Annotated in this window: 56 protein-coding genes (1 of these 56 only partly in view); 27 read left to right on the top strand and 29 right to left on the bottom strand. The window is 60.9% G+C overall.

Annotated elements, in window-relative coordinates:
• Positions 1-186 precede the first annotated feature (186 nt).
• From mnmE to rpmH, 5 genes are all read right to left on the bottom strand, one after another.
• Complete coding sequence (gene mnmE / locus ACK59L_RS05265; protein ID WP_409272269.1) at positions 187-1,557, bottom strand: tRNA uridine-5-carboxymethylaminomethyl(34) synthesis GTPase MnmE; 1,371 nt, start codon at positions 1,555-1,557, stop codon at positions 187-189.
• 86 nt (positions 1,558-1,643) lie between these two features.
• Positions 1,644-3,332, bottom strand: a complete 1,689-nt coding sequence (gene yidC, locus ACK59L_RS05270) for a membrane protein insertase YidC (RefSeq protein ID WP_058638772.1) — start codon at positions 3,330-3,332, stop codon at positions 1,644-1,646.
• Between the two features lie 2 nt (positions 3,333-3,334).
• A complete protein-coding gene (yidD, locus tag ACK59L_RS05275; RefSeq protein WP_078477749.1) occupies positions 3,335-3,580 on the bottom strand; it encodes a membrane protein insertion efficiency factor YidD in 246 nt (81 codons plus the stop codon).
• Complete coding sequence (gene rnpA / locus ACK59L_RS05280) at positions 3,573-3,977, bottom strand: ribonuclease P protein component (RefSeq protein ID WP_058603069.1); 405 nt, start codon at positions 3,975-3,977, stop codon at positions 3,573-3,575. Before rnpA ends, yidD begins: the two co-directional genes overlap by 8 nt.
• 13 nt (positions 3,978-3,990) lie before the next feature.
• Positions 3,991-4,125, bottom strand: a complete 135-nt coding sequence (gene rpmH, locus ACK59L_RS05285; RefSeq protein WP_003253163.1) for a 50S ribosomal protein L34 — start codon at positions 4,123-4,125, stop codon at positions 3,991-3,993.
• 598 nt (positions 4,126-4,723) lie between these two features.
• Here rpmH and dnaA point away from each other — a divergent pair.
• From dnaA to gyrB, 4 genes are read left to right on the top strand one after another with little or no spacing between them, the layout of a single operon-like run.
• Positions 4,724-6,250, top strand: coding sequence for a chromosomal replication initiator protein DnaA (gene dnaA / locus ACK59L_RS05290; protein WP_100850523.1), 1,527 nt, complete (start codon positions 4,724-4,726; stop codon positions 6,248-6,250).
• A 40-nt stretch (positions 6,251-6,290) separates the two neighbouring features.
• Positions 6,291-7,394 carry a DNA polymerase III subunit beta gene (gene dnaN, locus ACK59L_RS05295; protein WP_023532585.1) on the top strand — a complete coding sequence of 368 codons (1,104 nt, stop codon included), beginning with the start codon at positions 6,291-6,293 and terminating at the stop codon, positions 7,392-7,394.
• A gap of 14 nt (positions 7,395-7,408) precedes the next feature.
• The gene (gene recF / locus ACK59L_RS05300; RefSeq protein ID WP_409272273.1) at positions 7,409-8,512 is read left to right on the top strand and encodes a DNA replication/repair protein RecF; all 1,104 of its coding nucleotides are present in this window, start codon (positions 7,409-7,411) and stop codon (positions 8,510-8,512) included.
• 4 nt (positions 8,513-8,516) lie between these two features.
• Entirely contained in the window at positions 8,517-10,937 is a 2,421-nt protein-coding gene (gene gyrB / locus ACK59L_RS05305) for a DNA topoisomerase (ATP-hydrolyzing) subunit B (protein WP_027913303.1), read from the top strand.
• Between the two features lie 136 nt (positions 10,938-11,073).
• Here gyrB and ACK59L_RS05310 read toward each other — a convergent pair whose 3' ends face one another.
• Positions 11,074-11,811, bottom strand: a complete 738-nt coding sequence (locus tag ACK59L_RS05310; protein WP_196136873.1) for an SDR family oxidoreductase — start codon at positions 11,809-11,811, stop codon at positions 11,074-11,076.
• Between the two features lie 175 nt (positions 11,812-11,986).
• Positions 11,987-13,285 carry a sigma-54 interaction domain-containing protein gene (locus ACK59L_RS05315; RefSeq protein WP_409272276.1) on the bottom strand — a complete coding sequence of 433 codons (1,299 nt, stop codon included), beginning with the start codon at positions 13,283-13,285 and terminating at the stop codon, positions 11,987-11,989.
• 231 nt (positions 13,286-13,516) lie between these two features.
• On the opposite strand from ACK59L_RS05315, the gene ACK59L_RS05320 reads away from it, so the two are divergent.
• From ACK59L_RS05320 to ACK59L_RS05330, 3 genes are read left to right on the top strand one after another with little or no spacing between them, the layout of a single operon-like run.
• Positions 13,517-14,401: an MBL fold metallo-hydrolase gene (locus ACK59L_RS05320; protein ID WP_058602706.1), complete on the top strand. Its 885-nt coding sequence runs from the start codon at positions 13,517-13,519 to the stop codon at positions 14,399-14,401.
• Between the two features lie 37 nt (positions 14,402-14,438).
• Complete coding sequence (locus ACK59L_RS05325; protein ID WP_409272279.1) at positions 14,439-15,710, top strand: FAD/NAD(P)-binding oxidoreductase; 1,272 nt, start codon at positions 14,439-14,441, stop codon at positions 15,708-15,710.
• Positions 15,707-16,525 carry a sulfite exporter TauE/SafE family protein gene (locus ACK59L_RS05330; protein ID WP_409272369.1) on the top strand — a complete coding sequence of 273 codons (819 nt, stop codon included), beginning with the start codon at positions 15,707-15,709 and terminating at the stop codon, positions 16,523-16,525. The genes ACK59L_RS05325 and ACK59L_RS05330 overlap by 4 nt, the downstream gene beginning before the upstream one ends.
• Here the strand turns inward: ACK59L_RS05330 and ACK59L_RS05335 are convergent.
• Entirely contained in the window at positions 16,514-17,401 is an 888-nt protein-coding gene (locus ACK59L_RS05335) for a LysR family transcriptional regulator (protein WP_409272281.1), read from the bottom strand. The two genes, ACK59L_RS05330 and ACK59L_RS05335, sit on opposite strands and share 12 nt — an antisense overlap.
• A 169-nt stretch (positions 17,402-17,570) precedes the next feature.
• Between ACK59L_RS05335 and ACK59L_RS05340 the strand changes: the two genes are divergently transcribed.
• Both ACK59L_RS05340 and ACK59L_RS05345 read left to right on the top strand, forming a co-directional pair.
• The gene (locus ACK59L_RS05340) at positions 17,571-19,217 is read left to right on the top strand and encodes a GMC family oxidoreductase (RefSeq protein ID WP_409272283.1); all 1,647 of its coding nucleotides are present in this window, start codon (positions 17,571-17,573) and stop codon (positions 19,215-19,217) included.
• A gap of 93 nt (positions 19,218-19,310) precedes the next feature.
• The gene (locus ACK59L_RS05345; protein WP_058602703.1) at positions 19,311-20,930 is read left to right on the top strand and encodes an MFS transporter; all 1,620 of its coding nucleotides are present in this window, start codon (positions 19,311-19,313) and stop codon (positions 20,928-20,930) included.
• Between the two features lie 179 nt (positions 20,931-21,109).
• On the opposite strand, the gene ACK59L_RS05350 is transcribed toward ACK59L_RS05345, so the two are convergent.
• From ACK59L_RS05350 to glyQ, 4 genes are read right to left on the bottom strand one after another with little or no spacing between them, the layout of a single operon-like run.
• Positions 21,110-21,892 (bottom strand): 1-acyl-sn-glycerol-3-phosphate acyltransferase, encoded by a 783-nt coding sequence (locus ACK59L_RS05350; RefSeq protein WP_144963808.1) that lies wholly within the window; start codon positions 21,890-21,892, stop codon positions 21,110-21,112.
• A gap of 47 nt (positions 21,893-21,939) precedes the next feature.
• Entirely contained in the window at positions 21,940-22,467 is a 528-nt protein-coding gene (gene gmhB, locus ACK59L_RS05355; protein ID WP_196136879.1) for a D-glycero-beta-D-manno-heptose 1,7-bisphosphate 7-phosphatase, read from the bottom strand.
• A gap of 3 nt (positions 22,468-22,470) precedes the next feature.
• A complete protein-coding gene (gene glyS / locus ACK59L_RS05360; RefSeq protein WP_058602700.1) occupies positions 22,471-24,525 on the bottom strand; it encodes a glycine--tRNA ligase subunit beta in 2,055 nt (684 codons plus the stop codon).
• A complete protein-coding gene (gene glyQ, locus ACK59L_RS05365; RefSeq protein WP_023532379.1) occupies positions 24,522-25,469 on the bottom strand; it encodes a glycine--tRNA ligase subunit alpha in 948 nt (315 codons plus the stop codon). Before glyQ ends, glyS begins: the two co-directional genes overlap by 4 nt.
• Positions 25,470-25,552: 83 nt before the next feature.
• On the opposite strand from glyQ, the gene ACK59L_RS05370 reads away from it, so the two are divergent.
• A complete protein-coding gene (locus tag ACK59L_RS05370; protein WP_409272286.1) occupies positions 25,553-26,104 on the top strand; it encodes a DNA-3-methyladenine glycosylase I in 552 nt (183 codons plus the stop codon).
• A gap of 41 nt (positions 26,105-26,145) precedes the next feature.
• On the top strand, positions 26,146-27,033 hold the full coding sequence (locus tag ACK59L_RS05375) for a lysophospholipid acyltransferase (protein ID WP_027913290.1): 888 nt from the start codon (positions 26,146-26,148) through the stop codon (positions 27,031-27,033).
• 55 nt (positions 27,034-27,088) lie between these two features.
• Here ACK59L_RS05375 and ACK59L_RS05380 read toward each other — a convergent pair whose 3' ends face one another.
• From ACK59L_RS05380 to def, 5 genes are read right to left on the bottom strand one after another with little or no spacing between them, the layout of a single operon-like run.
• On the bottom strand, positions 27,089-27,397 hold the full coding sequence (locus ACK59L_RS05380) for a tetratricopeptide repeat protein (protein WP_409272288.1): 309 nt from the start codon (positions 27,395-27,397) through the stop codon (positions 27,089-27,091).
• Positions 27,398-27,407: 10 nt separating this feature from the next.
• Entirely contained in the window at positions 27,408-28,781 is a 1,374-nt protein-coding gene (gene trkA / locus ACK59L_RS05385; RefSeq protein WP_058602697.1) for a Trk system potassium transporter TrkA, read from the bottom strand.
• Positions 28,782-28,800: 19 nt separating this feature from the next.
• A complete protein-coding gene (gene rsmB, locus ACK59L_RS05390) occupies positions 28,801-30,111 on the bottom strand; it encodes a 16S rRNA (cytosine(967)-C(5))-methyltransferase RsmB (protein WP_409272290.1) in 1,311 nt (436 codons plus the stop codon).
• A complete protein-coding gene (fmt, locus tag ACK59L_RS05395; RefSeq protein ID WP_409272292.1) occupies positions 30,108-31,040 on the bottom strand; it encodes a methionyl-tRNA formyltransferase in 933 nt (310 codons plus the stop codon). The genes rsmB and fmt overlap by 4 nt, the downstream gene beginning before the upstream one ends.
• A gap of 59 nt (positions 31,041-31,099) precedes the next feature.
• Positions 31,100-31,606: a peptide deformylase gene (gene def / locus ACK59L_RS05400; protein ID WP_023532616.1), complete on the bottom strand. Its 507-nt coding sequence runs from the start codon at positions 31,604-31,606 to the stop codon at positions 31,100-31,102.
• A 207-nt stretch (positions 31,607-31,813) separates the two neighbouring features.
• Between def and dprA the strand changes: the two genes are divergently transcribed.
• The 3 genes from dprA to ACK59L_RS05415 all read left to right on the top strand — a co-directional run bounded on the left by dprA (position 31,814) and on the right by ACK59L_RS05415 (position 34,190).
• On the top strand, positions 31,814-32,911 hold the full coding sequence (gene dprA, locus ACK59L_RS05405; protein WP_409272295.1) for a DNA-processing protein DprA: 1,098 nt from the start codon (positions 31,814-31,816) through the stop codon (positions 32,909-32,911).
• A 41-nt stretch (positions 32,912-32,952) separates the two neighbouring features.
• Positions 32,953-33,510, top strand: a complete 558-nt coding sequence (locus tag ACK59L_RS05410; protein ID WP_027913284.1) for an L-threonylcarbamoyladenylate synthase — start codon at positions 32,953-32,955, stop codon at positions 33,508-33,510.
• Positions 33,511-33,884: 374 nt separating this feature from the next.
• Entirely contained in the window at positions 33,885-34,190 is a 306-nt protein-coding gene (locus tag ACK59L_RS05415; protein WP_409272297.1) for a hypothetical protein, read from the top strand.
• 117 nt (positions 34,191-34,307) lie between these two features.
• Here ACK59L_RS05415 and ACK59L_RS05420 read toward each other — a convergent pair whose 3' ends face one another.
• Positions 34,308-35,285, bottom strand: a complete 978-nt coding sequence (locus ACK59L_RS05420) for an NADPH:quinone reductase (RefSeq protein ID WP_409272299.1) — start codon at positions 35,283-35,285, stop codon at positions 34,308-34,310.
• Positions 35,286-35,419: 134 nt separating this feature from the next.
• On the opposite strand from ACK59L_RS05420, the gene hemF reads away from it, so the two are divergent.
• Entirely contained in the window at positions 35,420-36,331 is a 912-nt protein-coding gene (hemF, locus tag ACK59L_RS05425) for an oxygen-dependent coproporphyrinogen oxidase (protein ID WP_144963788.1), read from the top strand.
• A gap of 25 nt (positions 36,332-36,356) precedes the next feature.
• The gene (gene aroE / locus ACK59L_RS05430; protein WP_409272301.1) at positions 36,357-37,181 is read left to right on the top strand and encodes a shikimate dehydrogenase; all 825 of its coding nucleotides are present in this window, start codon (positions 36,357-36,359) and stop codon (positions 37,179-37,181) included.
• A gap of 39 nt (positions 37,182-37,220) precedes the next feature.
• On the opposite strand, the gene ACK59L_RS05435 is transcribed toward aroE, so the two are convergent.
• The 3 genes from ACK59L_RS05435 to betC form a co-directional block, all read right to left on the bottom strand.
• The gene (locus ACK59L_RS05435; RefSeq protein ID WP_409272303.1) at positions 37,221-38,786 is read right to left on the bottom strand and encodes a SulP family inorganic anion transporter; all 1,566 of its coding nucleotides are present in this window, start codon (positions 38,784-38,786) and stop codon (positions 37,221-37,223) included.
• Between the two features lie 91 nt (positions 38,787-38,877).
• Positions 38,878-39,807: a choline ABC transporter substrate-binding protein gene (choX, locus tag ACK59L_RS05440; protein ID WP_409272305.1), complete on the bottom strand. Its 930-nt coding sequence runs from the start codon at positions 39,805-39,807 to the stop codon at positions 38,878-38,880.
• Between the two features lie 14 nt (positions 39,808-39,821).
• A complete protein-coding gene (betC, locus tag ACK59L_RS05445; protein ID WP_409272307.1) occupies positions 39,822-41,339 on the bottom strand; it encodes a choline-sulfatase in 1,518 nt (505 codons plus the stop codon).
• 108 nt (positions 41,340-41,447) lie between these two features.
• Between betC and ACK59L_RS05450 the strand changes: the two genes are divergently transcribed.
• A complete protein-coding gene (locus tag ACK59L_RS05450; protein ID WP_409272309.1) occupies positions 41,448-42,347 on the top strand; it encodes a choline sulfate utilization transcriptional regulator in 900 nt (299 codons plus the stop codon).
• 55 nt (positions 42,348-42,402) lie between these two features.
• Entirely contained in the window at positions 42,403-42,741 is a 339-nt protein-coding gene (locus ACK59L_RS05455) for a DOPA 4,5-dioxygenase family protein (RefSeq protein WP_196136767.1), read from the top strand.
• Between the two features lie 251 nt (positions 42,742-42,992).
• Here ACK59L_RS05455 and trpA read toward each other — a convergent pair whose 3' ends face one another.
• Both trpA and trpB read right to left on the bottom strand, forming a co-directional pair.
• Positions 42,993-43,802 carry a tryptophan synthase subunit alpha gene (gene trpA, locus ACK59L_RS05460; protein WP_058638748.1) on the bottom strand — a complete coding sequence of 270 codons (810 nt, stop codon included), beginning with the start codon at positions 43,800-43,802 and terminating at the stop codon, positions 42,993-42,995.
• Positions 43,799-45,016, bottom strand: a complete 1,218-nt coding sequence (gene trpB / locus ACK59L_RS05465; protein WP_023532832.1) for a tryptophan synthase subunit beta — start codon at positions 45,014-45,016, stop codon at positions 43,799-43,801. The genes trpA and trpB overlap by 4 nt, the downstream gene beginning before the upstream one ends.
• Positions 45,017-45,124: 108 nt before the next feature.
• On the opposite strand from trpB, the gene ACK59L_RS05470 reads away from it, so the two are divergent.
• Positions 45,125-46,021, top strand: coding sequence for a LysR family transcriptional regulator (locus ACK59L_RS05470; RefSeq protein ID WP_409272312.1), 897 nt, complete (start codon positions 45,125-45,127; stop codon positions 46,019-46,021).
• Here ACK59L_RS05470 and ACK59L_RS05475 read toward each other — a convergent pair.
• Positions 46,018-46,341 (bottom strand): YqjD family protein, encoded by a 324-nt coding sequence (locus tag ACK59L_RS05475; protein ID WP_023532474.1) that lies wholly within the window; start codon positions 46,339-46,341, stop codon positions 46,018-46,020. The two genes, ACK59L_RS05470 and ACK59L_RS05475, sit on opposite strands and share 4 nt — an antisense overlap.
• A gap of 150 nt (positions 46,342-46,491) precedes the next feature.
• Here ACK59L_RS05475 and ACK59L_RS05480 point away from each other — a divergent pair, with 150 nt between their 5' ends.
• Both ACK59L_RS05480 and ACK59L_RS05485 read left to right on the top strand, forming a co-directional pair.
• Positions 46,492-46,707, top strand: coding sequence for a dodecin (locus ACK59L_RS05480; RefSeq protein WP_196136764.1), 216 nt, complete (start codon positions 46,492-46,494; stop codon positions 46,705-46,707).
• A 101-nt stretch (positions 46,708-46,808) separates the two neighbouring features.
• Positions 46,809-47,030: a DUF1161 domain-containing protein gene (locus ACK59L_RS05485; RefSeq protein ID WP_196136763.1), complete on the top strand. Its 222-nt coding sequence runs from the start codon at positions 46,809-46,811 to the stop codon at positions 47,028-47,030.
• Between the two features lie 121 nt (positions 47,031-47,151).
• On the opposite strand, the gene ACK59L_RS05490 is transcribed toward ACK59L_RS05485, so the two are convergent.
• The gene (locus tag ACK59L_RS05490; RefSeq protein ID WP_409272315.1) at positions 47,152-48,156 is read right to left on the bottom strand and encodes an LLM class flavin-dependent oxidoreductase; all 1,005 of its coding nucleotides are present in this window, start codon (positions 48,154-48,156) and stop codon (positions 47,152-47,154) included.
• A 151-nt stretch (positions 48,157-48,307) separates the two neighbouring features.
• Here ACK59L_RS05490 and ACK59L_RS05495 point away from each other — a divergent pair, with 151 nt between their 5' ends.
• The gene (locus tag ACK59L_RS05495) at positions 48,308-48,733 is read left to right on the top strand and encodes an OsmC family protein (protein WP_144963768.1); all 426 of its coding nucleotides are present in this window, start codon (positions 48,308-48,310) and stop codon (positions 48,731-48,733) included.
• Positions 48,734-48,804: 71 nt separating this feature from the next.
• The gene (locus ACK59L_RS05500; protein WP_058603649.1) at positions 48,805-49,038 is read left to right on the top strand and encodes a DUF1161 domain-containing protein; all 234 of its coding nucleotides are present in this window, start codon (positions 48,805-48,807) and stop codon (positions 49,036-49,038) included.
• Between the two features lie 30 nt (positions 49,039-49,068).
• Here ACK59L_RS05500 and ACK59L_RS05505 read toward each other — a convergent pair whose 3' ends face one another.
• On the bottom strand, positions 49,069-49,482 hold the full coding sequence (locus tag ACK59L_RS05505; RefSeq protein WP_023532343.1) for a hypothetical protein: 414 nt from the start codon (positions 49,480-49,482) through the stop codon (positions 49,069-49,071).
• A 56-nt stretch (positions 49,483-49,538) separates the two neighbouring features.
• Positions 49,539-49,952 (bottom strand): hypothetical protein, encoded by a 414-nt coding sequence (locus ACK59L_RS05510; RefSeq protein WP_058638745.1) that lies wholly within the window; start codon positions 49,950-49,952, stop codon positions 49,539-49,541.
• Positions 49,953-50,036: 84 nt separating this feature from the next.
• On the opposite strand from ACK59L_RS05510, the gene ACK59L_RS05515 reads away from it, so the two are divergent.
• Positions 50,037-51,110 (top strand): aminopeptidase, encoded by a 1,074-nt coding sequence (locus tag ACK59L_RS05515; RefSeq protein ID WP_409272319.1) that lies wholly within the window; start codon positions 50,037-50,039, stop codon positions 51,108-51,110.
• A gap of 26 nt (positions 51,111-51,136) precedes the next feature.
• Here the strand turns inward: ACK59L_RS05515 and ACK59L_RS05520 are convergent, their stop codons facing one another.
• Together ACK59L_RS05520 and ACK59L_RS05525 are read right to left on the bottom strand one after the other, a co-directional pair.
• A complete protein-coding gene (locus ACK59L_RS05520) occupies positions 51,137-51,793 on the bottom strand; it encodes an HAD family hydrolase (RefSeq protein WP_058603711.1) in 657 nt (218 codons plus the stop codon).
• Positions 51,794-51,909: 116 nt separating this feature from the next.
• Positions 51,910-52,458, bottom strand: a complete 549-nt coding sequence (locus tag ACK59L_RS05525) for a gamma carbonic anhydrase family protein (protein WP_058603651.1) — start codon at positions 52,456-52,458, stop codon at positions 51,910-51,912.
• A 66-nt stretch (positions 52,459-52,524) separates the two neighbouring features.
• On the opposite strand from ACK59L_RS05525, the gene prlC reads away from it, so the two are divergent.
• From prlC to ACK59L_RS05540, 3 genes are all read left to right on the top strand, one after another.
• Positions 52,525-54,612: an oligopeptidase A gene (gene prlC / locus ACK59L_RS05530; RefSeq protein ID WP_409272321.1), complete on the top strand. Its 2,088-nt coding sequence runs from the start codon at positions 52,525-52,527 to the stop codon at positions 54,610-54,612.
• On the top strand, positions 54,609-54,890 hold the full coding sequence (locus ACK59L_RS05535) for a YheV family putative zinc ribbon protein (protein WP_409272323.1): 282 nt from the start codon (positions 54,609-54,611) through the stop codon (positions 54,888-54,890). Before prlC ends, ACK59L_RS05535 begins: the two co-directional genes overlap by 4 nt.
• A gap of 120 nt (positions 54,891-55,010) precedes the next feature.
• Positions 55,011-55,908: the 5' portion of a M3 family metallopeptidase gene (locus ACK59L_RS05540; protein ID WP_409272325.1), read on the top strand. It continues 1,109 nt past the right edge of the window; the window shows 898 of its 2,007 coding nt (coding positions 1-898); its start codon is at positions 55,011-55,013; its stop codon lies off the right edge, out of view.

The raw sequence follows: 55,908 nt of genomic DNA on the forward strand, positions 1-55,908 counted from the left end.
ATAGAGGGTTACCCACAGGGCGATTTATCCTCAAGAGAAAGTAGCGCTTATCAACGGAGCTCAGATAGGGTTTTCCACAGGGCTTAGCGGCTACCGTTCCTGGCTGTCCCTTCGCTGGAGGCTTATTCCAAGCCAAAAAAAACCGCCCCTGAAGGGCGGTTGGCTGGTCCGGGACCAGGTTGTTTATTACTTGCCGATGCAGAAACTCGAGAAAATCCGCCCCAACAAGTCGTCGGAGCTGAAGGCGCCGGTGATTTCCCCAAGCACCTGCTGCGCCTGACGCAAGTCCTCTGCCAGTAATTCACCTGCACCTGCGAGGGTCAGCTGCGCACGACCGTGCTCAAGGTGCTCACTGGCCTGGCGCAAGGCATCCAGGTGCCGTCGACGGGCGCTGAAACCACTTTCAGCGGTTTGTTCATAGCCCATGCAGGCCTTGAGATGGTCGCGCAACAGCTGCAGGCCCCCACCCTCTCCTTTGGCGCTCAGCGTGATGGTGGCTTGTCCATCTTCACCCTGGTGCAGCGCTACTGGCTCCCCACTCAGATCCGCTTTATTGCGTATGAGGGTTACCCGTGCTGGATCCGGACGCTGGTCCAGAAACTCGGGCCATAAAGCAAAGGGATCGTCGGCTTCAGGGGCTGTGGAGTCCACAACCAGCAGTATCCGGTCTGCCTCGCCTATCGCTTGTAGCGCTCGCTCGACACCGATCTTTTCCACATGATCATCTGTTGAACGTAGCCCAGCTGTGTCCACCACGTGAAGCGGCATGCCGTCGATGTGGATATGTTCGCGCAGCGTGTCCCGGGTCGTGCCGGCAATGTCCGTTACGATCGCCGCTTCACGTCCCGCTAGCTGGTTGAGCAGACTCGACTTGCCTGCATTGGGTCGCCCAGCGATGACCACTGTCATGCCATCACGCAGCAAAGCCCCTTGGCCCGCCTCACGCAGCACTGTGGATAAATGATCCCTGACGGCATCGAGCATCGACAGCACGTGGCCATCGGCCAGGAAGTCGATTTCTTCCTCGGGAAAATCAATGGCGGCCTCCACGTAGATGCGCAGCGCGATCAACGCTTCGGTGAGGCTGTGGACATGTCTTGAAAATTCGCCCTGCAGCGATCGCAGTGCGTTTCGCGCTGCCTGGCTGGAGCAGGCTTCGATCAAATCGGCGATGGCCTCGGCTTGAGCCAGGTCAAGCTTGTCATTGAGAAATGCCCGCTCGCTGAACTCCCCTGGCCTGGCCAGGCGACACCCCAGTTGTACACAGCGCTGTAGCAGCATATCCAGGACCACGGGGCCGCCATGGCCTTGCAACTCAAGTACATCTTCACCGGTGAATGAGTTGGGCCCCGGAAAGAACAGCGCGATACCTTCATCCAGTACCACCCCCTCCTCGTCGCGGAATGGGCCGTAATGAGCATGACGCGGTTGCAGGCTGCGGCCGGTTATCCACTGGCCCGCCTGGGCAGCCAGTGGTCCTGACAACCTCACGATGCCTACGCCGCCGCGGCCTTGGGCAGTTGCGATGGCGGCAATGGTTTCACGCACAGTATTCATGCTGGGGAGCCTCTACGACAAATACGACAGATAGCAAAAACGCCCCACGAGGGGGCGTTTTATTCACAAGCTAGCGTAGCAGCCCGTCAGGCAGCCGCTTTCTTGTTGGCGGCCTCGATGCTGCGCGTGATGTACCACTGCTGCGTGATGGACAGGCAGTTGTTCACAACCCAGTACAGCACCAGACCGGCTGGGAACCACAGGAAGAAGAAGGTGAAGATGATCGGCATCATTTTCATCACCTTGGCCTGCATCGGATCCGGCGGGGTCGGGTTCAGGCGCTGCTGAATGAACATGGTAGCGCCCATGATGATCGGCAGGATGAAGAACGGATCCTTGATCGACAGGTCGGTAATCCACAGCATCCAAGGTGCCTGACGCATCTCGACGCTTTCCAGCAGTACCCAGTAGAGGGCCAGGAATACTGGCATCTGGACCAGGATTGGCAAGCAACCGCCCAGCGGGTTGATTTTCTCTTTCTTGTACAGCTCCATCATCGCCTGGGACATCTTCTGGCGATCATCGCCGAAGCGTTCCTTGAGCGCTGCGAGCTTGGGCGAAACAGCACGCATACGTGCCATGGAACGGTAGCTGGCAGCAGACAGCGGGAAGAACAGGCCCTTGATGAGCATGGTCAGCACGATGATCGACCAGCCCCAGTTACCCAGCAGGCTGTGGATATGTTGCAGGAGCCAGAAGATCGGCTGGGCGATGAACCACAGGAAACCGTAGTCGACGGTCAGCTCCAGGCCTGGGGACAACTCCTTGAGCTTGGACTGGATCTTCGGACCGGCATACAGCATGGCGCTGGTTTCGGCCTTGCCGCCCGCAGGTACGCTGATAGCCGGGCCGGTGTAGCCGATGATGTAGTTGCCCTGGCTGTCCTTGCGGGTTTGCACCACATTGTTGTCGGACTTGGCCGGGATCCATGCGGTCACGAAGTAGTGCTGAAGCCATGCTACCCAACCGCCGGACACATTTTCTTTCAAACTACCTTTGTCGATGTCCTTCATCGAGACCTTTTTGTAGGGCTCCGAAGGTGTCCACAGGGCCGCACCCAAGTAGGTCGCGGTGCCGGTGGCAGTGCTCGACGACGGATCGGAACTGGCATCGCGCTTGAGCTGGGCGAACATGTTGCCGCTCCAGGCCTGGCTGCTCTGGTTGTCGATCAGGTAGCTGACGTTCAGGTCATACTCGCCGCGCTTGAAGCTGAAGCGCTTGATGTAGTTGACCCCGTTGTCGCTGAACTTCAGGTCTACCACCAACTGGTCCTGACCATCGGCCAACTGATAACGCTTCTGATCAGCAGCGTAGAGGGGGCGACCGGTCGAACGGGCATCTGGACCGTTGGCACCGGTCAACCCGCTTTGCGCGAGATAGACGCGCTCTGCACCGTTGTCGAACAATTGGAACGGGATATCCGGATGGTCCTGACGGCGTGGATACTGCGGCAGGTTCAATTGGACGACGTCACCACCTACCGGATCGATAGCCAAGTCCAGCACATCGGTCTTGACCCGGATCAGATCCTTGCTGACAGCCACGGGTGCCAGATCGGCAGTGCGGGTTTCAGCAGTGGCGCTTGGCACATCGGCGCTGGCACCAGCACCGGCATTACCGGCAGGTACGCCATCGGGCAAACCAGGGTTGTTCGTGCTGGCAGCAGTATTCTGAGTCGGCAGGGCAGCCTGGCCGTAGTCCTGGTTCCATTTAAGGACCATGACGTAGGACACGATTGCCAGGGCGACGATCAGGATCGTGCGTTTAATATCCATGATTACTCGGCTATCGAAGAAGTTCGGGAGGAAGGAGCGGGTGGAACGGGGTCGAAACCGCCGTCGTTCCACGGATGACAACGCCCCAGGCGACGAACGGCTAGCCATCCACCACGCCAGAGACCGTGGTTTTCGATGGCTTCGTAGGCGTAACAAGAGCAACTGGGGTAGAAACGGCAGTGGCTGGCCATCAGAGGACTAATGGCATAACGGTAAAACTGGATCGGAACGAGTGCCAGTTTACGCATCTTGGCTGCTTACCCCTGCGCAATCGGCGGAGACTGCTGGTGCCGGTCGGCTGCGCGCCAGGCGTTTCCAGAGTTTGCCGAAGTGTTGGTGCAATTCCGGGTTTTCTATCTCACCCAATCCCTTGCGCGCGACGATCACGATATCCAACCCGGCAAGTGAATGCTGGTTCAGACGAAAGGAATCGCGCATCAAGCGCTTGAGGCGGTTGCGTTGAACGGCGAGCTTGACGCTTTTCTTGCCGATCACCAGGCCTAGGCGCGGGTGATCCAGACCGTTCTCGCGAGCAAGGATCAGCAGGTTTTTCCCTGGAACCTTGCCGGTTGGGGAGTCGAAGACCGCTTTGAAATGCCGGGGTGTAAGCAGTCGCTTTTCCCGACTGAAGTCCTGACTCACCACCTGTGCCGAAAAATCAAATGGCCAGACGCTTACGGCCTTTGGCACGACGACGCGACAGAACAGCGCGGCCGTTCTTGGTAGCCATACGGGCACGGAAACCGTGAGTGCGCGCGCGCTTGATGGTGCTTGGTTGGAAAGTACGTTTCATGGCGTGTTACCTGGGTTTGTCGACGACGGGCCGGGATGGCCCCCTTTTAAGAGACCGGCGATTCTAGAGAAAGCAAGCCCATAGGTCAATTTCCAACCAACCTTTCCTTTAGGTGTGGGATGAACGGGCGTAGGCCTGGGCTAGCGGCACGGACACCTATATGAAGCTCGGCAAGACAACACCGCTCAACATGAAAAATAAGAAAGACATATAAAAAGCTTCTTTAAAGATCTTAATACTCTTAAGTGGATAACTTTCTGTGGATAACCTGCTGTAGCCCTTGATTTAAGGGGTGTACAGCATTTTTGAACCCTGTTTGAAAGCCGTGCTACAGCTGTTGCAGGCTTGAATTTAAGCTGTGCATAAGTGCAGCTTTTATGCACAGGCAGGTTATGCACAGGTCGATTCATAGGGTTGTGCATAGCCCTTAGGTCTAGTTATGCACAAGGCTTATGCACAGTGTATAAGTGGTGTTTCGGTCATTTAATGGCTGGTTTGCCATGAATGCCGACGTGCCTGCATGTGGATAACTGAGCGCGTGCCCGGTACAATGGCCGTTTGTTTCAGCCTTCGTGGCTTTCAAGCTCAGGGGATATCCGTGTCAGTGGAACTTTGGCAGCAGTGCGTGGAGCTTCTGCGCGATGAACTGCCTGCCCAGCAATTCAACACCTGGATCCGTCCGTTACAGGTCGAAGCCGAAGGCGACGAGTTGCGCGTCTATGCGCCTAACCGTTTCGTTCTCGATTGGGTCAATGAAAAGTACCTGGGGCGTTTGCTTGAGCTTTTGGGAGAAAAAGGCACGGGCATAGCCCCCGCGTTGTCGCTGCTTATTGGCAGCCGGCGCAGCTCTGCGCCCCGTGCAGCACCTAATGCCCCGGTAAGCGCAGCTGTTGCAGCCTCCCTGGTTCAAACGACGCCCAAGGCCCCCGCCGTCACGCCGTCCGAGCCTGCTCCAGCGGCGACACTTGACCCCGCGCCTGCAAACGCCAACGATGTGGTCGAGCCTTCTTCGAGGGATAGCTTCGATGCCATGGCCGAACCTGCTCAGGCCCCCACGGGTAGGACGGAGCAGCGCACGGTACAGGTAGAGGGTGCCCTCAAGCACACCAGCTACCTGAACCGCACGTTCACGTTCGACACCTTTGTGGAAGGCAAGTCGAACCAGCTGGCCCGTGCTGCCGCCTGGCAAGTTGCCGACAACCCCAAGCACGGTTACAACCCATTGTTCCTTTATGGCGGTGTGGGCCTGGGTAAAACCCACCTCATGCATGCCGTGGGTAACCACCTGCTCAGAAAGAACCCGAATGCCAAGGTGGTGTACCTGCATTCCGAGCGCTTCGTCGCCGATATGGTCAAGGCACTTCAGCTCAATGCGATCAACGAGTTCAAGCGCTTCTACCGCTCGGTCGATGCGTTGCTCATTGATGACATTCAGTTCTTCGCGCGCAAGGAGCGTTCACAGGAAGAGTTTTTCCACACCTTTAACGCATTGCTTGAAGGTGGCCAGCAGGTGATTCTCACCTCCGATCGGTACCCCAAGGAAATCGAAGGGCTCGAGGAACGCCTTAAATCGCGCTTTGGCTGGGGCCTCACGGTGGCCGTAGAGCCGCCGGAACTGGAAACGCGCGTCGCGATCCTGATGAAAAAGGCCGATCAGGCCAAGGTGGAACTGCCGCACGATGCCGCCTTCTTCATCGCTCAGCGTATTCGGTCGAACGTGCGTGAGCTCGAGGGCGCCCTGAAGCGAGTGATTGCTCATTCGCACTTCATGGGGCGCGACATCACCATCGAATTGATCCGCGAATCCCTGAAGGACCTTCTGGCATTGCAAGACAAGCTGGTGAGTGTGGATAACATCCAGCGTACGGTGGCCGAGTACTACAAGATCAAGATCTCTGATCTGTTGTCAAAACGCCGGTCCCGTTCGGTGGCACGTCCACGCCAGGTGGCGATGGCGCTCTCCAAGGAGCTGACCAACCACAGCTTGCCAGAAATCGGCGACATGTTTGGTGGGCGCGACCATACGACTGTGTTGCATGCCTGCCGCAAGATCAATGAACTGAAAGAATCCGACGCGGATATCCGTGAGGACTACAAGAACCTGCTGCGCACGCTGACGACCTGAGGGGCGTCAGCGCAGCCATATGAAGGCAAGGGACTAGACCATGCATTTCACCATTCAACGCGAAGCCTTGCTCAAACCTCTGCAACTGGTGGCAGGTGTCGTCGAGCGCCGGCAGACGTTGCCGGTGCTTTCCAATGTTTTGCTGGTCGTACAAGGCCAGCAACTGTCGCTGACCGGTACCGACCTTGAGGTTGAACTGGTTGGCCGTGTGCAACTCGAAGAACCCGCCGAGCCTGGCGAGATCACTGTCCCAGCCCGCAAGCTGATGGACATTTGCAAAAGCCTGCCCAGTGACGTGCTGATCGACATCAAGCTCGATGAGCAGAAACTGCTGGTCAAGGCCGGGCGTAGCCGCTTCACACTGTCGACATTGCCTGCCAATGATTTCCCGACCGTTGAAGAAGGCCCTGGCTCGCTCACGTGCAATCTGGAGCAGAGCAAACTGCGCCGATTGATCGAGCGCACCAGCTTCGCCATGGCCCAGCAAGACGTCCGTTACTACCTTAACGGTATGCTGCTGGAGGTTTCGCGCAATACCCTGCGCGCCGTTTCCACGGATGGTCATCGCCTGGCCTTGTGCTCGATGAGTGCACCGATCGAACAGGACGACCGCCACCAGGTGATCGTGCCGCGTAAAGGTATTCTTGAGCTTGCTCGCTTGCTGACCGAGCCTGAAGGCATGGTTAGCATCGTGCTTGGCCAGCACCATATCCGCGCAACAACAGGTGAATTCACATTCACTTCCAAGCTCGTCGACGGGAAATTCCCTGACTACGAGCGCGTGCTGCCCAAGGGTGGTGACAAACTGGTAATCGGCGATCGCCAAGCTTTGCGCGAGGCATTCAGCCGCACCGCGATCCTGTCCAACGAAAAGTACCGCGGGATTCGTTTGTTGCTTGCTGCCGGCCAGTTGAAGATCCAAGCCAATAACCCCGAGCAGGAAGAGGCTGAGGAAGAAATCAGTGTCGATTACGACGGCAGCTCGCTTGAGATCGGTTTCAACGTCAGCTACCTGCTGGATGTGCTGGGCGTGATGACTACTGAGCAGGTACGCCTGATTTTGTCAGACTCCAATAGCAGTGCATTGCTGCAGGAGGCAGGCAATGACGACTCTTCGTACGTTGTCATGCCGATGCGGCTGTAAGCAAAGCAGGCCCAATGTCACTTAGGCGTATCATCGTCACCGGGGTGCGAAATCTGCACCCGGTGACGCTCTCCCCCTCCCCGCGCATCAACGTGCTCTACGGCGATAACGGGAGCGGCAAGACAAGTCTTCTTGAGGCCGTTCATTTGCTCGGCCTGGCTCGATCCTTTCGAAGTACGCGCTTGAACCCGGTAATCCAGTATGAGCAAGCGTCTTGTACGGTATTCGGGGAGGTGCTCCTCGCCGAAGGAGGTACCTGCAACCTCGGGGTGTCTCGCGAACGTCAGGGTGATTTCACCATCAGGATCGATGGGCAGAATGCGCGTAGCGCGGCGCAACTTGCTGAATTGCTTCCATTGCAGCTCATCAACCCAGACAGCTTTCGGCTACTGGAAGGTGCCCCAAAGATCAGACGGCAGTTCCTGGATTGGGGTGTGTTCCACGTGGAACCCCGTTTCATGCCTGCGTGGCAGCGCCTGCAGAAGGCCCTCCGGCAGCGGAACTCATGGTTGCGGCATGGTACACTTGACCCAGCTTCGCAAGCCGCTTGGGACCGAGAGTTGTGCTTGGCCAGCGCTGAAATAGATGAGTACCGCCGCGAATACATCAAGGCCCTGAAACCTGTATTCGAAAAGACCCTGGGCGAGTTGCTTGAACTCGACGGTCTGACCTTGAGCTATTACCGAGGCTGGGACAAAGACCGTGAACTGCAGGATGTGTTGGCTGCTTCTATCTTCCGTGACCAGCAGATGGGACACACGCAGGCGGGTCCGCAACGGGCAGATTTGCGACTTCGATTAGCTGCAAACAACGCAGCAGACATCCTGTCCCGTGGCCAACAAAAGCTGGTGGTATGCGCACTGCGGATAGCTCAAGGTCATTTGGTTGGCCAAGCGCGGCGCGGCCACTGCATTTATCTCGTGGACGATTTGCCATCGGAGCTCGATGAGCAACATCGCCGTGCACTGTGTCGCTTGCTTGAAGAATTACGCTGCCAGGTATTCATCACCTGTGTAGATCATGAATTATTGAGGGAAGGCTGGCAGACGGAAACGCCGGTTGCTTTGTTCCACGTGGAACAGGGCCGTATCACCCAGACCCACGACCATCGGGAGTGAAGGCATGAGCGAAAATCAGACGTACGACTCCTCCAGCATCAAGGTGCTAAAAGGTTTGGATGCCGTGCGCAAGCGTCCCGGCATGTACATTGGCGACACCGATGATGGTAGCGGCCTGCACCACATGGTATTCGAGGTGGTCGACAACTCCATCGACGAAGCCCTGGCCGGCCATTGCGACGACATCACGGTAATTATCCACCCTGATGAATCCATCAGCGTACGTGACAACGGCCGTGGCATTCCGGTCGATGTGCATAAAGAAGAGGGCGTGTCGGCAGCAGAAGTCATCATGACGGTGCTGCACGCAGGCGGTAAGTTCGATGACAACTCCTACAAGGTATCCGGTGGATTGCACGGGGTAGGTGTTTCGGTCGTCAACGCATTGTCCGAGCAACTGATACTGACGGTACGTCGCAGTGGCAAGATCTGGGAGCAGACGTATGTCCATGGTGTGCCTCAGGCGCCGATGGCGATAGTTGGCGAGAGCGAGACGACCGGTACTCATATTCACTTCAAGCCGTCCGCTGAGACATTCAAGAATATTCACTTCAGCTGGGACATCCTGGCCAAGCGCATTCGTGAACTGTCTTTCCTGAACTCGGGCGTTGGCATTCTGCTGAAAGACGAGCGCAGTGGTAAGGAAGAGTTCTTCAAATACGAAGGCGGCCTGCGGGCGTTCGTCGAGTACTTGAATACCAACAAGACGCCGGTAAACGCCCAGGTGTTCCACTTCAGCGTGCAGCGTGAAGACGGTGTGGGCGTAGAAGTTGCTCTCCAGTGGAACGACAGCTTCAACGAGAACCTGCTGTGCTTTACCAACAACATCCCGCAGCGTGATGGCGGTACGCACTTGGTAGGCTTCCGTTCCTCGTTAACCCGCAGCCTGAACAGTTACATCGAGCAAGAAGGCCTGGCAAAGAAGAACAAGGTTTCGACCACCGGGGACGACGCTCGTGAAGGCCTGACTGCGATCATTTCGGTCAAGGTGCCCGATCCCAAGTTCAGCTCGCAGACTAAAGACAAGCTGGTTTCGTCGGAAGTGAAAACCGCTGTCGAGCAGGAGATGAACAAGTACTTCTCCGATTTCCTGCTGGAAAACCCGAACGAAGCCAAGGCTGTCGTCGGGAAGATGATCGATGCTGCGCGCGCTCGTGAAGCTGCCCGCAAAGCGCGTGAGATGACCCGCCGTAAGGGTGCACTGGATATCGCGGGCTTGCCGGGCAAGCTGGCTGACTGCCAGGAGAAGGACCCTGCCCTGTCTGAACTCTACCTGGTCGAGGGTGACTCCGCAGGCGGCTCTGCGAAGCAGGGGCGTAACCGTCGGACCCAGGCCATCCTGCCGCTCAAAGGCAAGATCCTGAACGTGGAGAAAGCTCGGTTCGACAAGATGATCTCGTCCCAGGAAGTGGGGACATTGATCACTGCGCTGGGCTGCGGCATTGGTCGGGAAGAGTACAACATTGAAAAACTGCGGTATCACAACATCATCATCATGACCGATGCTGACGTTGACGGTTCGCACATTCGTACGTTGCTGCTGACCTTTTTCTTCCGCCAATTGCCGGAGCTGGTCGAGCGCGGTTACATCTACATCGCCCAGCCACCGCTGTACAAGGTCAAGCGCGGCAAGCAGGAGCAGTACATCAAGGACGATGAGGCCATGGAAGAGTACATGACCCAATCGGCCCTGGAAGACGCCAGCCTGCACCTGGACGAGTCCGCGCCACCGGTATCCGGCGTGCAACTGGAAGCCCTGGTCAACGAGTTCCGCGGTGTGATGAAGACCCTCAAGCGTCTGTCGCGCTTGTACCCGCAGGAGCTAACCGAGCACTTTATCTATCTGCCTGAAGTCACCCTCGAGCAGCTGGGTGATCATGCCGTGATGGAAGCCTGGAAGAACCAGTTGCATGAGCGCCTGAATTCGACCCAGAAATCGGGCCTGGTCTACAAGGCCAGCCTGCGTGAAGACAAGGAACGTAACGTATGGCTGCCTGAGGTGGAAATTACCTCCCACGGGCTTGCCAGTTACATCACGTTCAACCGTGACTTCTTCGGCAGCAACGACTACCGCACCGTAGTCAACGTAGGTGCCAAGCTGTCCAGCCTGTTGGGCGAAGGCGCTTATGTGCAGCGTGGCGAGCGCCGCAAAGCCATCGTCGAGTTCAAGGAAGGCCTGGACTGGTTGATGAACGAGACCACCAAGCGCCATACCATCCAGCGCTATAAAGGGTTGGGCGAGATGAACCCGGATCAGCTGTGGGAAACCACCATGGACCCAACAGTGCGCCGGATGCTGAAGGTCACGATTGAAGATGCAATCGCGGCTGACCAGATCTTCAACACCCTGATGGGTGATGCCGTTGAACCGCGCCGTGACTTCATCGAAAGCAATGCACTGTCGGTGTCCAACCTGGACTTCTGATTAGCCTCGACCGTCACATGACCGGGTAGCTTCGAAATTCGAGTTTAACCGGTCATCATCAAGCCCGCGCCAGCGGGCTTTTTCTTTCCCGATCTTTGGGTAGGCAAGCTCACCCTCATCGGCTCAAGGGTAAAACTCAGAACGGACTTGCAGTGGGCCGCACGATCAGTTCACTGACATCCACCTCTGCCGGTTGCGCAACCGCATACGCTATCGCTTGAGCGATGGCTGAAGCAGGTATTGCGACCTTGCGAAACGCCTGCATCTCCGCTCGGCCGCCTGCATCCGAAATGCTATCAGCCAGCTCCGACTCGGTGACGCCCGGCGCGATCAGCGTCACCCGAATGTCGCCCCCTACTTCTTGACGCAGACCTTCAGAAATCGCACGTACCGCATATTTGGTGGCGCAGTACACTGCAGCCGTTGGGCTAACCGCATAGGCCCCAATGGATGCGATATTGATGATCTGCCCTGCACGCTGTTGCTGCATCACTGGAAGCGCCGCGGCGATGCCATGCAGCACGCCTCGAATGTTCACGTCAATCATCCGGTCCCACTCTTGGACCTTGAGTGCTTCGAGTTTTGAAAGCGGCATGACCCCAGCGTTATTGATGAGGACGTCAATGCGACCATGCAGCGACATGGCGAACTCAACGAAGGACTGCATGCTGTCCAAGCGCGTGACATCCAGCGCCTGTACATCGGCTGTACCTCCCGCCAAGCGAAGCTCGTTGGCGACCGCATGTAGGCGATCAATGCGGCGGGCACCCAGCACTACGCTGGCGCCTTTGCCTGCGAGCAAGCGGGCTGTTGCTTCACCGATACCACTGCTGGCCCCGGTGATGACGACGACTTTGCCTTGAATACCGTCCATATGTCGCTCCTGCTTCAGCTTGGAAAAGCCACCTTGATGGCAGCGGGTAGACCCAAGATTAGGAGGCATGAGGTGGTACGGGTTATGCGATTTCTGCCAATCGCTTGCATGATTCTGCAAGCGCGACGTGCGACGAGGGCGAGCAATGCCCCGGGTTCGGCTTGCGTGCAGGGCGTCAATGTACGTCGGCAATGCCCGCCGCTTTCAAGCGCCGATACAACGTACGTTCGCTGATCCCCAAGTACTTGGCCAGCTCACTGCGCGACCCCTTGAAATGACTGAGCACCTGTATGAGATCTGCCGGTCGACTTGCGTTGGCGCGCACTTCGGCAGGGAGCGACACCACCTCTTCGGGCAAGTGTTCCGGCTCAATGACGCCTTCGTCGGCAAACAGACGTGCCCGCTCCAGGATGTTGCGTAGCTCGCGGATGTTCCCCGGAAACGGATACATCATCAGTTGATCGAGTGCTGCATCACCGAGCGTGGGCGCGCTGGGCCCTGCGATTCTTTTCAGCAGGCTTTGGATCAGCAGAGGCAAATCCTCGCTACGCTCGCGCAGTGCAGGCATGCGGATGGGAAAACCACTGATCCGATAGTACAGGTCCTCCCTGAATGTGCCGTCGGCCACCATCTGCCTCAAGGGTTTATGGGTTGCCGACACCAGTCTGAAGTCCGAATGCACGGTGCGCAGGCTACCTACAGGCCGGAAGCTGCCGGTTTCGATCAAGCGCAACAGCTTGACCTGCATGGCCAAGGGCACCTCACCTATCTCGTCCAGGAACAGCGTACCGCCATGGGCAGCTTCCGCCAGGCCGGTCTTGCGCTGGTGCGCACCGGTGAATGCGCCCTTCTCATAACCGAACAGTTCGCTTTCGAAAAGCGCCTCCGTCAGGCTGGTGCAATCGACCACGACCAAGGGCCCATCGGCCCTGGGGCTGCCCATGTGCAATGCGCGCGCGAACAGTTCCTTGCCGGTGCCGGACTCACCCTGGAGCAAGACAGGGATGTCAGCCGGCGCCGCACGTTGCAAGCTGGCCAATGCCGCCTTGAAGGCAGGTGCCTGGCCCACGAGGCCCTGTTCCTGAGGCTGGGCAGATGCGATGACGATACGGGTGAGCCGTTCGACGAAAGCAATCACCCTGCCCTGCTCATCCAGGATCGGCCGAAGTTCGACATCCACATGTTCCGGCCCGCGTGGGGTGTGATGCACATGCAGCACACGCTCGGGCACCTTGCTGGACCAGGCCTTGCGCATCGGGCAGTCCTCGCCGGCCTGGTCGCAGGGAACGTGGTAATGGTGTGAGACCTTGTGACATTTCTGCCCAAGCGGCGCCTGCTGGTCCTGGCCGAACTGACGTCGATAAGCGGCGTTGGCGGCCAGAATGTTGTAGTCGGTGTCTAGCACGATGGCGGGCAGTACGTCGTGCTCCAGGAAAGACACCAAGGCAAGCACGGAAGGGTGAGGTTCGGACATGACGGCACCAGTCGGATAACGAGTTCGAGGGTAGCAAGGACTGCCAGCTGCTGCCATCGACTGACACCTGACTGCCACTGTTCACTGCCAACGAAGCTGCCAGTTGCCTGTCACTCCGCCAATTCTGGGCTGCAGGCGAGCATCAGTGGGGTGGCATGCATCTTGATGGGGATAGGTATGGCGCCCTCTGGATCAATGCAGCCAACGAGGGGAGCCGAATGGGAGACTTGAATGATCATTGGCAATAACCTTCACGTGGAAGCGTTCTTCGACAGCGCCACCTCAACCATCAGCTACCTGGTCATGGATGGCGAAACGCGTGCTTGCGCCTTGATCGACAGCGTTTTGGATTACGACCCGAAGGCTGGGCGCGTGACCACAGCCTCTGCAGATTGCCTGATCGAACGCGTGAAAGCGCTTGGCGCCCAGGTGCAGTGGATATTGGAAACCCATGTGCATGCAGATCACCTGTCCGCTGCTGCCTATCTCAAAGACAAGCTGGGAGGCCGCATTGCAATTGGCGCTTGCATCACCCAGGTCCAGAAAGTCTTCGGCAGTTTGTTCAACGCTGAACCTGGCTTCGCCCGTGATGGCAGCCAGTTCGACGTACTGTTCGACGATGGAGACATTTTCCAGATAGGCAATCTGCAGGCTCAAGCCCTGCATACCCCTGGCCATACGCCTGCCTGCATGAGCTACCTCATCGAGCATGAAGGCGAGTCGGCAGTCTTCGTCGGCGACACGCTGTTCATGCCGGACTACGGGACTGCGCGATGCGACTTCCCTGGCGCCGATGCTCGGACCCTGTATCGGTCGATCCACCGCCTCCTGGCCCTTGGAGATGGCACCCGGCTGTTCATGTGCCACGACTACCTGCCCGAAGGGCGCGAGCTGCGGTACATGACCACCGTGGCCGAGCAGCGCACTCAGAACATTCACATCCACCAGGGTATCGACGAAGACAGCTTCGTTGCCATGCGCCAAGCGCGTGATCGAACGCTGGACATGCCTGTCCTGATCCTGCCCGCCGTCCAGGTGAACATGCGCAGCGGCCAGTTCCCAGCGCCTGAAGCCAATGGGGTGCGCTACCTGAAGATTCCCCTCAATTCGCTGTAGTCAGGCACATCCCATAACCAGACAGTCAGGATCAACCATGCCCGCCGTGCCCTCTTCCGTCCCAGCCTTTCATCACCAGATCATCATCATAGGCGCCGGTGCTGCCGGCATTGCAACGGCGTCCAGCCTGCTCAAGCGCGACCGCTCGCTGGACATCGCCCTGATAGACCCCGCCGAGGTCCATTACTACCAACCCGGCTGGACCATGGTCGGTGCCGGGGTCTTCGATGCCCCGAGCACGGCTCGGCCGATGTCGTCCGTCATCCCTCGCGCGGTGCGCTGGATCAAGTCACAGGTGCAGGGGTTCGATGCACAGTGTCGCAAGGTCCTGCTGGCAGATGGCAGGGCTTTCACCTATGAACAGCTGGTGGTCTGCCCCGGATTGAAGCTGGATTGGGCGGCCATCGATGGGCTGGCCGATACCCTGGGCGAGCATGGCGTCACGTCCAATTACCGCTATGACCTGGCGCCCTATACCTGGGAGTTGGTGCAAGGCCTCAAGCAAGGCCGCGCCGTGTTCTGCCAGCCGCCCATGCCCATCAAATGCGCTGGCGCACCGCAAAAAGCGCTGTACCTTTCGTGCGACCACTGGCTGCGCCAGGGCCGACTGGGCACCGTGCGAGCCAGCTTTTTCAACGCCGGCAATGCCTTGTTCGGGGTGCCGGCCTATGTGCCTGCCTTGATGGCGTACATCGACAAGTACTCGGTAGACCTCAACTTCGGCCATCGGCTGATCGCGGTGGATGGACCGAAGCAGCAGGCTGTGTTCGCCCATACGTTTGCGGATGGCACTCAGCACCTTCGCACCGAGCCGTTCGACATGCTGCATGTGGTACCGCCGCAGGTCGCACCCGACTTCATTCGTCACAGCTGCCTCGCCGATGGCGCTGGCTGGGTGGATGTGGATCCCGCGACCCTGCGCCATCGTACCTTCGCCCATGTGCACGCCCTTGGGGACGTGATCAATGCCAGCAACGCGAAGACGGCAGCCGCTGCACGCAAGCAAGCGCCGGTAGTGGCCAACAATGTATTGGTGGCCCTGGGCCGACGCACGGGCCTGGCGCACTATGATGGCTACGGCTCCTGCCCACTGACGGTCGAGCGCGGCAAGATCGTGCTGGCCGAGTTTGGCTATGGTGGCGCGCTCAAGCCGAGCTTTCCCCAGTGGCTCCTTGACGGCCGCAAACCCACACGGCTGGCCTGGCTGCTCAAAGCTCGCCTGCTACCACCCTTGTACTGGCAAGGCATGCTCAAGGGCCGTGAATGGCTGGCCAAGCCGGTGGCAAGCACGACCGAGGCAGCCCAGTGATCGATCAGGCGTGGCTCAGTACAGGCCTAGGCACGATCATCGGCGCGGTCTTGGCACTGACCGGTGCCGGTGGCGGCATCCTTGCGGTGCCGTTGCTGGTGTTCGGCCTGGGACTTTCGATGGCGCAGGCCGCCCCGATCGGTTTGCTGGCGGTGGGGCTGTCGGCGGCGGTGGGTGCCGGCTTGGGCTTGCGCCATGGCGTGGTGCGCTACCGTGCGGCCCTGTTCATCGCAGCAGTGGGCATCGTGTTCACGCCCCTGGGGCTGATGCTCGCGCACCGCTTGCCCAACGCACCGCTGCAGCTGATGTTTGCAGGCATCCTGATCTACGCGTGCATGCGCACCTGGTTGAAGGCCCGTCAGCAATTGATTGGTGCAGACTCAGGTGCACATCGCTTCATCGAGCCCTGTGTACTCAACCCTCTGCAGGGCCGGTTACGCTGGACGCTTCCGTGCGCTCGGGCGCTTGCCGGCACCGGGGCGCTGTCGGGGTTGCTGTCAGGCCTGCTGGGTGTGGGCGGCGGCTTTGTCATCGTCCCTGCCCTGCGACGCTACACCAACTTGCGTATGGTCAGCATCGTCTCTACCTCCCTGGCAGTCATCGCGCTGGTCGCCTTGGGCAGTGTCGCTACCGCCACCCTTGCAGGGAGCATGCGCTGGCAGGTGGGTGCGCCATTTGCGCTAGGTGCGGTACTGGGCCTGCTGGTGGCCCGGCCACTGGCGGCAAGGCTGGAGGGCCCCCGCCTGCAACAACTGTTCGCCATCGCAGGCTGGGCCGCAGCGGCGTTGTTGATCAGCAAAGCGCTAGGGGGCTAGCAGCGCATCCTGCTCGGCGGCACACAGGTTCAACAGATAATCCCATACCACGCGCAGGCGCACGGATTTATGCAGTTCGCGCCGGGTGCATATCCAATAACTGCGCTGGATGGTTTCCCCCGGCAGCACCCTAACCAACGTCGGGTCGTTCCGCGCCATGTAGTTGGGTAGTACGGCGATACCCAGCCCAGCACGCGCCGCCGCTTGCTGGGCAATCACGCTGGTACTGCGAAACACCACGTTCGGCGATCGGCTGAAGCTGTTGAGAAACAGCAGCTCCTGACTGAACAGCAAGTCGTCCACGTAGCCGATCCAACTGTGGCGCGCCAGGTCTTCGCGGTTGCGCAATGGCGCGGCACGCTCCAGGTACGCTGCGCTGGCATAGAGGGCCAGCCGGTAGTCGGTCAGCTTGCGGGTGATCAGCAAGTCTGCACTTGGCCTTTCCAGGTGAATGCTGATTTCCGCTTCACGGTTGAGGATGCTGACGAAACGCGGCACCGCAACCAACTCCACTTCCAGGCCAGGGTAGCGCTCGAACAGCTCATTCATCCGTGGCGTGAAGAACATGATGCCGATCCCCTCCGTGACGCCGAGGCGGATCTTGCCAAGCGGCGTGATGGCCTGGGTGATTTCCTCCTGCGCCAGCAAGGCGGTGTTCTCCATGGCTTCGGCATGTTTGAGCAGTGCCTGACCCGACGGCGTCAGCTCATACCCCTGCGCATGCTGAACGAACAATGCAGTGCCCAGGCTCTGCTCGATACGCTCGATGTGACGCGCAACGGTGCTGTGGGTCGTCTCCAGACGCTTGGCGGCCGTCAACAAGCGCCCGCTGCGTTGCAGCTCCAGGAAAAACCGCAAATCATTCCAATCGAACATGCTGGTCCTTGAACATGAGTATCGTGCGCCTAGGTAGTAGGCGCCGACGTTCCGAGAGGCATCGCTGTGCTTAAACGCACAACGGGTGCGCGAAATCGCGTGTTTCTTCCGCGAAATTACTCACTAAGCTGGTTGTGGACAAGAACAAAAACAGGCCCTGAGGTCCTCTATGTCATCAGTCGATTCTGCCTACGACTATGTGATCGTGGGTGCCGGCCCCGCTGGCTGCTTGCTGGCAAACCGGTTGTCTGCCGACCCGTCATGCCGGGTGCTGCTGCTCGAAGCCGGTGGGCGGGATAACTACCCTTGGATTCACGTGCCAGTGGGCTACCTGTACTGCATCGGTAACCCGCGCACGGACTGGTGCTTCAAGACCGAGGCCCAGCCTGGGCTGCAAGGTCGATCGCTGGGTTACCCTCGTGGCAAGGTCCTAGGCGGGTGCTCTTCGATCAATGGCATGATTTACATGCGTGGCCAGGCAGCTGACTACGACCACTGGGCTAGCCTAGGCAACCGGGGCTGGGCCTGGAAAGACGTGTTGCCGCTGTTCAAGCAAAGCGAAAGCCACCATGGCGGTGCCAGCGAACACCATGGTAGTAGCGGTGAATGGCGTGTAGAGCGCCAGCGCTACAGCTGGCCGATCCTCGACGCTTTCCGCGATGCAGCCGAGCAGACGGGTATCACCAAGGTCGATGACTTCAATACGGGTGACAACGAAGGCTGTGGATATTTTCAGGTCAACCAGCGCAGCGGTGTTCGCTGGAACGCATCCAAAGCTTTTCTGCGCCCCATCAAACACCGCCCTAACCTGAGTGTCCTGACCGATGTGCAGGTGGACCAGGTGCTGCTCAGCAACACGCGTGCTCGCGCAGTTAAAGCCTATTGGCAGGGTAGCTGGCACGAGTTCTCGGCGCGACGAGAGATTGTGCTGTGTGCAGGTGCAGTAGGCTCGCCCGGCATCCTGCAACGCTCGGGCATTGGTCCACAGCAGTTGCTGGAGGGCCTGGGTATCGGGGTACGCCATGCCGTGCCGGGTGTGGGTAGCAACCTGCAGGATCACTTGCAACTACGGCTGATCTACCAGATCGGCAACGCACGTACCCTCAACCAGATGGCCAATAGCCTGTGGGGGAAGATGGGCATGGGCCTGCGCTACCTGTACGATCGCAGCGGTCCGCTGGCCATGGCCCCGAGCCAGCTGGGCGCCTTCGTCCGCTCGAGCCCCGACCAGGCCACAGCGAACTTGCAGTACCACGTGCAGCCTCTGTCACTGGAGCGTTTTGGCGAGCCGTTGCATCAGTTTCCAGCCTTCACGGCTTCGGTGTGCAATTTGCGGCCACTGAGCCGTGGACGTATCGATATTTGCAGTGCAGACATGCACAGCGCGCCCTTGATCGACCCCAATTACCTAAGCGACCCCCAGGACCTGCGCGTCGCCGCCGACGCCATTCGTCTCACCCGGCGCATTGTGCAGGCCCCTGCCCTGGCCGCCTTTGCGCCCAAGGAATATCTGCCAGGGCCTGCCCTGCAGACCGAAGAACAGCTGCACGAAGCGGCGGGCAAGATAGGCACGACGATCTTCCATCCCGTAGGGACCTGCCGCATGGGCAATGGCCCCATGGATGTGGTCGATGACCAGCTTCGTGTTCATGGCATCCCAGGCCTTCGCGTGGCAGACGCATCGATCATGCCCCAGATCACGTCGGGCAATACCTGTTCACCTACCCTGATGATCGCCGAGAAGGCGGCGCAGCTTATTTTGAAAGGAGCAGCCACTACGACCTTCCTCAACCAGGATGCAGTACCAACACCCTGACCGGGTGTGCAATACGACAGCGCGTAGTCGGACGCTGTCGGCAGTGGAACAACAAGAATAATCACTGTGGCCTGCGGGCCGAGGACAGCAACGATGTCGGATTACATCCAAGAGCAGGATGCGGCCGCCAGCCGCCCCAGTCGTCGTGAAGAACGCAAGATCATCTTCGCGTCATCGCTCGGTACGGTTTTCGAGTGGTACGACTTTTTCCTCTACGGCGCCCTGGCTGCCGTGATCAGCAAGCAGTTTTTCGCGGGCGTCAACGACACCACCGCGTTCATCTTTGCACTGATGGCGTTTGCCGCCGGCTTCCTGGTGCGACCGTTTGGCGCGCTGGTGTTCGGCCGCCTGGGGGACATGATCGGGCGTAAGTACACCTTTCTCATCACCATCGTGCTGATGGGACTGTCCACGTTCGCCGTTGGCCTTTTGCCCACCTATGCCAGCATCGGCATCGCAGCGCCGATCATCCTGGTCGTGTTGCGCATGCTGCAAGGCCTGGCGCTGGGCGGTGAGTACGGCGGTGCAGCCACCTACGTGGCCGAACATGCGCCACCTGGCAAGCGGGGGTTCCATACTGGGTTCATTCAGTCCACCGCCACCTTGGGTCTGTTGCTGTCATTGCTAGTGGTACTGGGCAGCCGTTACGTGAGTGGCGATCAGTTCGAAACCTGGGGCTGGCGGCTGCCGTTTCTGCTGTCCATCGTGCTGTTGGGGATCTCGACCTGGATCCGGATGAGCATGCACGAGTCCCCGGCCTTCGTGAAAATGAAGGCACAGGGCAAGATCAGCAAATCGCCAATCCGTGAGTCGTTTACGTCCTGGCCAAACCTGAAGGTCGTGCTCACGGCGCTGTTCAGTATCAATGCGGGTCAGGCTGTCACCTTCTATACGGCACAGTTCTACGTGCTGTTTTTCATGACCCAGATGTTGAAGATGGACCCGGCCCAGGCCAACACGCTGCTGATCATCAGCGTGGTGATCGGGGCGCCGTTTTTCGTGTTCTTTGGATGGCTGTCCGATCGGATTGGGCGCAAACCGATATTGATGCTGGGCCTGCTGTTGGCCACGGTGCTCTACTTCCCCTTGTTCAAGGCCCTTAGCTTCTACGCCAACCCGCAGATCGACACCGCCAGCCGCCAGGCGCCCATCGTCGTCACCGCTGACCCGAAAGGTTGCACCTTCCAGTTCGACCCTGTGGGCAAAGCCCGCTTTGATAGCCCTTGCGACAAGGTAAAGACCTTCCTGGTCAAGCAGGGCTTACCCTACAACTCGGTAAGCGTTGATGGCAGCGACGTGGTCGTGAGCATCGGCGACAAGACCATCAATGGCTATGACGAGGCGGCCATGCGCGCGGCGGTCGAGCAGGCAGGGTATCCCGCCAAGGCTGATCCGGCCCAAGTCAACAGCGTGATGGTGGTCGTGTTGATCGTAGCCATGATCCTGATCGCCACCATGACCTATGGACCGCTGGCTGCCGTGATGGTCGAGCTGTTCCCTACGCGTATCCGGTACACCTCCATGTCCTTGCCCTATCACATCGGCAATGGCTGGTTCGGCGGTTTCCTGCCCACGGTATCGTTCGCCTTGGTGGTCTACACCGGGGATATTTTCTACGGGTTGTGGTATCCGGTACTGGTCACAGGTATCAGCCTGGTAGTGGGCATCTTCTGTCTCAAAGAGACCAAGGATGTGGACATCGACAAGGTGTGATTCGCTAAACCGCAGCCACAAAAAACCGGCTCTAAAAGCCGGTTTTTTTATGCCGTGAAAAAACTTATGCACGTTTTTCCAAAAAATCAATAAAGAACAAATATGCAGCAAATTCATAGGCTTAGCTAATTTTCGAAACAGCTAATCCATAATTTGCTCACACGTTATCCACAAGCGGCTCAGGCCTGGGCCTGCGTGCTTTCTTCGACCTGCGCAACAGAGCCCAGGGCCCGTTGGGTGGCTTCGTTCCAGGCCTGGGCGCGGTCATTGAGTTCGGCGATGGCGCGAGGGCCTGTGCCGTTGGCGTACATGGGTTCGCCGATCACCACTTCGATGGTGCCAGCGTGCTTGCCCCAGCCATTCTTCGGCCAGTACTTGCCGGCATTATGGGCAATGGGCAATACCGGTAGCCCAGCGTTTACCGCCAGCGCCGTTCCGCCTCGAGAGAACTTGCCCACCGTGCCAAAAGGTACGCGTGTGCCCTCTGGGAAAATAAGGACCCAGGTTTTCTGCTTGAGCAGTTCATCGCCCTTCTTGGCCACCTGGCGCAAGGCTTCCTTGGGGTTGTCGCGGTCGATGGCAATGGGGCGCAGCATGGCCATGGCCCAGCCAAAGAAAGGCACATACAGCAGTTCACGCTTGAGCACTTGGCTAAGCGGCGAGAAATACTGGGACAGGAAAAACGTCTCCCAGGTGCTCTGGTGATTCGACAAGATCACGCAGGGCTCGGCTGGCACGTTTTCAGCGCCGGTAATCTTGTAATCGATGCCTACGATGACGCGTGCCAGGAAAATAGCGCAGCGGCACCAGTACACATTGATGAATCTGTAGCGCTTGGGGAACGACAGAAATGGCGCAACGAAGAAGCTCAGCGAGCACCAGAGCAGCGAACTGGTACCCAGCAGCAGGTAAAAAAGAAAGACTCTGATCGCCTGCAGGATCGACATAGTGGTTCGTACCATTGCGGGACTTGCCCGCTTTTAGAAAAGTGCGCCCAAAGGCGCACCGTTTAGATAAGTGCTCTGGCGATGGCAGCCAGATCGTCATAGATCAGGGTTGAGGCCGGAACGCCCTTCTCAAGGGTGCGTTCGCCTTTGCCTGTCTTTACTAGAACAGGTTGTGCATCGACGGCCAGCGCAGCCTGTAGGTCACTTTGGCTATCGCCCACGAACCAGACGCCCTCAAGGCTTGCCTGGTAATGCTCGGCGATGGCCCGCAACAGGCCCGGCTTGGGCTTGCGGCAGTCGCAGCCTTCATCTGGGCCATGCGGGCAATACACGATATGCCCCACCTCACCGCCCTGCTCGGCCACCAGCATGCGCAAGCGCGCGTGCATGGCCTCGAGCGTCGCGATTGGGTAATAACCACGGGCGATACCGGACTGGTTGGTGGCCACGGCCACCGTCCAGCCCGCTTTGCTCAACTGCGCGATCGCCTCGATGGCGCCAGGGATGGGCACCCATTCATCCAGCGACTTGATATAGGCGTCGGAGTCCTGGTTGATGACCCCGTCACGATCGAGAATCAGCAGTTTCAAGGCCTACCCCAGCAGCGAAATGTCGGCCACACCCAGGAACAGCCCACGCAGACGGCTGAGCAGGGCATATCGGTTGGCGCGTACCTTGGCGTCCTCGGCATTCACCATCACGGCCTCGAAGAAGGCATCGACCGGGTCACGCAGTGCGGCAAGGCGCGCCAGCGACTCGCTGTACTGGCGTGCAGCAGCCATCGGTTGCACAGCCTGATCGGCTTGCTGGATAGCCGAGTACAGCGAGAACTCGTTGGCGTTGTCGAAGTACTTGGGCTCGACCTGTTCGGCGATGGCGCCTTCTGCCTTGCTCAACAGGTTCGACACGCGCTTGTTGACGGCGGCCAGTGCCTCGGCTTCGGGCAGCTTGCGGAAGGCCTGGACAGCCTGAACGCGCTGATCGAAGTCCAGTGCAGAACCCGGCTGAAGCGCGCGAACCGAAAGGTAGGTGGCGACGTCGATGCCTTCGTCTTCGTAACGAGCACGCAGCCTGTCGAAGATGAACTCCAGCACCTGGTCAGCCAGCCCGGCAGCCTTGACCTTGGCCCCGTATTGCTTGACCGCGAACTGCACGGCACCGGTCAGGTCCAGGTCCAGCTGCTTCTCGATCAGGATGCGCAGCACGCCCAGTGCGGCGCGGCGCAGGGCGTACGGGTCCTTGCTGCCGGTTGGCAGCATGCCGATGCCGAAGATACCCACCAGGGTATCGAGCTTGTCGGCGATGGCGACGGCAGCACCGGTCAAGGTCTGAGGCAGTTCTGCACCAGCACCGCGTGGCATGTACTGCTCGTTCAGCGCCAGCGCCACATCCTGCGGTTCATCGTCGTTGAGCGCGTAATAGTAGCCGGCTACGCCCTGCATCTCTGGGAACTCACCGACCATTTCCGTGGCCAGGTCGCACTTGGACAGCAAGCCGGCACGCGCGGCTCGTTGAGCATCGCCGCCAATCAAGGGCGCAATGAATGCTGCCAGTTTCGATACCCGCTCGGCCTTGTCATAGACCGTACCCAGCTGGGCCTGGAACACCACATTCTTCAAGCGCTCGTTGAAGGTTTCCAGCGGTTGCTTCTTGTCCTGCTTGAAGAAGAACTCGGCGTCGGTCAGGCGCGGACGCACGACCTTTTCATTACCCTGCACGATCTGCTTGGGGTCGCGGCTCTCGACGTTGGCCACGGTGATGAAGCGCGGCAGCAGCTTGCCTTCGCTATCGAGCAGGCAAAAGTACTTCTGGTTGTCCTGCATGGTGGTGATCAAGGCTTCTTGCGGCACTTCCAGGAAACGCTCTTCGAACGAGCACACCAGCGGTACCGGCCATTCGACCAGCGCGGTCACCTCGTCCAGCAACGCGGGCGGCACGATGGCGGTGCCTTCCTGCTGCATGGCCAGCTCGGCGGTGCGTTTGGCGATCAGGTCGCGACGCTCACTGAAATCGGCCAGCACGTAGGCCTTGCGCATGTCTTCGACATAGTTGGCCGGGGCGCTGATGGTGACGTTTTCCGGATGGTGGAAGCGGTGCCCGCGCGATTGGCGGCCGGCTTTCTGGGACAACAGGGTGCAGTCGACCACCTGATCGCCCAGCAGCATCACCAGCCATTGGGTCGGACGCACGAACTCTTCACGGCTTGCCGCCCAGCGCATGCGCTTGGGAATAGGCAGGTCGTTGAGCGAGTCTTCGACGATGGTCGGCAGCAGGCCTGCGGTCGCCTTGCCGGGGATGTGCTGGGAGAAGCGCAGCTTGGGGCCGCTACGGTCGATGTCGGCCAGCTCCACACCGCACTTCTTGGCAAAGCCCAGTGCAGCCTGGGTCGGCTCGCCTTCTGCATTGAAGGCCGCTTGCAAGGGCGGGCCATCGATGTTGATGCTGCGGTCAGGCTGCTGCACATCGAGTTGACGGATCAGCACCGCCAGGCGACGCGGCGCGGCGTAGACCGATTTGCCGGTGTAGTTCAGGCCAGCAGCTTGCAGGCCTTTTTCGATACCGGCCAGGAACGCGTCGCCCAGGGTCGCAAGGGCCTTGGGTGGCAGCTCTTCGGTGCCCAGTTCTACCAGGAAATCTTGAGCACTCATTGTGCAGCCTCCAGCTTAGCCAACACTTCGTCACGCAGTTCGGGGGTCGCCATCGGGAAGCCCATGCGCGCACGGGCCTGCAGGTAGCTTTGCGCCACGTCGCGGGCCAGGGTTCGCACCCGCAGGATGTAACGCTGGCGCTCGGTCACCGAGATGGCGCGACGGGCATCGAGCAGGTTGAACGTATGGGATGCCTTGAGGACCATTTCATAGGTCGGCAACGGCAGCTCCAGCTTGATCAGGCGGTTGGCTTCGCTCTCGTAGAAGTCGAACAGCTCGAACAGTTTCTCGACGTTGGCGTGCTCGAAGTTGTAGGTCGACTGCTCCACTTCGTTCTGGTGGAACACGTCGCCGTAGCTGACCTTGCCGAACGGACCATCGGCCCATACCAGGTCGTAGACCGAGTCCACGCCCTGGATATACATGGCCAGGCGCTCCAGGCCATAGGTGATTTCACCGGTCACCGGGTAGCATTCGATACCACCGACCTGCTGGAAATAGGTGAACTGGGTCACCTCCATGCCATTGAGCCAGATTTCCCAGCCCAGGCCCCAAGCGCCGAGGGTTGGCGATTCCCAGTTGTCTTCGACGAAGCGAATGTCGTGCACCAACGGGTCCAGACCGATGGCCTTCAGCGAGCCGAGGTACAGCTCCTGGAAGTTGGCCGGGTTGGGCTTGAGCACCACCTGGAATTGATAGTAATGCTGCAGGCGGTTGGGGTTTTCGCCATACCGCCCGTCGGCAGGGCGACGGCTCGGCTGCACGTAGGCGGCGTTCCAGGTTTCTGGACCCACTGCGCGCAGGAAGGTAGCGGTGTGGAAAGTGCCGGCGCCTACTTCCATATCGTAGGGCTGAAGCACCACACAACCTTGCTCGGCCCAGTAGTTCTGCAGGGCGAGGATCAGGTCTTGGAAGGTACGCACGGCTGGCGTAGGCTGGCTCACGAAATTCACCTGTATCTGGGGATGCGGATGTAAAGAGCGGGAGTATAACCTGATTCGCCTCGCCCTCTACTCATTGGAGCCTTATGCCACGCTGCTTTTGGTGTACCGACGATCCGTTGTACCAGGCCTACCATGACCAGGAATGGGGAACGCCCCAGCGTGACCCGGCGTTGCTGTTCGAGATGCTTTTGCTCGAAGGGTTCCAGGCAGGGCTTTCCTGGATCACCGTGCTGCGCAAGCGCGAGCGCTACCGTGAAGTGCTGGAGGGCTTCGATCCTGCGAAACTCGCGGTGATGAGCGACGAGCGCATCGAGACGTTGATGCAGGATGCCGGCATCATCCGCAATCGGCTCAAGCTCAAGGCTGCCAGGCGAAATGCCCAGGCCTGGCTGGCTGTGGATAACCCGGCCGAGTGGCTATGGTCGTTCGTCGGCGGCGCCCCGAAGATCAACCATTTCAGCACGCGCAGCGAAGTCCCGGCCGTGACCGAAGAAGCCCAAGCCATGAGCAAGGCGTTGCGCAAGGCCGGCTTCACCTTCGTCGGCCCGACCATCTGCTATGCCTTCATGCAGGCGACCGGCATGGTCATGGACCACACCACCGACTGTGATCGCTACGCCGCCTTGTCCCACTGAAGGGTTACAATGCCCGTCTTGCTGAAATAAGGAACTCGCCTGTGGAAAAGTTCAAGGGCGCCCTGATGGTCGGGGTGCTGCGACTGTTCGCCAAGTTGCCTTGGGGTGCGGTGCAACGCGTCGGGGCCGGCATCGGCTGGCTGATGTGGAAAATACCCAATGGCTCGCGCAACGTGGTGCGCATCAACCTGGCCAAATGCTTCCCCGAGATGGACCCGGTTGCCCGCGAGCAGCTGGTTGGCCAGGCACTGCGGGACATTGGCAAATCCTTCGTCGAAAGCGCCTGCGCCTGGATCTGGCCCCCACACCGTTCGCTGGAACTGGTCAAGGAGGTGCATGGGCTGGAGGTGCTGGAGCAGGCCCTGGCGTCAGGAAAGGGGGTTGTGGGTATCACCAGTCATTTGGGCAATTGGGAAGTGCTGAACCACTTCTATTGCAACCAATGCAAGCCGATCATTTTCTACCGCCCACCCAAGCTCAAGGCGGTGGACGACCTGCTGCGCGAGCAGCGTGTGCAGATGGGCAACCGCGTCGCACCTTCGACCAAGGAAGGCATCCTCAGCGTGATCAAGGAAGTTCGGCGCGGTGGCCAGGTCGGCATCCCGGCCGACCCCGAGCCGGCCGAGTCGGCGGGTGTATTCGTTCCCTTCCTGGGCACTGAGGCGCTGACCAGCAAGTTCGTGCCGAACATGCTGGCTGGCGGCAAGGCAGTCGGGGTTTTCCTGCATGCCCTGCGTCTGCCTGATGGCTCAGGCTTCAAGGTGTTTCTGGAAGCCGCGCCGGAGGCGATGTACAGCACCGACGTGAACGAGTCGGCGGCCGCGATGAGCAAGGTGGTCGAGCGGTATGTGCGCGAGTATCCCAGCCAGTACATGTGGAGCATGAAGCGCTTCAAGAAGCGTCCGGCAGGCGAGGCGCGCTGGTATTGAGGCGCGCATCGCCGGCAGCGGCTGCCTGGCAGCCGATGCGTCGGCGCTAGCGAGCTCAGCGTTTGTCGAGTTTCTTGAGAAACACCGTCATCTCTTTCTCGGCCTGCTTGTCACCATGGGCCTGCGCCGCCGCGATGCCGTCTTCCCAGGCCTTGCGCGCCGCTGGCAGGTCCGCCAGCAACTGGTAGGCCTTGCCTAACAGCTTCCAGACTGCCGAGTACTTGGGGTCCTGCTCGACACAGCGAGCCAGGTGCACGGCAGCCTGCGCGCCATTGCCTTCGTCGAGCCAAGCCTTGCCCAAGCCAAAGCGCAACAATGGGTTATCCACACCCTTGGCCAGCATGTTTTCCAACGATTGGCGCATGTCCCGCCTCCTAGAAGAAACTCAAGCCGACGTGGAACAGCTTTTCCACATCCCGAATGTGTTTCTTGTCCACAACGAACAGGATCACATGGTCACCTGATTCGATGACTGTCGTGTCGTGCGCGATGAGCACACTGTCGTGGCGAATGATGGCACCGATGGTCGTCCCTGGGGGCAGGGTTATGTCCTCGATTGCCTTGCCCACCACCTTGCTCGACTTCGCATCACCGTGGGCCACTGCCTCGATGGCTTCGGCTGCACCACGACGCAGCGAATGCACGCTCACGATATCGCCACGGCGCACGTGCGCCAGCAAGGTGCCGATGGTGGCCAATTGCGGGCTGATGGCAATGTCGATTTCACCCCCCTGCACCAGGTCTACATAGGCCGGGTTGTTGATGATCGTCATGACCTTGCGTGCACCCAGGCGCTTGGCCAGCAGGGACGACATGATGTTGGCTTCGTCATCGTTGGTCAGGGCCAGGAAGATATCAGTGTCGGCGATGTTTTCTTCCAGCATCAGGTCCTTGTCCGATGCGCTGCCCTGCAGCACCACGGTACTGTCCAACGTATCGGACAGGTATCGGCAGCGTGCCGGGTTCATCTCGATGATTTTCACCTGGTAGCGGCTTTCGATGGCTTCGGCCAGGCGCTCGCCTATCTGCCCGCCGCCAGCGATGACGACTCGCTTGTTGGTTTCATCGATGCGGCGCAGCTCGCCCATGACCGCCCGGATGTCCTTTTTGGCGGCGATGAAGAACACCTCGTCATCGGCCTCGATCACCGTGTCACCGCGCGGTGTGATCGAGCGGTCACGGCGGAAGATCGCCGCCACCCGGGTTTCCACATGGGGCATGTGCGCGCGTATCTGGCGCAGCTGCTGGCCGACCAGCGGGCCGCCGTAGTACGCCTTAACGGCCACCAACTGCGCCTTGCCCTGGGCGAAGTCGATGACCTGCAACGAACCGGGCTGTTCGATCAGGCGCTTGATGTAGTGGGTGACGACCTGTTCTGGGCTGATCAGCACATCGACCGGGATATGGTCGTTGTCGAACAGTTCTTCGCGGGTCAGGTAGGCCGACTCGCGCACCCGGGCGATTTTTGTCGGTGTGTGGAACAGCGAGTAGGCCACCTGGCACGCGACCATGTTGGTCTCGTCGCTGTTGGTCACGGCAACCAGCATGTCGGCGTCCTCGGCGCCTGCCTGTCGCAACACCGTAGGCAGCGACCCACGCCCCTGCACGGTGCGGATATCCAGGCGATCACCCAGGTCGCGCAGGCGGTCGCCATCGGTATCGACCACGGTGATGTCGTTGGCCTCGCTGGCCAGGTGCTCTGCAAGCGTTCCGCCCACCTGGCCGGCGCCCAGGATGATGATCTTCATCCGCTACTCCCCAGTGTGCTCAACCGCGCGAGGCGGCAATCTTGATCAGCTTGGCATAGTAGAAACCGTCGTGGCCGCCTTCCTGGGCCAACAACTGGCGCCCATGCGTCTGGCGCAGGCCCGCTTCGGTGGCCAGGTCCAGCTCGCGTGCGCCTGGCGTGCGCGCCAGGAACGCGCCGATCACCTCGGTATTTTCGGTCGGTAGGCTGGAGCAGGTGGCGTACAGCAGCATGCCGCCCACCTCCAGTGTTGGCCACAGGGCATCGAGCAACTCGCCTTGCAAGGCCGCCAGCGGCGCGATGTCTTCGGCCTGGCGAGTGAGCTTGATGTCTGGATGACGACGGATGACGCCAGTGGCCGAGCAAGGAGCGTCCAGCAGAATGCGCTGGAACGGTTTGCCGTCCCACCAGCTGGCCGTATCGCGGGCATCGCAGGCGATCAGTTCGGCGTCGAGCCTCAGGCGGTCGAGGTTTTCGCGCACGCGCACCAGGCGCTTGGCTTCAAGGTCGATGGCCACCACGTGAGAGAGCCCGGCTTCGGCCTCCAGCACATGGCAGGTCTTGCCTCCCGGGGCGCAGCATGCGTCGAGCACGCGTTGACCGGGCGCCAGCTCCAGCAGGTCGGCGGCCAGTTGCGCGGCTTCGTCCTGGACGCTGATCCAGCCTTCGGCAAAGCCTGGCAGGCCGCGTACATCCCGCGGCTCGGCCAGCACGATACCGTCACGGCTATACGCGCAGGCCTGGGCCTGGACGCCTGCATCGGCGAGCAGCTTCAGGTAGCCGTCGCGGCTGTGATGGCGGCGGTTGACGCGCAGGATCATCGGCGGGTGCGCATTGTTGGCGGCGCAGATGGCTTCCCACTGATCCGGCCAGAAGGCCTTGAGCGCCTTTTGCAGCCAGCGTGGATGGGCGGTGCGCACCACCGGGTCGCGCTCCATGTCGGCCAGCATGGCTTGGCCGTCGCGCTGTGCACGGCGCAGCACCGCGTTCAGCAGCCCCTTGGCCCAGGGTTTTTTCAGCTTGTCGGCGCAACCCACGGTTTCACCAATGGCGGCATGAGCCGGGATGCGGGTATAGAACAACTGGTACAAGCCAATCAGCAACAACGCCTGCACATCGGCATCGGCGGCCTTGAAGGGCTTTTGCAACAGCTGCGCTGCCAGCAGGTCCAGGCGCGGCTGCCAACGGGCGGTACCAAAGGCCAGGTCTTGGGTCAGCCCGCGGTCACGGTCCTCGACCTTGTCCAGTTGCGCGGGCAGGGAGCTGTTGAGGGAGGCCTTGCCGCTGAGCACAGCGGCAAGGGCACGGGCGGCAGCCAGGCGTGGGTTCATTGGCCGAGCACCTTGCCTGGCGTGAATTTCTCTTTGCGGCTGTTGAACAGGTCAGCGAAGGCCAGGGCCTTGCCGCCTGGCAATTGCAGGCGGGTCAGGCTGAGCGCCTGCTCGCCGCAAGCAACCACCAGGCCGTCTTTGCTTGCCGCCAGGATTTCACCGGGTGCGCCCTGCCCTGTGGCCAGGCACGCACCCAGCACCTTCACGGTTTCCCCGTCGAGCGTGCTGTGGCAAATCGGCCAAGGGTTGAATGCCCGAATCAGGCGCTCCAGCTGTTCAGCTGGCAGGGACCAGTCCAGACGCGCTTCGTCCTTGTTCAGCTTGTGCGCATAGGTAGCCAGGGCGTCGTCCTGCGTCTCGCCGTGCAAGGTGCCATCGGCCAGCCCGGCGATGGCCTGGATGACGGCCGCCGGCCCCATTTGCGCCAGGCGATCGTGCAGGCTGCCGCCGGTATCAGTGGCGTTGATCGGGGTGACGACCTTGAGCAGCATGGGACCGGTGTCCAGGCCCGCTTCCATGCGCATGACGGTCACGCCGCTTTCGGCATCGCCCGCCTGCACTGCCCGCTGAATCGGGGCCGCCCCGCGCCAGCGTGGCAGCAAGGACGCGTGGCTGTTGATGCAGCCAAGGCGCGGGATGTCCAGTACCGCCTGGGGCAGGATCAGGCCGTAGGCAACCACGACCATCAGGTCGGGTGCCAAGGCTGTCAATTGTGCCTGGGCCTCGGCATTGCGCAGGCTTGGTGGCTGCATCACCGGGATGTCATGGGCCACGGCCAGCGCCTTGACCGCGCTGGGCATCAGCTTCTGACCGCGGCCTGCCGGGCGATCGGGCTGGGTGTAGACGGCCACGACTTCGTACGGGCTGTCGAGCAGGGCCTTGAGGTGTTCGGCGGCAAACTCGGGAGTGCCTGCAAAGACGATGCGCATGGTGTTCTCGCTGCAAAAAGAAAAAGGCTTGCCGGAGCAAGCCTTCTGGAAGGTGGGAATCAGGCTTGCTGGCGGTGCTGTTTTTCCAGCTTCTTCTTGATTCGATCCCGCTTGAGCTGTGACAGGTAGTCGACGAACAGCTTGCCATTGAGGTGATCGAACTCGTGCTGCACGCACACCGCCAGCAGGCCTTCGCATTCCAGCTCGAACGGTGTGCCGTCACGATCCTGGGCCTTGACCCTCACGCGCAGGGGCCGATCGACGTTCTCGTAGAAGCCCGGCACTGACAGGCAACCTTCCTGGTACTGGCCCATGTCATCGGTCAGTTCCTCGACCGACGGGTTGATGAAGACGCGAGGTTCGCTGCGGTCTTCGCTGAGGTCCATCACCACGACTTGCTGGTGCACGTTGACCTGGGTCGCAGCCAGGCCGATGCCAGGGGCTTCGTACATGGTTTCAAACATGTCGTCGATCAGCTGGCGCAGGGCGTCGTCGAACGCCGTCACCGGTTTGGCGATGGTGCGCAGGCGCGGGTCCGGGAATTCGAGAATGTTCAAAATGGCCATAAGGTCAGGCAGTCACTGTGCGTTTGGTTGAAAACTGAACACACATAATAAAGGGAAACGCGGACTTCGGCACCTGGCAACCTCGTCTAGGGTGACTATTGGCGTGATAGCCCCCAGCCAATGGACAGCTTTTCAAAGTGTTACTCACAGAGTTATCCACAGGTTGCGAAGCCTGAATCAACCGTTTTGCATCAAGGATGATTGCCGATGTCTGATTGCTCCTTATCTACTTGCCCGCCTGCAGAACTGGAGGCGCGGTTGCGCCTGCATTGCCTTCCCGAGACCGGCTTGCGCCGCTTTTCTGCCCTGATCGAGGCCTTCGGAAGTGCCTCATCGGCGCTCAGTGCCCCCGGTTCTGCCTGGCGCGCACTGGGCATTCCCCATGCCAGTATCGATGCAAGGCGCAGCCCTCAAGTGCGGGATGCGGCCAGTGCTGCAATGCGCTGGCTAGAGCGTCCGGGCCAGCAATTGCTGATGTGGGACAGCCCAGACTACCCCGCGTTGCTCGCCGAAATCGACGATGCCCCGCCGCTGCTGTTCGTGGCGGGGAACGTTTCGCTGCTCAGCCGCCCACAACTGGCGATCGTGGGCAGCCGCCGCGCGACGCCGCCGGCGGTGGACACGGCTGGCGCGTTTGCCAGGTACCTTGCCCAGGCGGGCTTCGTCGTCACCAGTGGCCTGGCGGTAGGTATCGATGGTGCCGCTCACCGTGCTGCGCTGCAGGCTGGCGGGGCCACGATAGGCGTACTGGGCACAGGGCTTGAAAAACTTTATCCACAGCGGCACAAGTCGTTGGCCCAGGCGATGATCGACAACGGCAGTGCACTGGTGTCGGAGTACCCGCTCGACGCCGGGCCGCTGCCGGGTAACTTTCCCCGGCGCAACCGCATCATCAGCGGTCTTTCGTTGGGTGTGCTGGTGGTCGAGGCCAGCCTGGCCAGCGGCTCGTTGATCACGGCCCGGCTCGCCGCCGAGCAGGGCCGTGAGGTCTATGCCATTCCCGGCTCCATTCATCACCCCGGCGCCAAGGGCTGTCACCAGCTGATCCGCGACGGCGCCCTGCTTGTCGAAAGCGTCGAGCAGATACTCGAAACCCTGCAAGGCTGGCAGAACCTGCCTCCGGCAGCTGCAGACACCTTCGATCACCCACTGCTGGCGCTGTTGCACGCTGCACCGCAGACCGCCGAAAGCCTGGCCCACTGCAGTGAGCAGCCGCTGGCAGAGGTACTGGCGCAGCTCACCGAACTGGAGCTCGCTGGCCGGGTCAGCAATCAAGCGGGACGTTGGTTTGCCCGCTCGGGCTGAGTAAACTGCGCCCAGGCAACATTCCCAGTGGAGAAGCATCAATGGTGAGCAGTTTTCGTGTGCAACAAGCCGCACGTGAGATCCGGGCAGGCGCAGTGATCGCCTACCCGACGGAGGCGGTCTGGGGCCTGGGCTGCGACCCGTGGAACGAGGACGCGGTCTATCGGCTGCTGGCACTGAAGTCGCGACCTGTGGATAAGGGGTTGATCCTGGTCGCCGACAACATCCGCCAGTTCGACTTCCTGTTCGAAGACTTCCCCGAAGACTGGATCGACCGGATGGCCAGCACCTGGCCTGGTCCCAACACCTGGCTGGTGCCGCATCAGGATCTGCTACCTGAATGGGTGACCGGGCAGCACGACACCGTAGCGCTTCGCGTCAGCGACCACCCCGTGGTGCGCGAGCTGTGCGCGTTGGTCGGGCCGCTGATCTCCACGTCGTGCAACCCTGGCGGGCGCCCTGCGGCAAAGACCCGGCTGCGGGTGGAGCAGTACTTCCACGGACAACTGGATCTGGTGCTGGGTGGGGCGTTGGGCGGGCGGAAGAACCCGAGTTTGATTCGCAATCTGGCTACCGGCGAGGTGGTACGGCCGGGTTGATGCACCTGCGGGCCATGCTGTTGGCCAGGCTTGGACCGAGCGCCTGAGCCATCCCCCCCATGACGCCTTGGTTTTTTCTGATTTTTGCCAAGGCAGTTGTTTGATATTCGGTTTGGGAAATATCCTACGAGCCGCGTCCCCGGCCATCACCTTTTCAGTAGGAACCGCTGCCCGTAGGCTTCAGCTGTCGCCAAATACCTTGGCGATCGGGTGTGGTAGCCCGGATGCATTCTTTCTATGACAGTCTATGGCGGCTGTGCGTGGGAGGCTTTCGAGCCTGCCTGGATTGGAAAATGCCCGGGTCTACCACCCCGCGTACAGTCGCCACCTATTCACGTGGTAGTGGTATGTGGCGGCGTTAGGAGCATTTTCCAATGAAAAAAATAGTCCCTGATCCACCCCTTCCTTCCACTTCCGCCCACCCATTCGGCCGCTGCGATGCCGGCCATGACCCACTCTTCACCGTCAACCCGAACATTTCCGCCGAGGACGCTCTGGTCCACGTAGCCCTATACCTGCGTAGCGCCTACGAAACCGGCTACAAAGCCCTGGATTACATGCGAGAAGAAGGCCGTGGCATGTTCTGGTCGAACCTGCATGCGATTGAAATGGCAGAAGGCGTGGTCGAGGCCATCCTGGATGGCATCGAGTCGAATCCGCCGTCGCAGAAGAAGGTGTGAGGGCTGACAGGTTTTTAGCGCCTGTGAGATCGAGCGCCGCGTAGGCGGCGCTCGATCTGCGCAACACTACAAAAACCAAGGCAAGCACCTGGTCGCCATAACGCGACCTTCTGCCAATCAAGGCAACAAAACAGTGGACCCCACAGTTCGCCGCGCCGACAGCTCGCTCTGGGCCTTGGCCGCTTCGCTGAGCGGGTAGCGCTGCTGGATATCCACCGTCACTTTGCCGCTGGCAATCATGGCGAAGAGGTCATCAGCCATGGCCTGGGTGTTCTCGGCGTTGTTGGCATAAGTCGCCAGGGTCGGCCGTGTGACGTACAGCGAGCCCTTCTGCGCCAGAATCCCCAGGTTCACCCCACTCACCGCACCCGAGGCATTGCCGAAGCTCACCATCAACCCCCGCGCTTGCAGGCAATCGAGCGACGTCAGCCAGGTGTCGACGCCCACCCCGTCATACACGACTGGGCATTTCTTGCCGTCGGTCAGCTCCAGCACCCGTTTGGCGACATCCTCCTGGCTGTAGTCGATGGTGGCCCAGGCGCCCAAGGCCTTGGCCCGCTCGGCTTTATCGGCAGAGCTCACGGTACCGATGAGCTTGGCACCCAGCGCCTTTGCCCACTGGCACGCCAGCGAGCCTACACCGCCTGCGGCCGCATGGAACAGGATTACATCGCCAGGCTGCACAGCGTAGGTCTGCTTGAGCAGGTACTGCACGGTCAGGCCCTTGAGCATGACGGCGGCAGCCTGCTCGAAGCTGATGGCCTCTGGCAGCTTGACCAGGTTGGCCTCAGGCAGCGTGTGCACCTCGCCGTAGGCGCCCAATGGGCCCCCGCCATACGCCACGCGGTCGCCGACCTTCAATCGGGAAACGCCAGGGCCCACGGCCTCGACCACCCCTGCCCCTTCGGTACCCAGGCCCGAAGGCAGGGACGGCGGCGCGTACAAACCGCTGCGGAAATAGGTATCGATGAAGTTCAGGCCCACAGCGTGGTTGCGCACGCGCACTTGCTGAGGCCCAGGGTCAGCGGGCTCGAAGTCCACCCACTGCAGCACTTCGGGGCCGCCGTGCTGGCTGAACTGGATACGCTTGGCCATCTCGTACTCCTGGATTCGGGATCGGGAAAGGGGCCTCTATCGGACGCCTTTGCTTGACTGCCGTCAACTGCGGGGCGCTGGCAGGCGGTGTTATGCTACGCGCCACTTGTTTCCTGCCCGCTCCTGGTGACCCGATGATTAGCCGCACCGAGGCTGTGAAAGCCTATCTGCTCGACTTGCAAGACCGCATCTGCTCAGCCCTGGAACGCGAAGACGGCGGCGCCCGCTTCGTCGAGGACGCCTGGGTGCGCGAAGCGGGTGGCGGGGGCCGTACGCGGGTGATCGGCGAAGGCACCGTCATCGAGAAAGGCGGGGTGAATTTCTCCCATGTGTTCGGCACCGGGTTGCCGCCTTCAGCCAGCGCCCATCGGCCGGAGTTGGCTGGGCGCGGTTTCCAGGCGCTCGGGGTGTCGCTGGTGATCCACCCGCATAACCCCCACGTGCCTACTTCCCACGCCAACGTGCGGTTTTTCATCGCCGAGAAGGAAGGCGAAGAGCCGGTCTGGTGGTTCGGCGGTGGCTTCGATCTGACGCCGTATTACGGTGTGGAGGAAGATTGCGTGCACTGGCATCGAATCGCGGAACAGGCGTGCGCGCCCTTTGGCGCCGATGTTTACCCACGCTACAAGGCCTGGTGCGACCGGTATTTTCACCTCAAGCACCGGGGTGAGCCCCGTGGCATCGGCGGGCTGTTCTTCGATGACCTGAACGAGTGGGACTTCGATACCTGCTTCGCCTTCATCCGCGCCATCGGCGATGCCTATATCGACGCGTACCTGCCCATCGTGCAGCGCCGCAAGGGTACGCCCTATACCCCACAGCAACGGGAATTCCAGGAGTTTCGCCGGGGCCGCTACGTCGAGTTCAACCTGGTCTACGACCGTGGCACGTTGTTCGGGCTGCAGTCTGGCGGGCGCACCGAGTCCATCCTCATGTCGCTACCACCGCAGGTACGCTGGGGCTATGACTGGAAACCCGCGCCAGGCAGTGAAGAGGCGCGGCTGACCGAGTACTTCCTGCAAGACCGTGACTGGCTCGGCCAGTAAGCCTGTAACCATTCAAGGAGCCGTCATGGACCAGTACGTCGTTTTTGGCAACCCGATCGGCCACAGCAAGTCGCCGCTGATTCATCGCCTGTTCGCCGAACAGACCGGCCAGGACCTGGAGTACGCCACGTTGCTGGCGCCGCTGGACGACTTCAGTGACTGCGCGCGCGGCTTTTTCAAGCAAGGCAGCGGTGCCAACGTCACCGTGCCATTCAAGGAAGAAGCCTATCGCCTGTGCGACAGCCTTACCCCGCGCGCGCGCCGTGCAGGCGCGGTGAACACGCTCAGCAAGCTGGCCGACGGTACTTTGCAGGGGGACAACACCGACGGTGCGGGGCTGGTCCGTGACCTGACCGTCAATGCCGGTGTGGAACTGGCAGGTAAACGCATCCTTGTCCTCGGTGCCGGCGGCGCCGTGCGCGGGGTGCTGGAGCCGCTGCTGGCGCAAAACCCGCAGTCACTGGTGATCGCCAACCGCACGGTGGAGAAGGCCGAACGCCTGGCCGAGGCGTTCGATGAACTGGGGCCGGTGGTGGCCAGCGGGTTCGCCTGGTTGCAAGAGCCGGTGGACGTGATCATCAATGCTACCTCGGCCAGCCTGGCCGGTGAGCTGCCACCGATTGCCAGCAGCCTCATCGAACCCGGTCGTACGGTGTGCTACGACATGATGTATGGCAAGGCGCCAACGCCGTTCTGCCAGTGGGCCACCCAACATGGCGCTGCCAAGGTGCTGGACGGTCTGGGGATGCTGGCCGAACAAGCCGCCGAAGCTTTTTATGTGTGGCGCAGTGTGCGGCCGGACACTGCTCCGGTTCTCGCTGAACTGCGCAGCCAGCTGGCGCGGGGCTGACAGCAAGCTGGGCGCCTGAGCGGCGCTTCGTGTGGCTGCTCAGTCCTCGAACCGGATTGGGCAACGCGCCGGGCCTTCGAGCTTGTGCAGTTCTTCGATCACCTGTGGCCTGGCGCCGCGCAAGGTCAGGCTGCCGCCCGTTCGCTGCAGCCGCCTCGCCTCGCGGTGCAGCATGTCCACCCCTGAATAGTCGATGAAGTTTACCTGCCGCGCATCCATGACCACCTTCGGGCCCTGGCAGCGCTGCAGGCGTACTTGCAGGTAATGCGCGGCACCGAAGAAGATCGAGCCGCCTACACGCAAGATGTCCGCATCGCCTTCGCGGCTCTGGTGGATGCGCGGGCGCGAGGTGCGCTTGAGGTAGAAGAACAGGGAAACCAGCACACCGGCATAGATGGCCGTCTGCAATTCCAGGAGCAAGGTGGCCGCTGCCGTCAGCGCCATGACCACGAACTCGGCACGGCTCACACGCAGCAATGCGCCGATGGCCTTGCGATCAACCAGCCCCCAGCAAATCAACAGAATGCTGCCAGCCATCGCCGGAATCGGCAGGTGCGCGATCAGGCCGGCACCGGCGACGGCAAACACCGCTACCCACAGCGCCGAGAACACCCCGGCCATGGGTGAGCGCGCGCCTGCGTCATAGTTCAGGCCCGATCGGGTGAACGAGCCCGATGAGAGATAGCCGGAAAAGCACGCACCGACGATGTTGGAGAGCCCTTGGGCACGTATCTCCTGGTCGGCGTCAATCAGTTGCTCGGAGCGCGCAGACAACGAACGGGCGATGGACAAGCTGGTCACCAGCCCCAGCATGCCAACGGCCACGGCGCTGGGGAGCAGGCGCAGTATCAGGTCCATGTCCAGCAGCGGCACGGCACTCAAGGGTGGCAGGCGCCCCTCGAATGCCGGTACTCGCGGAACGTGCTCGAACACGCCGGGCAGCAGCCACGCCAGCAGGCTGACGGCCAACAGACTTATCAACAGGCTGGGCCAGCGAGGGCGCCATAGTTTCAGCGCCATGCCCATTGCCACGGTAAGCGCCCCCAGAATCAAGGACGGCACGTCCGTTTCGCCGGCATGGCTGGCCAAGTCCTGAGCCGTCTTCAAGGCGGTGGCCTGGCTGGGCAAATCCAGCCCGAGCAGGTTGGGCAGCTGCCCCAGCGCGATGACCACGGCAGCCCCAAGGGTGAAGCCGATCACTACCGAATGCGAGACGAAATTGACCAAGGCCCCGAAACGCAGAAGCCCCAGCAGCAACTGGAAGACACCACCCAGAAAGGTCAGCAGCAGCACAAGGGTGATGTAGTCATCGCTTCCTGCTACTGCCAACGGGCTGACACTGGCGTACAGCACGATGGAAATGGCCGCCGTCGGTCCGCAGATCAGATGCCAGGAGGACCCCCACAGACAAGCGATCAGCACCGGGACGATGGCTGCATACAGCCCATATTCCGCTGGCAGGCCGGCGATCAGGGCATAGGCGATGGATTGCGGCAGCGCCAGGATGGCGCCGCTCAACCCCACCAGCAGGTCCTGACGCAAGCTGCGGGGCGTCTGGCGCGGCAGCCAGGCTAGAAAGGGCAGCAGGCGTATGAGGCGATGCATAGGGTGGTCAAAATCCCCAGGATGTGTCTGTTCTGGAGAGGTGATCTGTTTCACGAATCAACCGCAGACAGACCCGCTCTCCACTCGCTGTTTACAAGGTTTGTTTCACGGCCGCGACGGCATCTGCATCCGCTTTGGTGGTCACGCCGCTCAGCCAACCATCCAGTGCCTCGGGGTGCGCTTTCACCCAGGCCCTGGCCGCCTCGTCGAAGCTGATCTTCTTATCCACAACCTCGGCCATGATGGTGTTTTCCATCTCCAGCGTGAAGCTCAGGTTGCTCAGCAACTTTGCCGCGTTCGGGCAGGCTTGTGGATAACCCTTACGTGTCAGCGTGAATACGTCGCCTTTGCTGCCGAACCACTTCTCGCCACCGGTCAAGTAATGCATGTTCAGCTTCACGTTCATGGGGTGCGGCGTCCAGCCGAGGAAGGCTATGTACTGCTGTTTCTTGAGCGCTCGATCCACCTGGGCCAGCATGGCCTGCTCGCTGGACTCCACCAGTTTCCATTTGCCCAGGCCGAAGGCATCACCCTTGATGATCTCTTGCAGCGAGAGGTTGGCCGGCGCGCCTGAGCCAATGCCGTACAGCTTCCTGCCAAACTGATCGGCGTGCTTGTTCAAGTCCGCGAAATCACGTACCCCGCCTTTCCACACATAGTCCGGCACCGCCAGGGTGAATTCGGTTCCTTGCAGGTTGCGCGAGAGCTGCTGCACATCCCCGTTGGCGACGAATTTGTCATGGAAGCCTTGGTGCGCAGGCATCCAGCTCCCTAGAAAAGCATCGACTTGGCCATCCTTGAGCCCGCCATAGATGATCGGCACCGCCAGGCTGTCCACCTTCACCTGGTACCCCAGGGGTTCAAGCAACAGGCGGGCGACTGCGTTGGTGGTAGCGATGTCACTCCACCCAGGGTCGGCCAGCTTGACGGTTGAGCATTGCGCGTTGTCATCGGCGGCCTGGGCGCTAAGCGTGCCAAGGCTGACAGCTAGCGCGAACAAGGTAGCAGCGAACGTATGCATGGCGGGCTCTCTTTTCAATCCAGTGGGGCGGGCTGTGGATAACGTGCCTTGCGCTCGAGGTCGTCAAGATCGATGTGGTTGCGCATGTACTGCTGACTGGCGTCCACCCAAGGTTGGTGATCCCAGCTGCTCAATTTGCCAATGGCCAGTGCCTGGGCCACCAGACGGCGACGTCGCTGGCTGGCCAGCACCTGCTGGCACAGGCCGGGTATGTCCCAGCGCTGGCGCGCCTCGGTGACGAACCCCTGCAGCAATGCCTGATGATCCGGGCTGTTAGCCAGATTCTCCCGCTCGTACGGGTCGCGGCTCAGGTCATAGAGTAGACAGGGGTCGTCCTCGCTGTACACGAACTTGTAGGAACCGCGGCGGATCATCATGAGCGGGCCGACGGTACCCTCGGCCATGTATTCACCAATGACCTCGTCGTGACCGCCCTGCCCTTGCAGGTGGCCAAGCAGTGAGCGGCCATCCAGGTGAAGGGATTTATCCACAGCCCCACCTGCCAGCTCGACCAGGGTAGGCAGCAGGTCGCAGGTGGAGACGGACGCACTGACGCGGCCGGCCGCGAAGCGTTGCGGGCAATGGATCAGGAGCGGTACACGGGCTGACATCTCGAACCAATGCATTTTGTACCAGAGGCCGCGCTCACCCAGCATGTCGCCATGGTCGCCCGAGAACACGATCAAGGTGTCGTCGGCGAGGTTGCATTCCTCAAGGGTGTGCAGCAATTGACCGATATTGTCGTCGATGTAGCTGCAAGCGCCGAAGTAGGCCCGCCGGGCATCGCGGATTTTGTCCACAGGGAGCGGTTTGTCCCAAAGGTCGTAGACCTTGAGCAATCGCTGGGAGTGGGGATCGAGCGAGGCTTGGCTATCCGGGTGCTTGGGTAATGGGATATCCACACCTTCGTAGCGATCCCAGTAGCGTTTGGGGATGGTGTAGGGGTCGTGAGGGTGGGTCATGGACACTGTCAGACAGAACGGGCGGCCGTCGTTTTCACGGACGTGGTCATACAAATACTGACGCGCCTTGAACACCACTTCCTCGTCAAAATCCAGCTGGTTCGTACGCACGCAAGGCCCGGCCTGCAGCACCGAGGACATGTTGTGGTACCAGCTTGGTCGCACGTCAGGCTCATCCCAATTCACGGCCCAGCCGTAGTCGGCCGGGTAGATATCGCTGGTCAGGCGTTCCTCATAGCCGTGCAGTTGATCAGGCCCGCAGAAGTGCATCTTGCCGGACAGCGCCGTGCGGTAGCCCAGGCGGCGCAGATAGTGGGCGTAGGTGGGGATATCGGCGGGGAAGTCAGCCGCGTTGTCATAGGCCCCAATACGGCTGGGGAGCTGACCACTGACGAGGGTGAAACGCGAGGGGGCGCACAGCGGGCTGTTGCAGTAAGCCGAATCGAACACCACGGCCTGTGCAGCCAGACGAGTGAGATGAGGCATCTGTATGGGTGAGTCGGCGTAGATGGGCAGCAAGGGTGCTGCCATCTGATCGGCCATGATGAACAGGATATTAGGGCGTTTCATGCAAGCTCCCATCGTTGAAGGTTATGCGCAATGCTTGCCTACCACGATGCGGCGGTGCATAACGTGGGTAAAGCCCCTTTAGGGCAATGCGTGGGATTAGCCAGGCTTATGTTCGAACACCTTGCTCGATTGTCGTTGGATACCTTACGCGTGTTCGAGGCGGCCGCACGCTTGCGCAGCTTTACGGCAGCTGCCTTGGAGCTGGGCACCACGCAACCGGCAATCAGTCAGCAGGTAAAACGCCTGGAGGCGCAACTGGGCGCGCGGCTGTTCGACCGCATCTACCGGGGCATCGAGCTGACCGAGGCGGGCCAAGTGTTGTTCGAGTACGCCAGCCAGGGGTTGCAAACCATGGACGATGGCGTGGCCCGCGCAAGCGGGCGCCATCAGCGTGAAGTCCTGCAGGTGGCGACGGATTTTGCATTCGCTGCGTTCTGGTTGATGCCCCGTCTGCAGCGCTTTCATGAAGCGTATCCACAGGTCGATGTGAGCCTGGTGACGGGTGAGCGAAGCCAAGGCATGTTGCGCCCGGATATCGATGTGGCGGTGCTGTTCGGCGATGGGCGTTTTCATCAAGGCGAGAGCCGTTGGCTGTTCGATGAGGAGGTTTTCCCGGTATGCAGCCCTCGCCTTATCCGTGGCAAACCCTTGTCTGCCGCGGCTTTGCAGCGTTTGCCGCTGCTGCATCTCAAGGGTGAGCAGGCGAGCCGGTGGTTCGACTGGGCAGATGTCTTTCGCGGGCTCGGGGTGACCAGCGCGCCGCCTGCGGGGCAGCTGCGGTTCGACAACTACACGTTGTTGATCCAGGCTGCCATCGCGGGCCAGGGCATGGCGATCGGCTGGCGGCATCTGGTGGATGGGCTGGTCGACCAAGGGTTGCTGTGCCGGCCGTTGGAGGGCACCTTGCGGTCGGCACGTGGGTATTACGCCGTACTGCCGCCGCGCAAGCGACGCGGGGCGTTGATCGCACGCTTCGTGGATTGGCTTGAGCACGAGCGTTGCCTCTGAGATGCTGGGCCCGCTTGTGGCATGTTGTCAGAATCGACGCACATCGGGAGTAGCTGTGCAGAGAATCAAGGGTTATCACGCCCACGTGTACTACGACGCCTCGACCTTGGAGCAGGCGCGAGCCTTGTGCGAGGAGGCAGCCGCGCTGTTTCCGGTCACCATGGGGCGTATGCACACCAGGCCTGTTGGGCCGCATCCGGACTGGAGCTGTCAGTTGGCGTTCGAGCCTGAGCTCATTGGCGTGGTGCTGCCCTGGCTGGCGTTGCACCGCAGGGGGCTGGTGGTTTTTTTGCACCCGCTTACCGGGGATGAGCTGGCAGACCACCGCGATCATGCGATCTGGATGGGGGCTTTGCGGCCTCTGGACTTGTCGGTTTTTGGCGAAGGGCGTTAATTGAGCGATCCAATCTTAGGAACGTTCTTGCCGGAGCGGCCGCGATGACTGCGCAGCAGCCCCAGGATTTCAGCTTCGCAGCTCATATTGCTGGGGCCGCTATGCGGCCCATCGCGGCACGAGGCCGCTCCTACAGGTATACGCATCCCTCAAGTGCGCCGCGATGGGCCGCGCAGCGGCCCTAGGATATCAGCGTTGCAACATGAGCTGCCGCTCAAGATAGCCTCGGGCAACCGAGCGACAACCACCCCTTAGCGCCGAGCGCCACGTACCCCTTCTGCCAAGGCCGAGCACAGGCTCAACACATCGTCTACCGCCTGACCGGGGTTCTGCGCGTGGGCAATTTTGTCGACCAGGGCTGAGCCTACCACCACACCGTCGGCGAGACGGGCGATGTTGGCCGCCTGCTCGGGGGTGCGAATGCCAAACCCGACGCTGATCGGCAAATCCGTATGGCGACGCAAGCGCGCAATGGCTTCGGTCACATGTTCTGTCGTCGCCGAGCCTGCGCCGGTCACACCGGCCACCGACACGTAGTAGACGAACCCGGAGCTGCGCTCCAGCACGCGGGGCAGGCGCGCGTCGTCGGTAGTCGGGGTGGTCAGGCGGATGAAGTCGATACCCGCAGCCTGGGCCGGGCTGGCCAGTTCGTCGTCATGCTCAGGCGGCAGGTCGACGATGATCAGGCCATCGACACCGGCTTCGTTGGCCTGGGCCACGAACGCTTCCACGCCAAAGCGGTGAATCGGATTGTAGTAACCCATCAGCACGATCGGCGTGGTCTGGTCATCCTCTCGGAATTCGCGAACCATCTGCAGCGTCTTGGCCAAGGTCTGGCCAGCCTCGAGTGCACGCAGGGTGGCCAGCTGGATGGCCACGCCGTCGGCCATGGGGTCGGTGAACGGCATGCCCAGTTCGATCACGTCGGCACCTGCCGCCGGCAGGCCCTTGAGAATCTGGAGCGAGGCGTCATAGCCTGGATCACCTGCAGTGACGAAGGTGACCAGTGCTGCGCGGCCTTCGGTTTTCAGCTCGGCGAAACGTTGTTCAAGACGGCTCATGCCTGTTTCTCCTGGGCGGCCATGTGGTTCATGACGGTGTGCATATCCTTGTCCCCACGCCCCGACAGGCAGATCACCATCAGGTGGTCCTTGGGCAAGGACGGGGCGCGCTTGATGGCTTCGGCCAGCGCATGGGCGCTTTCCAGCGCGGGAATGATGCCTTCGAGCCGGCAGGAGGCGTGGAAGGCATCCAGGGCTTCGTCATCGGTGATGCTGACGTATTCGACCCGCTTCACTTCGTGTAGATAAGCGTGCTCGGGGCCGATGCCCGGATAGTCCAGGCCTGCTGAGATCGAATGGGCATCGGTGATCTGGCCGTCTGCGTCCTGCAGCAAGTAGGTACGGTTGCCGTGCAGTACCCCAGGCACTCCGCCGTTCAAGCTGGCAGCGTGCTTGTCGGTCTGCACGCCGTGCCCGCCCGCCTCGACACCGATGATCTGAACGCTCGGCTCTTCGAGAAACTCGTGGAACAGGCCCATGGCATTGGACCCGCCACCCACGCAGGCCACCAGGCTGTCCGGCAGTCGGCCTTCCTTTTCCTGCATCTGGGCGCGGGTTTCCTTGCCGATGATCGACTGGAAGTCCCGAACCATGGCTGGGTAGGGGTGCGGGCCGGCTACGGTGCCGATCAGGTAGAACGTGTCGTCGACATTGGTGACCCAGTCGCGCAGGGCCTCGTTCATGGCATCTTTCAAGGTGCCGGTACCAGCGGTGACCGGCACGATTTCAGCGCCCAGCAGTTTCATGCGGAACACGTTGGCCTGCTGCCGCTCGATGTCGGTAGCGCCCATGTAGATCACGCAAGGCAACCCGAAACGCGCCGCCACGGTGGCAGTAGCGACGCCATGCATGCCGGCACCGGTTTCGGCGATCAGGCGCTTTTTGCCCATGCGCTTGGCCAGCAGTACCTGGCCGATGCAGTTGTTCACCTTGTGCGCGCCGGTGTGGTTGAGCTCCTCGCGCTTGAAGTAGATCTTGGCGCCACCGCAGTGCTCGGTCAGGCGCTCGGCGAAATACAACGGGTTGGGACGGCCAATGTAGTCGCGTTGGAAGTAAGCCAGTTCTTCAAGAAATGCAGGGTCTGCCTTGGCCGCTTCGTATTCACGGGCCAGGTCCAGTACCAGTGGCATCAGGGTTTCGGCCACGTAGCGGCCGCCGAACGAGCCGAACAGGCCATTGGCATCGGGGCCGGGGCGATATTGGGACTGGGTCATGAGACGCTCCAAGGCATAACGAATGAGTGATGGGCTTTACTGTAACCATGACCTGCTCCGATGAAAACCGATAAGATTGCGCTGACTTGTCAGGAAAACTCACACGTAATGGCCAGTGATCTCCCGCCCCTCAATGCCTTGCGCGCCTTCGAGGCGACTGCCCGGCTCAACAGCGTCAGCCAGGCAGCTGAAGCGCTGCACGTGACCCATGGCGCAGTCAGCCGGCAAATCAAAGCGCTGGAAGCGCACCTTGGCGTTGCCCTGTTCGCCAAGGATGGGCGAGGTGTGAAACTCACAGATGCTGGCGCCAGGTTGCGTGACGTCAGTGGTGAGGTCTTTGATCGGCTGCGCGGGGTATGCCGGGAATTGGCGCGCGAAGTGGAGCACGCACCTTTTGTGCTTGGCTGTTCCGGGAGCTTGCTGGCGCGTTGGTTCATCCCGCGTCTGGGGCGCTTGAATGCCGACTTGCCTGAGCTTCGCCTGCATCTTTCTGCCGGTGAGGGCGACCTTGACCCGCGTCGCCCCGGGCTGGATGCGTTGCTGGTGTACGCCGAACCGCCGTGGCCAGCGGACATGCAGGTTCACGTACTGGCGCAGGAACGTATCGGGCCAGTCGTCAGCCCGCACTTCGTGGGCACTGGGCGCCTGCGCAAGACGGCGGTCAGCCAGCTATTGGAAGAATCCTTGCTGCACACCACGTCGCGCCCGCAGGCCTGGCCGACATGGGCGTTGGCCAACGGCCTCGATGCCCAGGCGCTGACATATGGGCAGTCGTTCGAGCATCTGTATTACTTGTTGGAAGCGGCAGTCGCAGGGTTAGGAGTGGCCATCGCGCCTGAGCCATTGGTGGCCGATGACTTGCGTGCAGGGCGCCTGATTGCGCCATGGGGCTTCAGCGCGACGCCTGCAGCGTTGGCACTGTGGGTGCCACGGCGCGCCGCAGATGGGCGCGCCGAGCAGCTGGCGCAGTGGTTACGCGCCGAGTTGGCCGGGCAGAGCGCTTAGTTGCGCTTGCACAGCAGGTAGGCAGCCAGCAGGCCCAGTGCGCCTACGGCCACGCCAGCGGTGGTGTAGGGGTGTTCCTGGGCGTAGTCACGGGTAGCGATGCTGGTCTTGACCGTGCGGTCTTTGACTTCTTCGTAGGCGTCGCTCAGTAGGCTGCGCGAGTGCTTCAGGGCCGTCTCGGCATTGCTGCGGATAGCCTTGAGGGACTTCTGGGATTCCTCGGACGCGTCGTTCTTGAGGCTTTCCAGGCTTTTCAGGAGGCTCTCGATCTCGGCTTCCATGCTTTCCAGTGATGTTTTACGCAGCGAGTTGCGGGGCATGTTGACTCTCCTTCGCGTTATGGGCTCTAGAGATTGCGACTATCAAGCGAAGCGAAAGTGCGATCGAACTTTCTGCCGCTGCGCCTGCTCGCAGGTAAACCAGCACTGCGCTGCTAGGCTCAACGTTATCGCCATCCAAGGAGTCAACACATGTCCGATCACCACACGTACAAAATGCTCGAACTGGTAGGTTCTTCCACCACCGGTATCGAGGATGCCATTCAGAATGCCCTGGCCGAAGCCTCCAAAAGCGTGCAGATGATGGAGTGGTTCGAAGTCGTCAGCACCCGCGGTCACATTCGCGACAGCAAAGTCGAGCACTTCCAGGTAACCCTGAAGGTCGGCTTCCGCATCACCAACAGCTGATACAGTTCCGGGCTGGATGTTCCTGGCGCGATGGGGTAAGACTTAGACGAGGCGCCTGATGGGCGCCTTTTGCGATTTCATCTGCACAAGGAAAGCAAGTGATGAACAAAGTGGTTCTGGCGTTGGGCCTGATGACCCTGGCAGGCGGCGCACTGGCTGCCGGCAAGCCGTGCGAAGAGCTGAAAGCGGAAATTGCTGCCAAGCTCGATGCCAAGGGCGTGCAAAACTACACGCTGACGGTCGTGGACAAGGGCGATCCCGCTGGCAAGGTGGTGGGCAGTTGTGAAGCCGGTACCAAGGAAATTGTTTACCGCCGCGACTGAGGCTCATCGGGACCCGCGGGTTGTCGCGGGTCTCGTGCATGCGGCCATTTGCTAGGCTCCCGACTCCCCGCCAGGGGGACGGGTCAGCCTGGTTGGCTATAGGGCCCGTGCTGGGCAATGGCTAGGCTTGCTGCAGTGCCTGAGCCAGCAACTCGTAGGAGCGTATCCGGTCAGCGTGCTCGTACAGATCGCAGGTAAAGATCAGTTCATCGGCCCCTGTCTGCTCCAGCAGCACGTCAACCTTGGCGCGGACCTTGTCTGGGCTCCCGATCATCGCCAGCCCCATGAAGCTACCCACTGCATCGCGCTCATGGGGCAACCACAAGCCGTTCATGGTTTCTACCGGGGGCTTCTGCATCAGGCTCTGACCGCGAATCAAGGCCAGGATGCGTTGATAAACCGACGTGGCCAAGTACTCGGCCTGCTCGTCGGTCTCGGCCACTACCATGGGGATGCCGAGCATGACGTAAGGCTTGCCCAGCGTAGTAGATGGCTTGAAGTGATTGCGATAGACCCGAATCGCCTCGTGCATGTAACGCGGCGCAAAATGCGATGCGAAGGCATAGGGCATACCACGCATGCCGGCCAGCTGGGCGCTGAACAGGCTGGAGCCCAGCAGCCAGATAGGCACTTCGGTGTCGTGTCCCGGCACGGCAATCACTTTCTGGTCATCGGTGCGTGGGCCCAGGTAGCGCGACAACTCTTCGACGTCATCCGGGAAATCGTCCGCACTGCCGGCTCGGTCGCGGCGCAGTGCATGGGCGGTCATCTGGTCGGACCCTGGTGCGCGGCCCAGGCCCAAGTCGATACGGCCGGGGTACAGGCTGGCCAGAGTGCCAAATTGCTCGGCCACGACGAGGGGCGCGTGGTTGGGCAGCATGACGCCCCCCGAACCTACCCTGATACGCGATGTACCCCCCGCGAGGTAGCCGATCAGCACCGAAGTGGCCGAGCTGGCGATGCCGTCCATGTTGTGGTGCTCGGCTACCCAGAAGCGGTTGTAACCGAAGCGCTCGACGTGCTGCGCCAGGTCCAGTGAATTGCGCAGCGATTGCGCGGGCCCTTGGTCGGCGCGCACTGGCACCAAGTCAAGGGTGGATATTTTCAGATTTCGCAACTGCGTCATGAAGCCTCCGCAATGATGGTTGGCCTGAGGCCTTTTGACTCTGTATGGGCGCAATCGTTGGATTCAATGTCCCTTGTCGGATTGAGCTGAACTCTCATCAGGCTACCAGCCTCTGAATCGATAGGTACTTAACCAATGACCGGGAGGCATCATGAAGAAGACAGCATCGGCAATCTGGGAAGGTGGTCTGAAGGACGGCAAGGGCCAGATCTCCACGGAAAGCGGCGCGCTCAAGAACAACCCTTATGGGTTCAACACCCGTTTCGAAGACACGCCGGGCACCAACCCGGAAGAACTGATCGGCGCTGCCCACGCTGGGTGCTTCTCGATGGCGCTGTCGATGATGCTGGGCGAAGCCAAGCTGACGCCCGAGCGTATCGACACTGCGGCTGAAGTCACCTTGGACAAGCAGGACGATGGTTTTGCCATCACTGCAGTGCACCTGGTGCTGCGCGCCAAAGTTCCAGGGGCGAGCGAAGAACAGTTCCTGGAAATCGCCAACAAGGCCAAGCAGGGCTGCCCCGTGTCCAAGGTGCTCAACGCCAACATCACCCTGGATGCCAAGCTGGTGAGCTGATCGCTCCAGCCGTGGGCGGTTTGCGGTAATCTGAAAACCCGGCAGCCTCGCTGCCTTTACTGGAGCCGCCCATGATTCGCATCGCTACCGCTTTACTGGTCTCCCTGGTGACAACTTCGGCACTGGCAGCAATCAAGCCATGCGAGGAGTTGAAGGCAGAAATCGAGGCCAAGATCCAGGCCCAGGGTGTGCCGTCCTATACCCTGGAAATCGTGCCCAACAGCGAAGTGCAGGACCCCAACATGGTGGTCGGCAGCTGCGATGGCGGCGCCCGCAAGATCATTTATCAGAAGAATGATCAGTAAGCCTGGCAACCGCTGGGACCCGGAGGGGGCCTAGGGTATGCAGAAGACCCTGCTAGGTTCGTTGACGACCACGGTCCTGGCTGAGTCATACAGCAGCACCTGCGGTTCCATCACCGGCGCCCTTGCCTCAAGCCTATAACGCTCGCCCGCCTCGAAGTGATCGTAACGCACCGTCAGGTAGCATGTACGGTCCCTGGGGTCGGTAGAGAACCCGCCCGCGTAGATCTCATAGTCGAAACGTACGATCAGTTCGTGCTTGCCGGGCGTCACCTGAAAATAACGGCCGTCGTCCAGCCGTTTGCCATCGAGGCGGTCGGCCATGATGACCCTGCCGGGTGTCATGGTGTAAAGGTCTACCCAGGCCTGTTTAGGGTCCTTGGGCGGTAAGGGGCTAGCACAAGCTCCCAGTGCACTGAGGGCGATCAGCATCATGGGCTGGCGCATGGCAGGTTTTCCACTTGCAGTGAATACCTGACAAGCATAGCGCTGTTTTGGATGCTTCACGTGCGCTGGCAGCCTGCCGGTTCACCCTGGCTGACCAGGTTCTGTTGCTGATCATAGAGCTTGATCCAGGGACGGAAGCCGATGCTGCCAGCCTGCAACTGGTAACGCTCGCCAGCATCGAAGCCCTTGAAGGCCACCTTGACCTGGCAATCACGCCATAGCGGGGCGTCAACGGGGCCGATGTTGCTGGGCGCCACCGGGAATTGATAGCGCACGGTCAGCTCATGGTTGCCAGGCGGTATTTGGAAATAACGGTTGTCGTCCCAGTCCCTTGCATCGACTTTTACCGCGTCCAGGGAGGTTTGCTCGCCTGGTTCAAGGTCGACCCACGCTTGAGAGGGGTCCGGGTCAGGCAATGTCGAACAGGCCGTTGTCAGCAGCAATGAACCGGCGACCCACAATGCGCGCATGGCGAAACTCCCCTTCGGCGAGATAATCTTTAGGCGAATGGGGTTGAGCGAATCAGACGGTAAACGATGCTTGGAACAGTGCTTGTGCAACGCTCAGACCCTGGGGCACTCGACCGTGTTTTCACCCGGTTTGTTCCGCTACTGCTCGTCGCGCTGCTCAACGGTTGCAGCAGCGCAGGCTACTATGGCCAGCTGGCAGTCGGCCAGTGGGAGCTGCTGCAGGCGCGTCGGCCCCTGACGAAGGTGATGGCCGACCCTGCCACATCCGAGCCGTTGCGCGCTCGGCTGGCGTACGCCCAGCAGGCGCGGACATTCGCCACCCGACAACTGAAATTACCCGACAACCGAAGCTACACGACGTACGCCGATTTGGGCCGCCCGTACGTTGTATGGAATGTATTCGCCACCCCCGAGTTGTCGCTACAGCCGGTCACCCACTGTTTTCCTATTGCAGGGTGTGTGGCCTACCGTGGCTACTACCGCCAGGGCGCAGCACGGGGTGCAGCGGCGTTGATGCGCCAGCAGCGCCTTGACGTCTATGTGGGCGGGGTAGAAACCTATTCGACCCTGGGCTGGTTCGATGACCCGATCCTGTCATCGATGATGGGTTGGGGTGAAGAGCGTCTGGCCACGCTGATCTTTCATGAGCTGGCTCATCAGCGTGTCTACGTGCAGGACGATTCGGCCTTCAACGAGTCGTTCGCGTCGTTCGTCGAGCAGCAAGGCACGCGGCAATGGCGGCTGAGCCGTGGGCTGGGGGCCACCGGCGAAAACCATGGCCCCCAGCGCAAGCAGTTCATCCGCCTGGTACTGGCCACGCGGGCACGGCTACAGGCCATTTATGCGGCGCCCACCGATGACGAAACCAAGCGCTTGGCCAAGCGGGCCGAGTTCGAGCGGCTGCGGCGCGATTACCGTTCGCTGCGCGATGGCCCATGGAGAGGCGATACGCGTTACGACGCCTGGGTATATGGGCCGATGAACAATGCGAAATTGCTGCCATTCGGGCTGTACGATCAGTGGGTGCCGGCTTTTTCGGCTTTATTTCGCCAGGCCGAAGGTGACTGGGAGCGATTCTATGAGCGCGTCGGGCAACTGGCGTCATTGCCCATCGGGGCGCGCACTGCAGCCTTGCAAGGGTTGATGCCCAGTGGCTAGCCCGCGCTAGCCGGTTGCCCGTCCCTTCAGCGCGATCGCATGCTGAACGCCTCGTGCATCTCGGCCAGGGACGCGAAATGAAACGCCGGCGCTTCTGCCATCAGTTCCTCACGGCTTCCGAATCCATACCCAACTGCCACGGCCTGCACGCCGTTACTGCGGGCACCGATCAGGTCATGCTTGCGATCGCCGATCATGAGCGTGTGGGCCGGGTCTAGCCCTTCTTCGTCCAGCAGGTGGCGAATCAGCTCGACCTTGTTGGTTCGCGTACCGTCCAGCTCACTGCCGTAGATCACTTTGAAATGCTGGTCGAAGGCGAAGTGGCGGGCAATTTCGCGCGCGAATTCCCACGGCTTTGAAGTCGCTATGTAGAGCGTGCGGCCTTGGCCATTGAGGGTTTCGAGCAGCTGCGGTACCCCGTCGAACACGAGGTTTTCGTACAGGCCCGTGACGCGAAAGCGCTCACGGTAAAAGTTGACGGCCTCCCAGGCTTTGGCTTCGTCGAAACCGTAGAACTGCATGAACGCCTGCAACAACGGCGGGCCGATGAAGTGTTCAAGGCGAGAGAGGTCTGGCTCGTCGATACCCAGCTTCGCCAAGGCGTACTGGATGGAACGGGTGATACCCAGGCGGGGGTCGGTCAGGGTGCCGTCGAGGTCGAACAGGATGTTTTGCTGGTGCATAGGGAAGATGTCCGCTTGGTTGCTGCGCCGCATGCTGGCGGGCGAGCCGATGCCCGCATGGCTGAGTCAGAGCCCGATACCGGCAGCTGCGCGGCCGGCGGGCTGTGGAAAAACGATCAGTCCGGCTGATCGAAGCCCTCGGCCAGGTGCTGGTCCTTGAGCTTCACGTAGTTGCCGGCGCTGTAGGCGAAGAAGGCACGCTCCTGGTCGTTCAACAACCGGACCTGCCTGACCGGGCTGCCCATGTACAGGTAGCCGCTGACCAGGCGCTTGCCCGGTGGCACCAGGCTTGCGGCGCCAATGATCACCTCGTCCTCGACGATGGCGCCGTCCATGACGGTACTGCCCATGCCGACCAGGATGCGGTTGCCCAGTGTGCAGCCGTGCAGCATGACCTTGTGCCCGATGGTGACTTCGTCACCGATGATCAGCGCAAAGCCATCCGGGTTGAACGGGCTGGCGTGGGTGATGTGCAGCACGCTGGCGTCCTGCACACTGGTGCGCGCGCCGATACGGATGCGGTGCATGTCGCCACGCACTACCACCAATGGCCAGACCGAACTGTCTTCGCCGATCTCGACATCGCCCAGTACCACCGCCGAGCGGTCGACGAAGGCCCGCGCTCCGAGCTTGGGACGGTGTTGCTGGAAGCTTCGAATGGCCATGATAGTGTTCCTCATGTGTGCCGATAGGCTGGCTGCCTGCTGCGGTCGGCGTCGATTGTAATTAAGATGGGGCTGTGTTTCTTCTGCCAAGGTATCCAAACCGTGACTGCGAACAACCCGCTTCTGCAATCCCACGATCTGCCGCCCTTCTCGCAAATTCGTGCAGAGCACGTGCTGCCGGCGATCGAAGCGATCCTGGCCGACAACCGTAAAGCCATTGCCAGGATTCTTGAAGAACAAGGCGCAGCGCCTACATGGGCAGGCCTGGTGCTGGCCATGGACGAACTGAACGACCGCCTCGGGGCCGCCTGGAGCCCGGTGAGCCACCTCAATGCGGTGTGCAACAGCCCAGAGCTGCGTGAAGCCTACGAGGCCTGCCTGCCAGCGCTGAGCGCCTACTCTACGGAGCTTGGGCAGAACCGTGCGTTGTTCGATGCCTACCAGGCACTGGCTGCAAGCCCCGAGGCAGCCACGTTCGATGTGGCGCAAAAGACCATCCTTGAACATGCGTTGCGTGACTTCCGCCTGTCGGGCATCGACCTGCCTGCCGCAAAGCAGCAGCGCTACGCCGAGGTGCAGAGCAAGCTCAGCGAGCTGGGCAGCCGGTTCTCCAACCAGCTGTTGGATGCCACCCAGGCGTGGAGCAAGCACGTCACCGACGAAACCGCGCTCGATGGCCTGCCGGACTCGGCCAAGGCCCAGATGGCCGCCGCTGCCGCCGCCAAGGGCCTCGATGGCTGGCTGATCACCCTCGAATTCCCCAGCTACTATGCGGTGATGACCTACGCCAGCGACCGCGCGCTGCGCGAAGAGCTGTATGCAGCCTACTGCACCCGCGCTTCGGACCAGGGCCCGAACGCGGGGCAGTTCGACAACGGTCCGGTGATGCAGCAGATTCTCGATCTGCGCCAGGAGCTTGCCCAATTGCTGGGCTACGAGAACTACGCCGAGCTGAGCCTGGCGACCAAGATGGCCGAGTCCACCGACCAGGTGTTGAGCTTCCTGCGCGATCTGGCCAAGCGCTCCAAGCCCTTCGCCGCCCGCGACCTGGCTCAGCTCAAGGCCTATGCTGCCGAGCAAGGTTGTCCGGAGCTGGCCAGTTGGGATGCCGGGTACTTTGGTGAGAAGCTGCGAGAGCAGCGCTACAGCGTGTCCCAGGAAGCACTGCGCGCCTACTTCCCCATCGACAAGGTACTGGGTGGCCTGTTCAGCATCGTGCAGCGCCTGTATGGCATCGAGATCAACGAGCTCAAGCAGTTCGACGCCTGGCACCCGGATGTACGCCTGTTCGAGATCAAGGAGAACGGCCAGCATGTAGGGCGCTTCTTCTTCGACCTCTATGCCCGCGCCAATAAGCGTGGTGGTGCCTGGATGGACGGGGCGCGTGACCGTCGCGTAACGGCGCAAGGCCAACTGCAAAGCCCGGTGGCCAACCTGGTGTGCAACTTCACCCCTGCCGCGCCGGGCAAACCTGCCCTGCTGACCCATGACGAGGTCACGACGCTGTTCCATGAGTTCGGCCACGGCTTGCACCACCTGTTGACCCGCATCGATCACGCCGGGGTGTCTGGTATCAACGGCGTGGCATGGGATGCGGTAGAGCTGCCCAGCCAGTTCATGGAGAACTGGTGCTGGGAGCCTGAAGGCCTTGCCTTGATTTCCGGCCATTACGAAACCGGCGAGGCGCTGCCGCAGGACCTGCTGGACAAGATGCTGGCGGCGAAGAACTTCCAGTCGGGCATGATGATGGTGCGTCAGCTCGAGTTCTCGCTGTTCGACTTCGAACTTCACGCCAGCCACGGTGACGGCCGTACTGTGCTGCAAGTGCTCGAAGGCGTGCGCGATGAAGTGTCGGTCATGCGCCCACCGGCCTATAACCGCTTCCCGAACAGCTTTGCGCACATCTTTGCGGGCGGTTACGCCGCAGGCTACTACAGCTACAAATGGGCTGAAGTGTTGTCGGCCGATGCCTTTTCGCGGTTCGAGGAAGAAGGCGTGTTCAATGCCGAAACAGGTCGGGCGTTCCGCGAAGCGGTGCTGGCTCGCGGCGGCTCGCGTGCGCCAATGGTGTTGTTCGTCGACTTCCGCGGCCGTGAGCCGTCCATTGACGCCTTGTTGCGCCACAGTGGCCTGGCCGAAGAAGCGGCAGCATGAGCGAGGACGCCGTGAAAAAGACCAAGAAGCGCTTCATCGCTGGCGCGGTATGCCCGGCATGCAGTGAGACCGACAAGCTGATGATGTGGAACGAGGACGGTGTACCTCACCGCGAGTGCGTGGCATGCGGTTTTACCGATACGCTCAATGAGCAGGGCTTGTCGGTGCCCAGCGAGCTGGGCACGCGGGTCACCCAGCCAGCACCCAAGCCGGCGGCGGCGAACGTGCAGACCGTGCAGTTCTTTCCCAATCCGAAGCTGAAGAAACCAGCCGATTGACCGCTGCACCGCTCGGGCGCAAGGCCCGGGCGGTGGGGCTGGTGGTAATTAATCGCGACCTGCACGCTCGCGCAGTCGCCCACGCTTGCCAGCTCCCATTATCGAGCAAGGTAAAGCGTGATGAGCAACCCGCTTCTGCAAGATGGCAACGTGCCCGTCGACTACCCCTCCATCACGGTTCAAAGCATGCAGAATGCGTTCGACCAGGTCCTTGAGCGGTATGCACAAGGCATCGAGCGCGTGATCAACAGCCAGCCATCAATGCCAACATGGGATGACCTGGTGTTGGCCATGGATGATCTGGACGCTCAGTTGTACGCAGTGCTTTATGGGGTAATGCCATTTCTGGGCAAAGGGCAGGCCTGGAGTGACCCTATCCTGGCGTTTCACATTGCTGCCAGCTCTGCGTTGGACTCAAGGTTTTGCAACGAGCAGCTTCAGTCGCTGTATGAACAGCTGGCGTACAGCGATATCGGCCGTAACCTCGATAGCCGCCAGCGGGCAACATTGCGCTGGCACGTGGAAAGGTTTCGCGTCAGTGGCGCTTCGCTGCCCAAGAGTGACAAGGCGCGGTTGCTCGACTTGCAACGCCAGATAATCGAGCTTGAAGAACGGTATCTGCTCAATCTCGATCATCCGGACGTGGTCGTCGATGACATCACTCAGCTGCGCGGTCTATCCCAACGCAGTCTCGACGAGTTGAACGAACGGGCAAGGCAGCGTGGCAGTAACGGGTGGTCCATACCCTGCGAAAGCTGGGCTACCGAGCGTGTGCTGGAAGAGGCCGAGCTAGGTGCTACCCGTGAGCAGGTGTACCGGGCTTTCCATGGACGTGGCGTCAATACCGGTTCGTCACCAGATAATGGTCAGGTGCTGCAGCAACTGGCACTTCTGCGCCATGAACGAGCGACGCTGTTGGCCTTCTCCGATCACATGAACCTGAGCTTGGCGCGCAAAAGTGCAGGTTCACCACGCCAGGTTCGCGCATTCCTGCAAAGCTTGGCTGCTGGCATGAAGC

The organism is Pseudomonas sp. KCJK9111, from assembly GCF_046231935.1.
GTDB lineage: Bacteria > Pseudomonadota > Gammaproteobacteria > Pseudomonadales > Pseudomonadaceae > Aquipseudomonas > Aquipseudomonas parafulva_B.

Excerpts from the sequence above, each read along its gene's own strand:
- ACK59L_RS05510 (WP_058638745.1), bottom strand. The coding sequence starts at position 49,952 with ATGCGCGCATTGTGGGTCGCCGGTTCATTGCTGCTGACAACGGCCTGT.
- trpB (WP_023532832.1), bottom strand. The coding sequence starts at position 45,016 with ATGACCCAGTCCCAATATCGCCCCGGCCCCGATGCCAATGGCCTGTTC.
- yidD (WP_078477749.1), bottom strand. The coding sequence starts at position 3,580 with ATGCGTAAACTGGCACTCGTTCCGATCCAGTTTTACCGTTATGCCATT.
- aroE (WP_409272301.1), top strand. The coding sequence starts at position 36,357 with ATGGACCAGTACGTCGTTTTTGGCAACCCGATCGGCCACAGCAAGTCG.
- ACK59L_RS05415 (WP_409272297.1), top strand. The coding sequence starts at position 33,885 with ATGAAAAAAATAGTCCCTGATCCACCCCTTCCTTCCACTTCCGCCCAC.
- prlC (WP_409272321.1), top strand. The coding sequence starts at position 52,525 with ATGGGGCTGTGTTTCTTCTGCCAAGGTATCCAAACCGTGACTGCGAAC.
- ACK59L_RS05350 (WP_144963808.1), bottom strand. The coding sequence starts at position 21,892 with ATGGTACGAACCACTATGTCGATCCTGCAGGCGATCAGAGTCTTTCTT.
- ACK59L_RS05325 (WP_409272279.1), top strand. The coding sequence starts at position 14,439 with ATGCCCGCCGTGCCCTCTTCCGTCCCAGCCTTTCATCACCAGATCATC.
- dnaN (WP_023532585.1), top strand. The coding sequence starts at position 6,291 with ATGCATTTCACCATTCAACGCGAAGCCTTGCTCAAACCTCTGCAACTG.
- ACK59L_RS05525 (WP_058603651.1), bottom strand. The coding sequence starts at position 52,458 with ATGGCCATTCGAAGCTTCCAGCAACACCGTCCCAAGCTCGGAGCGCGG.
- betC (WP_409272307.1), bottom strand. The coding sequence starts at position 41,339 with ATGAAACGCCCTAATATCCTGTTCATCATGGCCGATCAGATGGCAGCA.
- ACK59L_RS05345 (WP_058602703.1), top strand. The coding sequence starts at position 19,311 with ATGTCGGATTACATCCAAGAGCAGGATGCGGCCGCCAGCCGCCCCAGT.
- fmt (WP_409272292.1), bottom strand. The coding sequence starts at position 31,040 with ATGCGCATCGTCTTTGCAGGCACTCCCGAGTTTGCCGCCGAACACCTC.
- ACK59L_RS05500 (WP_058603649.1), top strand. The coding sequence starts at position 48,805 with ATGATTCGCATCGCTACCGCTTTACTGGTCTCCCTGGTGACAACTTCG.
- choX (WP_409272305.1), bottom strand. The coding sequence starts at position 39,807 with ATGCATACGTTCGCTGCTACCTTGTTCGCGCTAGCTGTCAGCCTTGGC.
- ACK59L_RS05470 (WP_409272312.1), top strand. The coding sequence starts at position 45,125 with ATGGCCAGTGATCTCCCGCCCCTCAATGCCTTGCGCGCCTTCGAGGCG.
- ACK59L_RS05340 (WP_409272283.1), top strand. The coding sequence starts at position 17,571 with ATGTCATCAGTCGATTCTGCCTACGACTATGTGATCGTGGGTGCCGGC.
- rpmH (WP_003253163.1), bottom strand. The coding sequence starts at position 4,125 with ATGAAACGTACTTTCCAACCAAGCACCATCAAGCGCGCGCGCACTCAC.
- ACK59L_RS05520 (WP_058603711.1), bottom strand. The coding sequence starts at position 51,793 with ATGCACCAGCAAAACATCCTGTTCGACCTCGACGGCACCCTGACCGAC.
- hemF (WP_144963788.1), top strand. The coding sequence starts at position 35,420 with ATGATTAGCCGCACCGAGGCTGTGAAAGCCTATCTGCTCGACTTGCAA.
- trkA (WP_058602697.1), bottom strand. The coding sequence starts at position 28,781 with ATGAAGATCATCATCCTGGGCGCCGGCCAGGTGGGCGGAACGCTTGCA.
- mnmE (WP_409272269.1), bottom strand. The coding sequence starts at position 1,557 with ATGAATACTGTGCGTGAAACCATTGCCGCCATCGCAACTGCCCAAGGC.
- ACK59L_RS05380 (WP_409272288.1), bottom strand. The coding sequence starts at position 27,397 with ATGCGCCAATCGTTGGAAAACATGCTGGCCAAGGGTGTGGATAACCCA.
- ACK59L_RS05310 (WP_196136873.1), bottom strand. The coding sequence starts at position 11,811 with ATGGACGGTATTCAAGGCAAAGTCGTCGTCATCACCGGGGCCAGCAGT.
- ACK59L_RS05475 (WP_023532474.1), bottom strand. The coding sequence starts at position 46,341 with ATGCCCCGCAACTCGCTGCGTAAAACATCACTGGAAAGCATGGAAGCC.
- ACK59L_RS05420 (WP_409272299.1), bottom strand. The coding sequence starts at position 35,285 with ATGGCCAAGCGTATCCAGTTCAGCCAGCACGGCGGCCCCGAAGTGCTG.
- ACK59L_RS05435 (WP_409272303.1), bottom strand. The coding sequence starts at position 38,786 with ATGCATCGCCTCATACGCCTGCTGCCCTTTCTAGCCTGGCTGCCGCGC.
- yidC (WP_058638772.1), bottom strand. The coding sequence starts at position 3,332 with ATGGATATTAAACGCACGATCCTGATCGTCGCCCTGGCAATCGTGTCC.
- ACK59L_RS05505 (WP_023532343.1), bottom strand. The coding sequence starts at position 49,482 with ATGCGCCAGCCCATGATGCTGATCGCCCTCAGTGCACTGGGAGCTTGT.
- gyrB (WP_027913303.1), top strand. The coding sequence starts at position 8,517 with ATGAGCGAAAATCAGACGTACGACTCCTCCAGCATCAAGGTGCTAAAA.
- ACK59L_RS05480 (WP_196136764.1), top strand. The coding sequence starts at position 46,492 with ATGTCCGATCACCACACGTACAAAATGCTCGAACTGGTAGGTTCTTCC.
- rsmB (WP_409272290.1), bottom strand. The coding sequence starts at position 30,111 with ATGAACCCACGCCTGGCTGCCGCCCGTGCCCTTGCCGCTGTGCTCAGC.
- ACK59L_RS05370 (WP_409272286.1), top strand. The coding sequence starts at position 25,553 with ATGCCACGCTGCTTTTGGTGTACCGACGATCCGTTGTACCAGGCCTAC.
- glyS (WP_058602700.1), bottom strand. The coding sequence starts at position 24,525 with ATGAGTGCTCAAGATTTCCTGGTAGAACTGGGCACCGAAGAGCTGCCA.
- ACK59L_RS05535 (WP_409272323.1), top strand. The coding sequence starts at position 54,609 with ATGAGCGAGGACGCCGTGAAAAAGACCAAGAAGCGCTTCATCGCTGGC.
- dprA (WP_409272295.1), top strand. The coding sequence starts at position 31,814 with ATGTCTGATTGCTCCTTATCTACTTGCCCGCCTGCAGAACTGGAGGCG.
- ACK59L_RS05335 (WP_409272281.1), bottom strand. The coding sequence starts at position 17,401 with ATGTTCGATTGGAATGATTTGCGGTTTTTCCTGGAGCTGCAACGCAGC.
- ACK59L_RS05320 (WP_058602706.1), top strand. The coding sequence starts at position 13,517 with ATGATCATTGGCAATAACCTTCACGTGGAAGCGTTCTTCGACAGCGCC.
- ACK59L_RS05490 (WP_409272315.1), bottom strand. The coding sequence starts at position 48,156 with ATGACGCAGTTGCGAAATCTGAAAATATCCACCCTTGACTTGGTGCCA.
- ACK59L_RS05315 (WP_409272276.1), bottom strand. The coding sequence starts at position 13,285 with ATGTCCGAACCTCACCCTTCCGTGCTTGCCTTGGTGTCTTTCCTGGAG.
- recF (WP_409272273.1), top strand. The coding sequence starts at position 7,409 with ATGTCACTTAGGCGTATCATCGTCACCGGGGTGCGAAATCTGCACCCG.
- ACK59L_RS05485 (WP_196136763.1), top strand. The coding sequence starts at position 46,809 with ATGAACAAAGTGGTTCTGGCGTTGGGCCTGATGACCCTGGCAGGCGGC.
- ACK59L_RS05450 (WP_409272309.1), top strand. The coding sequence starts at position 41,448 with ATGTTCGAACACCTTGCTCGATTGTCGTTGGATACCTTACGCGTGTTC.
- def (WP_023532616.1), bottom strand. The coding sequence starts at position 31,606 with ATGGCCATTTTGAACATTCTCGAATTCCCGGACCCGCGCCTGCGCACC.
- trpA (WP_058638748.1), bottom strand. The coding sequence starts at position 43,802 with ATGAGCCGTCTTGAACAACGTTTCGCCGAGCTGAAAACCGAAGGCCGC.
- ACK59L_RS05495 (WP_144963768.1), top strand. The coding sequence starts at position 48,308 with ATGAAGAAGACAGCATCGGCAATCTGGGAAGGTGGTCTGAAGGACGGC.
- ACK59L_RS05410 (WP_027913284.1), top strand. The coding sequence starts at position 32,953 with ATGGTGAGCAGTTTTCGTGTGCAACAAGCCGCACGTGAGATCCGGGCA.